Below are 55,123 nucleotides of genomic sequence, written 5' to 3'. Positions count from 1 at the left end.
CCACCCTGTGGGTTTTCCTCCCCGCCGCCACCCCCCCCCCCCCCCCGTGTGTCCCCGCCCCCGCCCCCCCCTCCCCCGGGGGGGGCCCGCCCCACGATCCGCCGTGCCGTCGGCCGCTGCGCGCGTCACGGCCGGCGTGCGCGTCACGGCTGGGGCTACGGTTTCGCCGATCGACGGGTACGCACCAGGTCGACGAGGCCACGCCACACGTGACCGACCGTGGCGGCGGTACGGATCGTCACCAGCGGGTTCCAGAAGTCCCGGAAGTGGACGATCCGGTCGTCCCGGTACCGGACCACGGAGATGTAGACCTGGTGGAACGGTCGTTTGGTGACCACACCCCTGCCGTTGCCCACGAACTCGGCGATGACCAGGTCGGGGTCGGTCGTCTCGTGGAAGGTGAGGTCGGAGAAGCGGACGTCGAACTGCTTCGGGAAGTCCTTCATGTGCTCGTACAACTCGTGGTGTCCGACGAAACGGGATCGGACGCCCGGTGGCGGGTACGGGAACTCCAGCACCCCGTCCGGGTGGAACAGCTCCACCCATTCGCGGATCCGTCCCTCGGTGATGTAGTCGAGATTGCGGGCGAACAGCTCCTGCAGGCGCGCCCGGCTCTGCTGATCGGTCTCCACGGTGCTGCCTCTCGTGTCGGTCGTCGCGGGTTCGGGTCTGGGGTGATCGGGTGGGGCGGTCAGCCGTCACGCGGTCGGACGATCGCGGCGAGGTGCCGGTCGACCAGGGAGTCCGGCAGCAGCCGGGCCGCCAGGCTCGCGATCCGCACGTCGGGGCCGACCGGGTAGCGGGTCCTCGGGCGTGCCGTGGTGAGGGCACGGGCCACCGTGCGGGCGTACTGCTGCGGGGTGGTTCGGCTGCGCCGCACCTGGCGCGCGTTATGCCTCAGGAAGGCGCGGAACGGCTCCCGGTACACCGTCGCGGTCGGCTCCGGCGCGCAGTCGACGACGTCGGCACCGGCCTGGGCGAGCTTGTCCCAGATCGGGGTACGGATCGCACCCGGCTGCACCACCGAGACCGTGACGCCGAACGGCCGCAGCTCGCGTCGTAGGCTGTCGCTGAGCGCCTCCTTGGCGAACTGAGCCGCCGCGTACGCGCCCAGGTACGGCAGCGCGACCCGGCCGAGTCCCGAGGTGACGTTCACGATCCGCCCCCGAGCGACGCGCAGCAGCGGCAGGTACGCCTGGATCGTCTGGAACTGCCCGATCACGTTCGTCGTCAACTGCCGCTGGAGCAGCTCAGCGGACAGGCACTCCAACGGCCCGGGTTGGGCGATACCGGCGTTGTTCACCAGCCCCCAGAGCCCCTCGCCGTCGAGCCGTTCGGCCACCTCGTCGGCCGCCTGCCGGATCTGATCCGGCTCGGTCACGTCGAGGCGCAGCGGATGCAGCCGCCCGGCGGACGACTCCGCGAGCAGGCGTGCACCGTCGGCCGGGGCACGGATCCCGGCGAAGACCTGGAAGCCGATCCGTTCCAGGTGCAGCGCCGCCGCCTTGCCGAGGCCGGACGACGCCCCGGTGATCACCACGGTGCGACCGGCCGGGGTGATCCGCCGTGTCCTTCTGATCATCGTCGACTCCGTACCGGTCGGCGGCCGATCGCGGCGAGCACCGCGTCGACGCTCGCCTCCACCAGATCGACCGCTCGCTGCTCGGGCAGCGCGTCGGGCACGTAGGTGAAGTTCCAGAACAGCTGCCCGTGGCTGGTGTTCACCGTGGCCACGAGATAGCCGCAGACGGAGAGCCCGGCGACGAACTGCGCGCCGGAGAGCCGCCACGGCCCGATCCGGTCGGGGAAGTCGTAGCGGCCGATGTTGGACAGGCACAGGTTCACCGGGCCGCTACGTTCCATCATCTCGATGAACCGACCACTGGTGCTGACCGACTCCGGACTGGCGAGCCTGACCAGGTCGACCATGGCGAACTGGCTGCCGGCCGCGCGGCGGGCCGCGAGATCGTCGCTGATCGAGCGGGCGAGCTGCCAGAGGGAGATCCCCGGCCGGTGCCGGACGAAGGTCGGCACGGTGGCGACGTACGTCCCGGCGGCCCGGTCGGGCACCGCGGGTTCCAACGCGTCGCGCATGGTCACCGGGGAACCGATCGTCAGGTGCCCCGACGTCGCCGCACCGGACTCCGCGGCGACGGCCAGCACCATCGCCGCCGCGAGCGCGCCGTGCACCGTGGTCCCCTCCCGGCGGCAGGCGGCCACCAGCATCGCCACCTGGTCGTTGGTGAGGCTCCGGACGAGCAGCCGGGTACGCCGCTGCGTGAACGGCACGAAGCTGCTCGGCACCACCCGGACCGGGCGGTGCCGGTGCGTCCGGTACAACTCCCGCAACAGCAGCCACCGCAGCCGCAGCACCCCGACCAACCCCCGGTACCGGCGGGGGAACATCGCCTCGCAGGGCGGTAACGCCGGCTCACCCGCCACGGCCGCCGACCCGGCCGACTCGGCACCCGCTGACGGGTCGACCTCCCAAGTGGGGGAGCCCGCCTGCCCGGCGAGTTCGATCCACTGCCGCAGCAGGGCCAGCACGGTCGTGCCGTCGGCCACGCAGTGCGGCATGGTCAGCAGCAGATCGTGCACCTCGTCGCCGGACGCGCCGGAGGCCGGTGCCCGGGTGAGCACCACGGCCCGGCACAGTGGGCCGTCGCGCCAGTCGATCCGGTCGACCAGCTCGTGCTCGTTGACCCGTCGTACCCAGCCCGGTGCCGCATCCGTCGCCGGGCCGTCCGCGCGTACCCGGTGCAGCGGTATCGGCTGGTCGGTCGGGACGAACCGGGGACGTCGCCCGTCCGGCGCGGCGGCGATCGCCACCCGCAGCAGCGGGTGCCGTCGGCGTAGCCGGTGCAGCGCGGCGTGCAGCAGCGCCGTCGGCAGCGGTCCGCGTACCTGGACGCGGGCCACCACATTGAGTGGTGACACCTGGTCGGCGATCCAGTACCAGCGTTCGAGCGGGCTCAACGCCCGCCGTACCTCCGTCGTCGGCGCGCTCATCTCGCGGCCACCGACGGCTCCGGACGGCCCGGGAAGGTCAGGGCGATCTCGTTGCGCCGGTCGAGCAGACGATCGGGCAGCCAGCGCAGGTAGAGGCGGCGGGCCAGGTCGGCCAGCGGATGGGCCAGCTGCTCGACCCGACTGAGCGAGTACGCCTCCTTGACCATCCAGCGGGTCCGCTCGCGCCGTGCGGTCTCGTAACGCCGTAGCGCCTGTGGCAGGTCGACCGCGTCACGGAGACAGTGCGCGAGTACGACGGCGTCCTCGATGGTCAGCGCCGCGCCCTGGGCGAGACTCGGCAACATCGGGTGCGCCGCGTCGCCGAGCAGCGTCACCGGCCCGTGGCCCCACCGTTCGAGGAAGGGCCGGTCCCGGGCCGGGACGGTGATGATCGCCGACTCGGGCGTCCGGGCGATCGCGGTCCGAACCTCCTCGGCCCAGCCCGCGTACGCCCGCTCGATGTCGGCCTTGCCCCCGGACCAGTCGCGGGCCGCCGCCGGTGCCATGTTCAACGTGCCCCACCAGTAGACCCGGTCGCCGTCGAGCTGCACCAGGCCGAACCGTTGGCCCCGCCCCCAGTAGTGGGCGGTGTAGCCGTCCCGGATCTTCGGATGGCGCATCGGGACGGTCGCGAGCCAGCAGACGTACCCGGGTTCGCGGGGTCGCTCGGGACCGGCTATCTGCCGCCGGACGACCGAGTGGAATCCGTCGGCTCCGATGAGCAGGTCACCCTCGGCGGTCTGCCCCTCGCGGAAGTCGACCCGCACGCGGTCACCGACCACCTCGAACCGCTGGGCCGTGGCACCGAGCCGCACCGGCGGATCACCGGCTGCGGCGAACAGCGCCTGATGTAGTTCGGCGCGGCCGATGGCGACGTTCTGCGCGCCGAGCCGGTCACCGAGCCGCTCGAACGGCACCGTCCTGATCGGGTCGCCGGTCGCCGTGCAGAGCCGCAGCGCGGGGTAGACCCGACCGCGCCGCTCCACGTCGAGGTCGATGTCGAGGGTGCGCAGCGCGACGCGGGCGTTGGCGCCCAACGACAGCGCCGATCCGCCGGGCCGCAGGTCACCGGCGCGCTCGTAGATCTCCACGTCGACACCGACCCGGCGCAGGGTGGCGGCGGCGGCCAGTCCGCCGATGCCCGCGCCCAGGATGAGAGCCTTGGGGCGGCGCGCCCCGCCTGCCGCCGGCATCACCGGCCGCCCACCGGGCTGGGGCCGGGCCGACCGGCCACCGGTGCGGCGGAGCCGGCCAACAGTTCGGTGATCCGGCGGGCCACCTCCGCCACGTGCGGTGGCTCCATCAGGGCCAGATGGTCACCGGGCACGTCGAGCACGTCGAGCCGACCCGTGGTCAGCTCACCCCAGCCGTTGCGTGGGTCGAGGTGCAGCGTGCCGGCGAGGTCGTGCATGGGTTTGAGCAGGGGCGGTAACGGGTCGGAGGCGCGCAGCAGGGTGAGGTCCTGGTCGACGACCTCGGGACGGTAGGTGATGATCGCCTCCCAGTTGGCCTTGAACACCTCGAACAGCCGACGTACCGCCGTGGGCGAGTCACCCGGCCGGAGTATCCCGGCGGCACCGGCCCGGCGGGCGACGAAGTCCAGGCGCTCCTGGGGCGACGCCAGTTCCGACGGGATCGCCTCCAGCACCGGGCGATCCTGGTCGATCGGCATCAGCTCCCAGAAGAACCAGTCGAGCAGCACGTCGTCGGTCACCGGCACCGGCTCGTCGGTGCGCCTCGCGATCGGGTCGATGAGGATCAGCTGTTCGACCGGGCCGGTGCCGGTGGGGTCGAGTCGGCGGGCCTCGTCGTTGAGCTGTCGAGCCATCTCGAAGGCCACCACACCACCGAACGACCAGCCACCGATGCGGTACGGCCCGGTCGGCTGGACCCGGCGGATGGCCGCGAGGTAGCTGGCCGCCAGCTCCGGCACGGACCGCAGCGGGGTCGTCCCGGCGGTGATGCCGGCCGCCTGGAGCCCGTGGACGGGCTGCTCCCGGGGCAGGTGCCGGGCGAGGGGGAGGTAACACAGCACGTTGCCGCCGATCGGGTGCACCAGGAACAGTGGCGGCCGGTCGCCGCCGGTGCGGATCGGCACCACCGGGTCGACCGACGTCGGGTCCACCCCACCGGCGCGGAGCAACGCGGCGAGGTGGGACACGGTCGGCCCGGTCACGAACGCGGCGACCGGTACGGTGACGCCGTACCGCTTCTCGATCAGCGTGACCAGGCGCATCGCGGTGAGCGAGGTGGCGCCCAACTCGAACAGGTTGTGTTCGACGTCGACGTGCGGCAGTTGGAGCAGGTCCGCGACGATCTCCGCGAGGACCCGCTCGTACCGGTCACGCGGCGCGGTCGGCCGGGGGGCCGCCACGGGCAGTGGCAGCTCACGCAGCCGCCGGTCGTCGCGTTTGCCGCTCGGCGTCAGCGGCAGCTCCGGCAGCCATTGGAGGTGGGTGGGCACCAGGTGCTCGGGCAGTCTCTCCCGTAGCCGTCGACGCAGGCCGGTCAGGTCGGCCCGGGTCGGGTCGCCGACGAGGTAGGCGGCCAGGAAGGCGTCGGTGTCGTCCCGGCGTCGGGCCACCACCGCGGCCTCGCGGATGCCCGGCTGCTCCGCCGCCAGCTCCATGATCGCCACCTCGGCTTCGAGCGGCTCCACCCGGAACCCTCGGATCTTGGTCTGGGTGTCGGTACGCGCGAGCCAGGCCAGGTCGCCGTTGGGCAGCACCCGGGCCAGGTCACCGGTGCGGTAGAGACGCTCACCGGGCGCGCCGAACGGGTTGGGCACGAACCGTTGACCGGTCAGTCCGGGCTGCCGGTGGAAGCCGCGCGCCACCTGGACGCCACCGAGGTACAGCTCACCGGCGACCCCGACCGGCACCGGACGCAACCGGTCGTCCAACAGGTACAGCTGGACTCCGGGAAGCGGCGACCCGATCGGTGGCAGGCTCGGGAAGCGGTCCGGGTCGCCGGTCATCGGGTACGCGGTGACGACGTGGGTCTCGGTCGGTCCGTACTGGTTCTCCAGGATCGCACCGGCCGGCAGGGCCGCGACGAACCGGCGGATCTCGTCGGTGACCCGCAGCTGTTCACCCGACGAGATCACCACCCGCAGCGCACGAGGGTGCAGTCCGAGCGTCACCGCGGTCTCGGCGAGCTGTTGGAGCACCACGTACGGCAGGGCGACCCGCTCGACGGCCTCCTGGTCGAGCAGGCGCAGCAGCTGCGCGGGGTCCCGCCGACGCTGCTCGTCGACGAGCTGGAGCGTGCCGCCGGTGCCGATCGTGGTGAAGATCTCCTGGAACGACACGTCGAAGCTGAGGGGTGCGAACTGGAGGGTGACGCCACCGGCTGCGGCACTGACCGCTGCGGTCTGCCACACCTGGAGGTTCGCCAAGGCGGCGTGCGACATCGCCACCGCCTTCGGCACCCCGGTGGAACCGGAGGTGAACAGGACGTAGAGCAGATCATCCGGTCGGCTCCGGGGCAGTGGGACCGGTGCCACCGCCTGCGACGGGGCGAGCAGATCCTCCACGACGAGCACACTCTCGGGTACGCCCACCAGCGCGGCGTGCGTCCGGTCCGCGATGACCCGGACCGGTCGTGCCTGGTCGAGCATGGCCGCGATCCGTTCCGGCGGGTAGGTCACGTCCAGCGGTACACAGCCCGCGCCGGCACGGGCGATCCCGTAGATCGACGCGATCATCTCGGGGGAGCGGCCGACCGCGATCCCGACCAGGTCACCCGGCCGCACCCCGGCGTGGACCAACCCGTACGCGATCCGGTCGACGTCCTGCTGCAACCGCGCGTACGTCCACCGGCGGCTGCCCGCGGCGACCGCCACCGCGTCCGGGGTACGCCGTACCGCCTCGGCGAGGCGATCGACCACGTCCCGGCGTGCCCCGGTCGTCGGCGTGACCGGCCCACCGGTGATCACCGGCGTGGTCGGGGCCAGGAACCCGAAGTCCGGTGTGGCGTCCGGCTCGTCGGTGATCCGGGCGAGGATCCGCAGGTAGGTGTCGGCGATCAGGTCGGTCTGCGCCCGGGTGAACGTCCGGCGGTCCGCGTCGATCCGCAGTGCGATGCGCTGGTGCGCCGGGTGGACGATGACGTTCAGCAGCAGCGCGAAGTTGGTCTCCTCCCAGGCGTCGAAGTCGAGCGGCTCGATGGCGGGCAGGTCGAGCAGCGGGGCCAGGACGTGCATGTGCACGTAGTTGAAGGCCAGTTCGAAGACCGGTCGGCCACCCCGGTCCCGCTGGATGGCGTGCAGCGGGTAGCGCCGGTGCGGCAGACATTCCTGCTCCCGCCGGTGCACCTCCCGGACCGTGTCCAGCCAGCAGGAGTGCTCGGCCCGCAGCCGCAGCGGCAGCGTGTTGAGGAAGAGTCCGGCCAGCCGTTCCGCACCGGCCTGCTCCGGACGGCCGTGGGTGACCAGCCCGACGGTCACGTCCGTGGTGCCGGAGTACAGCCGCACGGTCAGGCAGTAGGCGGCCAGGAACACCGACTTCAGGGGCAGCCCGTGCTCCCGGGCGAAGGCCCGGAGCCGCTGTTCCAGCCCCACCGGCAGGTCGACCAGGCGCACCGGCGACTCGTCGGCGGTGGGCGGCTCGTACGGTCGGAAACCGTCGAGCTGGGTCAACTCGGCACCGTCGAGCCGGTCGGCCCAGAACTGTCGGGCGGCGGGCGAGGCGAGCGCGTGGCGTTCCTCGACGACGTACGCGGCCGGGTCGGGCAGCGCCGTCTCGGTGACCGGCTCGACACCAGCGCCGATCAGGTGCAGGTAGTCGCGGAACAGCTCACCGACGACGGTGGCGACGCTCCAGCCGTCCAGGAGCACGTGGTGGAAGCTGAACACCAGGTCGACCACCCCGGACGGCAGCAGGTGCGCCCGGAACAGGAACAGTGGCGGCTGGTCGAAGACGTACCGGTGGTGACGTCGCTGCCGCATGTGCGCCAGCACCTCGGCGCGGGCGGCGTCCGGATCGAGAGCGCGCAGATCGGCGACATCGAGGCCGCCGGCTACCCGGGCGTGCACCACCTGCATCGGTTCGGAGAGACCACCCACGTCGAAGGCGGAACGCAGCCCCGGATGGCGGGTGACGAGCCGGTCGTACGCCGTGCGGAACGCCTCCTCGTGCCACGGCATCCGGACCGAGTAGCGGAAGACGTCGTGGTAGGCGGTGGCGGTGTCGTGTTCACTGCTGTGGTAGAGCAGGCCGAGCGCGACGGCGGAGGCGGGAAAGGCGTCCGCCACGTCGCCCAGCCGGGCCCGGTCGAGCGGGGACACCAGCGCGAACGGACCGGTCACGGCGGGCGGCGGCGCGGTGCGCCGGGCGCGCTGTGCCAGCGCCGCGATGGTCGACTGTTCGGCCAGGTCGGCGAGGGTGAAGTGCAGACCCTGCCGCTCGGCCTCGGCGCGGATGCGCAACGCCAGGATCGAGTCGCCGCCGATCGCGTGGTAATCCTGGTGGATGCCGACCGACGGCAGGTCCAGCACCCGGGACCAGATCGCGGCGAGGGTGCGTTCCACATCGTCGCGGGGTTCCTGCTCCGGCTCCTGACCCGACCCCGACACGGGCGCGGGCAACGCCGCGACGTCGAGTTTGCCGTTCGGGGTTAGGGGCATCCGGTCGAGCCGGTGGAACAGGGCGGGGACCATGAAGTCCGGCAGGCGGCGCAGCAGGTGACCACGCAGCAGCAGCGGATCGAGGTCCGCCTCCGCCACGTAGTAGCCGACCAGGTGGACGTCCCGGCCGGGGGAGGAGCGGGCGACGACGGCCGCCTCGTGGACCTGCGGATGGTCGCTGAGCACCTGCTGGACCTCGCCGGGTTCGACCCGGTTGCCACGGATCTTCACCTGCCCGTCGAGACGGCCGAGGTATTCGAGGCTGCCGTCGGCGAGCCACCGTGCGAGGTCGCCGGTACGGTACATCCGGCCGTCGCCGCGTACCGGATCGGTGACGAACCGGGCGGCGGACGGTGAGCCGTCGCCGGAGCCCGTCTCCCTTTCCCCGGCACGTCCCAGGTAGCCCCGGGCGACGGCGACCCCGGCGACGCAGAGTTCACCCGGCACACCCATCGGCTGCGGTTGGTCGTCCCGGCCGAGCACGTAGAGCCGGACGTTGTCGATGGGGCGTCCGATCGGCACCCGGCGGGTCGGCCGGTCCGGATCGGGATGGCACTCGTGGTGGGTGACGTCGACCGTCGCCTCGGTCGGCCCGTACAGGTTGACCAGCCGGGGCCCGGCCGAGCGGCCGGTGCCGGGCGGTCGGCGGAACAACCTGTGGAACTGATCGACCCGTCGGGCCGGTAGTTCCTCACCGCTGGCGAAGACCAGGCGGAGCGAATCGGCCTGCCGACCCAGGTGCGCCGCCGTGCCCAGCAGGTCGAGGAACGGCCCGAACATCGACGGTACGAAGTGGATGACCGTCACGCCGTGGCGCGCCACGAGGGCCGCCATCGCGTCCGGATCACGGTGCGCCCCGGGGCGCGGCAGGACGACCCGGGCACCCGCGAACGTCCACCAGAACAGTTCCCACACCGACACGTCGAACGAGGTCGGGGTCTTCTGCACCAGCACGTCGTCGCCGTCGAGGGGGTAGCACCGCTGCATCCAGGCCAGCCGGTTCACCACCGAGCGGTGTTCGACCATCACCCCCTTGGGGTCGCCGGTCGACCCGGAGGTGTAGATGACGTAGGCGAGGTCGGTGGCCTGGGCGAGCGGTTCGACCGGGACGCTCGGGTGGCTTCCCAGGGCGTCGAGGTGGCGCACGGTCAGACCCGCGATGGTGTCGAGGCCGGCGTGCGCGATGGTTCCCTCGGTGCGGGAGGTCACCAGCACGACCTTCGCGCCGCTGTCGGTGAGCAGGTACCGGATCCGGGCGCTCGGGTAGTCGGGGTCGATCGGCACGTACGCGCCGCCCGCCTTCAAAGTGCCGAGGATGCCGGCGAGCATCGGCGCTCCCCGTTCGGCCAGGACGGCCACCCGGTCGTCGCGGCCGACGCCGTCGGCGCGGAGGGCCTGGGCCACCTGGTTCGCCCGCGCGTCGAGGTCGGCGTAGCTGAGGGTCTCGCCGGTCTCGTCGACCACCACCGCGATCCGGTCGGGTGTCCGGGTGGTCTGCTGCTCGAACAGGCCGTGCAGGGTCGCCTCGGTCGGGTGGTCCACCTCGCCGTCATGCGCCCCCGTGACCCGGTCGAGTTCGGCGTCGGTGAGCATCCGGATCCGGGCCAGGGGCTCGTCGGGCCGGTCCAGGGCGTCGCCGATGAGGGTTTCGAGGTGCCGGCCCACCGCCTCGATGCGGAAGTCCTCGTCGAACACGTCGCGGGAGTAGTCGAGATCCATGGTCAGGGTGCCGTCGTCGTACTCGTTGACGAGCACGGCCAGGGCGTTGTGCTCGTGTACCCGGCTGGCACCCGAGGTGCGGTGGGCGATGCCGTGGATCGGCTCCAGGCGCGGCCAGCGCAGCCAGGACAGGGTCACGTCGTAGAGCTGGCGGGGCCCGCCCGGCGCGATGACCTCGCGCAGCAACTCGCCCCGGGACAGGCGTTGGTGGGTACGCATCGACCGCAGGGTCTGTTGCAGCTCGGCCACCAGTTCGGGCATCGTCCGCGTACCGGGAACCGCGACCGGCACCGGCAGTTCGTTGGCGAGTTGGCCGACGGTCTGCCGCTGCGCGTACGTGCTGCGGTTGAGCACCGGCACGCCGAGCACGACCTGTTCGGTGCGGTGGACCCGACCGAGGAACACCGCGAGGGCCGCCGCGAAGACGGTGAACGGCGACTGACCGGTGGCGCGGATCCGGTCGACGAGGTCCCGTCGCAGGGGCAGGCTGTGTCGTGCGGTCCGGTGCCGGCCGGTGGCGGACGAGGCGAACAGCGCCGGGGTGACCCCGTCGAGGCGGTCGCGGAAGTACTCGATATCCAGCTTGCGCTGGACGGACTCGGCGTATTCGGCCAGCTCCCGGGCCAGGTCAAGGTAGGACAGCCCGCGGCGGGCGACCGATCCCGATAGGTTCGCGGTGGGAGCTGTTCCCTCGACCGCCGCCGCGTACCCGGCGCAGATCTGCCGCAGCAGCAGCCGCGCGCTCCAGCCGTCGACGATCAGATGATGGGCGTTGAGGTACACGTACGCGACCGACTCGCTCTCGCGCAGCAGGGCCAACCGGTACAACCGGTTGCGGTGCAGCTCGAAGGGTCGGGAGAAGACCCGCGCCATCCAGGAATGGCATGCCTGGTGGGGATCCGGGGCGTCACGGAAATCGTATACCTCGATTACCGCCTGTTCAGGTTCGACCCATTGGAAGGGCTGACCGTTCTCCTCGTCGAAACGCAGTCGTAACGCGTCGTTTCGCTCTATGACCTGCCGTAGGCAGGCGAGCAGGAGTTCGTGGTCGAGTGGGCCGACGAACTGTTCCCATCCACACACATTGAACTGTGGAAGGTGCGGCGACAAACGGCTCGCCGCCCAGATGTCTGCTTGGTAGGTGGTCAGCGGCGTACGACCCGGATTGATCACTGGTCACCTTTCCGCTCGCCACCGCACCGACCTGGGCCGCTGCTGCGTTCACGCTCGTGCCCGGGGCCAGGTGCAGGTGGTGTGGTTGCGTCGAAACCGCCCGCCGGGAACGAGCCGGCGGCGGTGAAGTCAGGAGAGGCCCGCCGCCTGTGCCCGGCGGCCGTTCCTGGTGTGTGTGGTGTCGCCCGGTGACGCGGCGTTGTGACGCCGTCGCCTCCTGTTGATCTTTTGGGGGCAGCGTAGCCGAGGGCGGCGTCCGGCCACAGTCGTCATTCCGATATCTGTCAGCCGGGGCGGAATCGTCAGCCATTTCGTCCTACTGTGGAATCGACTGTGGGTGTTCAGGCCGCGCTGTTGGCACGCTGATCGCGGCAGGTGGGAAAATTGCATGTTCCGGGTGGGAGAATGAGACGGGTGGGCGTACTGGGTTGGCGATCGGCGACCGATTTCTCCCATCGGGCGAGGCGCGTGCCGGGCCCCGGGGGTGTGGTGCGGTGGACGACGCGGCACGGTCTGATGCGGCTCGCGATCACCGCCGCCGCGCGCCGGGGAGACACCCAGGCCCGTCTCTTTCTCGACCCGGCGGTCCGGGAGGATCCGTACCCGTTCTATCGCCAGGCGCGCCAGACCGGCGCGCTGGTACGCGGCCACCTGATGTGGAGCGCCACCCGGCACGACGTGGTCACCGAGATACTCCGCAGCGACGCGTTCGGCGTGCATCCGGCCACGGTGCCGGCGCCCCGTGCGGTCACGATGTTGCGCGCTCTCGGCAGGCGGGGAAAGCCGATCGGGCCGATCGACCCGCCGTCGATGCTGGTCACCGACCCACCCGAGCACACCCGCTACCGCCGGCTCGTCGTCAAGGTCTTCACCGCGCGGGCGATCGAGGCACTACGGCCCCAGGTGGAGCAACGCTGTGCGGACCTGCTCGACGACCTGGTCCGCGCCGCCTCGCCCCATGGGTCGGTGGACCTGGTCGCGCACTACGCCAGCCTGCTACCGGTCACCGTGATCGCGGAGATCCTCGGTGTGCCGGCGCAACAGCGACAGCGCTTCCTGGACTGGGGCGAGGCCATGTCCCCGGCGCTGGACCTGGGTCTGTCCCTCGGCCAGTACCATCGCGTCGAAACGGCGATCAGGCAGCTCAACGTGTGGCTGCGGGAGCACTTCGCCCGCCTGCGCGCGGAGCCCGGTGACGACCTGCTGAGCCAGTTGGTGCACCAGGACAGCGACGGTGACGGGCTGACCGAGGACGAGCTGGTCGCCCTCGCCGGCCTGCTGCTGGCGGCGGGCTTCGAGACGACGGTGAACCTCCTCGGCACCGGTACGGCGGTGCTGCTGGCCCACCCGGAGCAACTGGCGCTGCTGCGGGCCGAGCCGCACCGGTGGCCCAACGCGGTGGAGGAGATCCTGCGCTACGACGCCCCGGTGCAGACCACCGCGCGGTACTGCCGCTCCGACACCGAGGTGGCCGGGGTGCGGCTACGCCGGGGCGAGATCGTGGTGCCGATGTTGGGCGGGGCGAACCGGGATCCGGCCGTGTTCACCGAGCCGGATCGTTTCGACGTCACCCGGGCCAACGCCCGTGACCATCTCGCCTTCTCCAGCGGGGCGCACTACTGCCTCGGCGCCAACCTCGCCCGGCTGGAGGGCGAGGTCGGGCTGCGCAGTCTGTTCGAGCGTTACCCCGACCTGGCGTTGGACGGCGCACCACGGCGCCGGTCGACCCGCGTGCTCCGGGGCTACGACCACCTGCCGGTACGCCTGAAGCCGTGACCGGAGTCCGGGAGCCGGAGTGTCAGTAACCGAGGGTCCTGCGGCCCGTAGACCGATCATGTTCGCCAGCCCGTCGCATCCCGGGCAGCTCAACCCGCTGTTGACCATCGCCGCGGAGATGTCCCGACGGGGTGAACCCGACCTGTGGTTCAGCGTCGACGTCGAGGGTCGGCACCGGGTCGAGGCGGCGACGCTCGGCAGCCCGGTGCGATACCTGCCCGGCGCCGACACGCCGGTGCGGATCGAAGGCGACCTGTACGCGGCGATGACCAGAGGCCCGCGTACCACCGCCGGTCTGGCCGCCCTCGCCCGTACGACGCGTACGGCCGACGCCACCGCGCAGGTCTATGAGCGCAACCTCGCCCACATCGAGCGGGTCCGTCCCCGGCTGATGGTCATCGACGTGATGAACCTGGGCGCGCTCGACGCGGCGACCACCATGGGCGTGCCCTACGTGCTGAGCGTGCCGTACCCGATCAGCGCCGTCTATCTGAGCCGGTTGCCGTGGGGCTACCCGACGCCGACCTCGGGGCTGCCGCGCCGACTGACCAGGGCGCGGAGACTGACCAACGCGCTGTACCGCGTACGGCTCCAGGCGGCGCTGCTGCGCGCGGTGGCCGGGCCGACCTGGCGGCGTCGGGCCCAGGGCCTGGCCAACGCGACCGGCGACCCCGCGAGGTACGCCGCCGACGCGGTCGCCGTCTTCGGGTACACGGTGTTCGGGCTGGAGTATCCCTTTCCCGCGCCGGACCACCTGCACCTGTTGGGCGCGATGGTGCCCCAGGAGGTGGCCCCGGGCCGGTCCCACGACGAACTCACCGAGTGGCTGGATCGGCAACCCAGCGTGGTCTACGTCTGCCTGGGCACCCTGGCCACCCTCACCACCGCCCAACTCGACGCGTTCGCGGAGGCCCTCGGCAGGCTCGGCCCGGAACACCAGGTGCTGTGGAAGCTGCCGGATGCGCAACGCGCCGCGTTGACCAGGCTGCCGCCGAACGTGCGGGTGCAGGAGTGGATTCCGTCCCAGCTGGAGGTGTTGGCGCACCCTCGGGTCCGGGCCTTCGTCTGCCACGGTGGCGCGAACGGCTTCCACGAGGCCGTCCACTTCGGGCAGCCGATGCTGGTCACCCCGTTCTGGCTGGACTGCTACGACATCGCCGCCCGAGCGGTCGACGCGGGGGTCGGACTGGCCCTCGACGCTCCGCCCCGGGTGGATCCGGACGAGGTGGCCGGGAAGCTTCGTCGGCTGCTCTCCGAGGACGGTTTTCGGCAGCGCAGCCGGTACTGGGGTGAGCAGAGCCGCAAGGCCGGCGGGGTGGCCCGCGCGGCGGACCTGTTGCGGCAGTTCGCCGGCCGTGACCAGTGGCCACGGCTGAGCGGTCTGGGCGGACCGGGACTGACGGCGGGGCGCGGAGCAGAGCCGCACCCCGCCGTGTCGTCGTCGGGTCAGGGAGTGGTGATACCCACCGAGTAGCTGCCGGAGCCGCTGTACGCGTACACCTCGAAGCGGTAGTAACCCGCCGTGCCGTTGTAGGTCAGCGACTCGTCAGGACCAGCACTGTACGAGCCGGCCACGTCGACCCAGCTGGAGCCGTTCCACTTCTGCAGGTAGAGGTCGAAGTCGACGCCGTTGGGTCCGTCCAGGCAGCCGCGGTGGGTGCCCGAGGTGGACGAGTAGTAGTAGCTGCCGTTGGGGTGGAACTGGCTCTGCCGGGAGGAGATGCTGCCGTTGTAGGTCGCCTGGTAGCCGCTGCAACCGGTGGTCGGCGGCGGTTCGTTGCCACCACCACTGGTGCGCAGCGTCAACCCGTACGCGGAGAGGATCTCGTTGACCGGCTGGAAGTAGGTGGTGCCGCCGGAGGAGCAGTTGCCGGAGCCGCCGGAGGTCACCCCCTGTGCCTGCTGACCGGAGAGCCAGGAGCCGCCCGAGTCACCCGGCTCGGCGCAGGCGTTGGTTCGGGTCAGTCCGCTGACCGAGCCCTCGGCGTAGTTGACGGTCTGGTTCTTGGCCTGGATGGTGCCGCACCGCCAACCGGTGGTCGAGCCGGAGCGGCAGACCGCCGCGCCGACGGCGGCCTCGGTGGAACCGGCGACCGTGACGTTGCCGCCGGAGTAGTTGTTCACCCAGGGCTGCGGGGTCCAGTTCGAGTTGGTCTGCACCCAGCCGTAGTCGTTGCCCGGGAACGAGGAGCCACGGAAGGTGCCCTGGGCCACCTGGTTGTAGCCCTGGGTCGCGGTGCCGGTGCGTCCGCAGTGTCCGGCGGTGACGAAGCCGCCGGTCACCGAGAACCCGACCGAGCAGCGCCCGCCCATGTAGTACGCGTCTCCGCCGCGTACGTCGTAGAGCAGCCGGGGAGACTCGGTCGTGGTCACCACGCGGACCGCGGCGGCGTCGACCCGGCTGGCGCGGACGAACTTCGCGGCGGCGGCGGCGTCTCCGTTGGCGAGGACCACGACCGTGTTGGTCGTGACGTCGACGTACCAGCCGGGAACCGCACCGGCGGGCGCGTGGGCGGCGTGACGGTCCAGCGTCGCCTTGATCCGGTCCAACTCGGCGCCACTGCGGTCCACGACCGTCGCCCGGGCTCCGGCGGCCTTGACCCGGTTCGCGGCCGTCTTGCTGGTGACGGCGACGACCAGGCCGTCGGTGGTCATCCAACCGCCGGCGTACGACGAACCGAGCGACTTGCGGAGACTGGCGTCGGTGCGGGTCCCCTTGTCGTCCCGGGCGATCCGGTCGCGCGCCTCGGTCGGGCTCAGGCGGAGGTCACGCTGCATCGCGGCGAGCATCTCCGACGATGCGGCTGCCCCGGTGCCGGGGGCCGACGGTGGTGCCGCGGCGGCGGGGGGCACCGCGACGGCGATGGCACCGACGGGCAGCAGCATCGCTGCTGCCGCGAGGGTGAGGACACGTCTCATCTGTTGCCTCCTGTGGAAACAGCGGCGCGGAGATGGGGGTGCGCCGCGTCGGGCGGGGGATCCCGCCGCGCTTCGCCCTCGGGGTTTGGCGACGGTGTCGCGGCTGGGAGCCCGTCGACCTAGCCGGTGCCGCTGCCGGGCGCCTCGGTGGGGCGCCAGCCGGATCAGGTGGGCCACCTCAACCTAGCCCAACTTATAGAGGAATCTCTATATCAACTGGCTCATACCAAGGCGTCGCCGTTGCCGGGCCGGGCCGAGAAGGTGGGTGGCGGCGGGGGGAGGGACCGCCGCCACCCGGGCGCGGTCAGACCGTGAGGGAGCTGGCCGCGCCAGGGGTAAGCCAGTGCAGGCCCGCGCGGACCGTGGACGGTGCGGAGGCGAAGGCGGCCTCGATCGCCTGTCGGCCCTCGCTGAAGTGGCCCCATCCCTCGTAGTGCACCGGCAGCACGGTGTGGGGGCTGATCAGCCCGCACAGCTCGGCGCCCTCCTCGGCGCTCATCGTGTACCGCAGCGGACCGGTGAGGCCGAAGCGCACCGCTCCGAGGTGCAACACGACGGTGCCGATGTCGAACCGGTCGGCGACCTCGCGCACCCCGTCGTAGAGCACGGTGTCGCCGGTGATCCAGAGTGGTCCGTGTCGCTGGCCGTCCCAGCGCAGCGCGAAACCGGTCACCTCGCCGACGACCGGCCGGCTCAGCGGCGGACCATGCCGACACGGAGTCGCCGTGACCTCGATGGTCGGCCTGCCGGGTGCCGTGAGCGTGGTGTGCTGCCAGGGTGCCAGCCCGGTCGTGCCGGCGCCGAGTCGCCGGCCGCCGGCCACGGTGGTGACGACCCGGCCCACGGTCGGCAACAGGGCTCGGCCGGTGTCGTCGAGGTTGTCGGCGTGGTGGTCATGGGTCAGCAGCACCGCGTCGAGGTCGCCGAGTGACTCCGCCGGTAGCGCGGGGCCGGTGAGCTTGCGTGACGCGGTGCCCCAGCCGAATCGGTAGGTCCGGCCGGGCGCGTCGAACGTCGGATCGGTGAGTAGCCGCCAGCCGTCGATCTCGATCAGCACGGTCGGACCGCCGATGTGCGTGATCCGGACGTCGGTCATGGCGGGCACTCCTCTGGGCCGGCGAGGTCGAATGCAGTATGCGCGGTGTCGGGATGCCGGACAACGCCTAGGCGGACGGTGTCCGTGCCGAGCGCCGTCCTGAGAGGACGGCTGCCGCGTCGCCGTCGCGGGAGCCCGCAGAGATTCAACCTCTGCTATATATGGGAACGCTTCCAAGCTCGGGGGTCGTGGCCGGAGATGGCTCCGCCCCATCCACGTTCAACCCTCCTACCAGGGCTTTCGTCGCTGTCGCCGAAAGCGTCGCAGGTCGGATGTCTGGACGCCGCTGCCCCTGCCACATCGTGGTGCGGGGAATCTGTTCATGGAGGAAACATGCGCAACATTCTCGCCGCGTTGGCCGCCCTGATGGTCGGCGTGACGGCCGGCAGTGTGCCGTCCGATGCCGCCGGTGCCTCCCACCGTGGCTCCTGCGCCCGACACATGCTTTTCTGCGAGGACTTCGAGCGTCTCCCACGCGGAGGTGCCAGCACGCTGGACTGGGGCATCGACACGCGCAACGGCACCCTCACCGTGGAACGCGCCCACCGGGGCAACCAGGTGTTGCACGTGCACACGGTCGACAATGGGCGTGCCTTCCTGCGGGTCGACGACTTCGCCGCACCGGGCAACCGCTTCTACGGCCGGATGCGGCTGCGGGTCGACGCCTTCCCGACCGCTCCCGACTGGGCGCACTTCACCCTCGTGGAGGTGACCGGCACCGGTAGCTCGGAGATCGTCCGGCCGGTCGGCGGCCAGTACGCGCCGACGGTCCCCGGAATCTTCTGGGGCGTGGGTGCCGACGGCGGGCCGACCGGTGACTGGACGAACTGGCGGGAGTCCGCGCCGGTCGTCGAGGACACCTGGCAGTGCTTCGAGTGGAGGCTCGACCCGGCGGACAACCGCGTCGACGTGTGGATCGACGGCGTGGCGAACCCGGAGTTGACCGCCTCCACCAACAACCACGGCGGCAACGACGTGCCGTTCATCCTGCCGACGGTGAACACCGTGAAGATCGGTTGGCAGCTCTACCAGGGCGGCACCACCCCGGGCGCGTTCGACCTCTGGATCGACGACATCGCACTATCCACCAAGCGCCTCGGCTGCTGACCCGCGCTACCGCCACCTGCCGTCGACCTGACCCGGACCGCGGCCGCCGGGCTCCGCCGCCGAAATCGGCTGTGCCCGGCGCCGCTGGGTCCTTACCCTCCATCGAACAGGCGGCGGACGGTGTGCGTCGACCGCCGGACGATGGGGGAACGTGATGACCTGTCAGCTGGTCGCGGTGTGTTTCGACGCGAGCCGACCGCTGCGGCTGGGGCAGTTCTGGGCCGCCCTGCTCGGCCGGGAGGCCGTCCACGACGCCGACGGCACGCTGCTGCCGGGCACGGACACCCAGCTCGGGCTCCGGTTCGTGGCGAGCAGCGCGGCGCGGGTGGAGACCAACCGGGTACATCTGCACCTCACCAGCGCCGACCCCGCCGACCAACGGCACACGGTGGCGCGGGCGGTCGCCCTCGGCGCCGGTCATCTGGACCTCGGGCAGCGCCCGGAGGAAGGACACATCGTCCTGACCGACCCGGAAGGCAACGCGTTCTGCGTGATCGAGCCGGGCAACGACTTTCTCGCCGGTTGTGGTTTCCTCGGCGAGATCGCCTGCGAGGGCACTCGGGAGGTCGGCCTCTTCTGGAGCGCGGCGCTGGGCTGGCCGCTCGTCTGGGAGCAGGGGCAGGAGACCGCCGTGCAGTCACCGGCCGGCGGCACCAAGGTCGCCTGGGGAGGCCCGCCCCTGCCGCCGAAGCAGGGCAGGAACCGGCAGCGCTTCGACCTCGCTCCGCCGAGCCACGGCGATCAGCAACCGGAGGTCGACCGGCTGGCCTCCCTCGGCGCCACGCTGATCGAGGTCGGTGAGGACGGGAGTGTCATGCTCGCCGACCCCGACGGCAACGAGTTCCGGGTGTTGGCACCTCGATAGCCCGGCGGACCGGCTCCTGTCGCTGTCGGTTCAGCAGGCGGCAGCGGAGCTCTCGGCGGGGTCGGCCGAGGCGTGGCCGGGGCGGCGGGTCAGGACCCGAGGTCCGGAGGCCGTGATGGCGACCGTGTGCTCGGAGTGGGCGGTGCGGGAACCGTCCGCCGAGCGGATCGTCCAGCCGTCCGGGTCGTACCTGATCTTGTCGGTGGTGCGGCAGAGCCAGGGCTCGATGGCGATGGTGAGGCCGGGGTCGAGTCTCAGCCCGCGACGCGGGCGACCCTGGTTGGCCACGTGCGGAGCCTCGTGCATGGTGCGTCCGATGCCGTGGCCGCCGAACTCGGAGTTGACCCGGTAGCCGTACGAGTGCGCGACCTCGCCGATCGCGGCGGAGACGTCGCCGAGACGGCCGCCGGGCTGGGCGGCCGTGATCGCGGCCTCCAGCGCCACCTCGGTGGCCTCGATCAGTCTCAGGTCCACCGGGTCGGGGGTGCCGACGATGACGGAGAGCGCGGAGTCGGCGACCCAGCCGTCGATGCCGACCGCCATGTCGATGCTCAGCAGGTCGCCGTCGCGCAGGACGTAGTCGTGCGGAAGGCCGTGCAGCACCGCGTCGTTGACCGACAGGCACAACACGTTGCGAAACGGCCCTCGGCCGAACGAGGGGGCGTAGTCCCAGTAGCAGGACTCCGCGCCGCGTTCGGAGATCCGGCGGCGGGCGTGATGCTCCAGCTCCATCAGGTTGACGCCGACCATGGCGAGACCGCTCAACTCGGCGAGCAACTCGCCGACGAACTGGCCGGTCACCGCCATCCGGTCGATCTCCTCGGCCGACTTCAGCTCGATCATCTCGGTCCCCTCGCCGCCTGCCGGTATTTTTATACCACGTCTGGATCGGCTGATCGGGAGGGCTATCCTGATGGCATGGTTCGCCAACCGCTCACTGCCGCACAGGTCGCCGCGGGTCAGCGACTCGGAGCCGCCCTGCGGGCGGCGCGGGGCGACCGCAGTCTCGCCGAGGTGGCTCTGGCAGCCGGCATCTCTCCCGAGACGCTGCGCAAGATCGAGGCGGGCCGCCTGCCCGCTCCGGCGTTCGGCACGGTGGTCTGCCTCGGTCAGGCCCTGGACGTCCCCCTCACCGACCTGGCCGAGGTCTGGCGGTCCGGCATGCCTGCCCGGCAGGCGTCGTAGGGATCGCCCTCGCCGACGATCGTCCACGCGGAGTGTCACGCTGAGTTGACCGGAGCCCGGCTTATGTCACGCTGAGGTGGCCGTGGGAGCGTTCCAACGAAACGACCATTTAGGATGGTCGGCGGCGACCGGCTGCGGTGAGTGATGTGACACGCACCGGCGTCGCGACCGAAAGCGCTTCGACGTCCGACTGCACCCAGTCCCGCGTGAGGCGGTTCGGCCGGCCGTGACCCGGTGTGGACGAGGAGACGAACTGTGGCGAGTCAAGAGGTGGCACCCTCCGGGGTCGACATGAGCGTGCCGAGTGTCGCCCGGGTGTACGACTTCATGCTCGGTGGCAAGGACAACTTCGCGGTGGACCGCGCCGTCGCCGAGCACGCCCTCAGCATCACGCCGGACGGGCCGGAGGCGGCCCAGGCGAACCGGTCCTTCCTGCGTCGGGTGGTGCGGTTCCTCGCCGCGGAGCAGGGCATCGACCAGTTCCTCGACCTCGGGTCGGGCCTGCCCACCCAGGGCAACGTGCACCAGGTCGCCACGGCCTGCAACCCGCAGTCGAGGGTGGTCTACGTCGACAACGACCCGATCGTGCTGGCGCACGGACGGGCGCTGCTGGCCGACGCGGGCACCACGACGGTGTTGCAGGCCGACGTCCGATCGCCGGAGGCCATCCTGGATCATCCGGAGACGCGCCGTTTCCTGGACTTCGACCGCCCCGTCGGGCTGCTGCTGTTCGGGATCCTGCACCACCTGCGCGACGACGAGAACCCGAAGGGGGTGGCGGCGAGGTTGGTCGCGGCCCTGCCGTCGGGCAGCTACGTCGCGATCTCCCACTTCCGCGATCCCGGCGATCGGGCTCCGGACGCCTCCCGTAAGGCGCGCGAGGTCGAGCGCATCTTCAACGAGTCCCTCGGCACCGGCCGCTGGCGTACCGACGAGGAGATCCTCTCCTACGTCGAGGGCCTGGAGGTGCTGGAGCCGGGTCTGGTGCCGTTCGCCGAGTGGCGACCCGCGCCGGGTGAGTCCCTGCCGGCCCAGAGCGACACGTACCACACCTTCGTCGGGCTTCTCGCGCGTAAACCCTGACCCCGACGCTCGCCCGTGCCGGTCGGTCAGCCCGACCGGCACGTCGGCGTACGCCCCCACCGTCACCCGCTACCAACCGTCTGCCCCCGGCACCGCAGGCATCGGCCTACGGGTGCCTCCGCGTGTCGTACGCCTGAAAACTTGATTCATTCCAGAAGAGTGATAGGTTCGTCGGCATGACGGCCGACTTCGAGGCGCAGCTACGAGCGGTCTCGTTGCGCGTGACCCGACCCCGGTTGGCGGTGCTCGCGGCGCTACGTGATCACCCGCACGTCGACACGGACACCGTGATCCGGTTGGTCCGTGCCGATCACCCCACCGTCTCCCACCAGGCGATCTACGATGTGCTGCGGGCGCTCACCGACGCTGGTCTGGTGCGGCGCATCCAGCCCACCGGAGCGGTCGCCCGATACGAGTCCCGGGTGGGGGACAACCACCACCATGTCGTGTGCCGTTCCTGCGGCGTGATCGCCGACGTGGACTGCGCCGTCGGCTCCGCCCCCTGCCTCACCGCCTCCGACGACCACGGGTTCGTGCTCGACGAGGCGGAGGTCGTCTACTGGGGCACCTGCCCCGACTGCACGACCGCACGCACCACCAGTGATCCGCAAGGTCGGAAGGAAGCACATTGAGTAACGCACAGCACGACGGCCCGTCCAGCGCCCAGGGCGTGGACAAGAAGGCGGCGGCCGGCTGCCCGGTCGCGCACGACTCGGTGACCGCCCACGGCAGCGAGAGCGAGAACCCGGCGATCGACTCGCCGACTCCGAAGACCGGCGGCCGTCCGCGCACGAACCGGGACTGGTGGCCCAACCAGCTCGACCTTTCGGTGCTGCGCGCCCACTCGTCGAAGGTCAACCCGCTGGGGGAGGACTTCAGCTACGCCAAGGAGTTCGCCAAGCTCGACGTCGAGGCGCTCAAGCGGGACATCACCGAGGTCCTCACCACCTCGCAGGACTGGTGGCCGGCCGACTTCGGCCACTACGGCGGCCTGATGATCCGCCTGAGCTGGCACGCGGCGGGCACCTACCGCATCCACGACGGTCGTGGTGGTGCCGGTGACGGCAGCCAGCGCTTCGCCCCGCTCAACAGCTGGCCGGACAACGCCAACCTGGACAAGGCCCGCCGCCTGCTCTGGCCGGTCAAGCAGAAGTACGGCCAGAAGATCTCCTGGGCCGACCTGCTCGTGCTCGCCGGCAACGTGGCCCTCGAGTCGATGGGCTTCAAGACCTTCGGCTTCGGTTTCGGCCGCGAGGACGTCTGGGAGCCCGAGGAGATCTTCTGGGGTCCGGAGGACACCTGGCTCGGTGACGAGCGCTACGTCTCCGAGAAGGAGATGTCGCAGGAAGTCGGCGCGACCGAGATGGGTCTGATCTACGTCAACCCCGAGGGCCCGCGCGGCAACGCGGACCCGCTGGCGGCGGCGCACTTCATCCGGGAGACCTTCGCCCGGATGGCGATGAACGACGAGGAGACCGTGGCGCTCATCGCCGGTGGCCACACCTTCGGCAAGACGCACGGCGCGGCGGTCGCCGACAACCACGTCGGCCCGGAGCCCGAGGCCGCGCCGCTGGAGGCGCAGGGCCTGGGCTGGCTGAGCACGTACGGCAGCGGCAAGGGCCCCGACACGATCACCAGCGGCCTCGAGGTCACCTGGACCGACCGGCCGACGCAGTGGAGCAACCGCTTCTTCGAGATCCTCTTTGGGTACGAGTGGGAGCTGACCACCAGCCCCGGCGGGGCCAAGCAGTGGGTCGCCAAGGACGCCGAGGCGATCATCCCGGACCCCTACGACCCGGCGAAGAAGCACAAGCCGACGATGCTCACGACCGACCTGTCGCTGCGCGTCGACCCGGCGTACGAGAAGATCTCCCGCCGCTTCCTGGAGCACCCCGACGAGTTCGCGCTGGCCTTCGCCAAGGCCTGGTACAAGCTGCTGCACCGCGACATGGGCCCGGTCAGCCGCTTCCTCGGGCCGTGGGTGCCGGAGCCTCAGCTGTGGCAGGACCCGGTGCCGGCCGTCGACCACGAGCTGGTGGACGAGGCCGACATCGCCTCGCTCAAGGAGAAGGTCCTGGAGTCCGGCCTCACCACCGCCCAGCTGGTCACCACCGCCTGGGCCTCGGCGGCGAGCTTCCGGTACACCGACAAGCGTGGCGGTGCCAACGGCGCCCGCATCCGTCTCGAGCCGCAGCGCAGCTGGGAGGTCAACCAGCCGGAGCAGCTCGCGACCGTGCTGGGCACCCTGGAGGGCATCCAGCAGGAGTTCAACTCGGCGGGCGGGGCGAAGATCTCCCTCGCGGACCTGATCGTGCTGGCCGGCTCGGCCGCCGTCGAGAAGGCGGCGCGGGAGGCGGGCGTGAAGATCACGGTCCCGTTCCACCCCGGCCGCACCGACGCCAGCCAGGAGCAGACCGACGTCGAGTCGTTCCGGGTGCTGGAGCCGCGCGCCGACGGGTTCCGCAACTACCTGCGTGCCGGGGAGAAGACCCAGCCGGAGACGCTGCTCGTCGACCGCGCGTACATGCTCAACCTGACCGCGCCCGAGATGACCGTTCTCGTCGGCGGCCTGCGCGCCCTCGGTGCCAACGTCGGTGGTAGCCGCCACGGCGTGCTCACCGACCGGCCCGGCGTGCTCACCAACGACTTCTTCGCCAACCTGCTCTCCCCGGGCACCCGGTGGAAGGCGTCGGAGTCCGAGGAGCACGTGTACGAGATCCGGGACCTGGCCACCGACCAGGTGAAGTGGACCGCGACCGCGGTCGACCTCATCTTCGGTTCCAACAGCCAGCTCCGGGCACTCGCCGAGGTCTACGCCAGCGACGACGCCCGCGACAAGTTCGTGGCCGACTTCGTGGCCGCCTGGACCAAGGTGATGGAACTCGACCGGTTCGATCTGGCCTGATCCGACCGACGACGAGCCCCGGGTGATCTCGACGATCACCCGGGGCTCGTCCCCGTCACGGGACATTACGGCGGGTCGTCTCTATGCTACTAATTGGAGTGACGTTCGCCGCTCCGCCGACCGATCCGTTTGCAGGCACCGGCATTGAGGGGAGTCATCCGTGGCCCATGCCGCACCCGTCGAGGCACAGCAGACGTCAACTGATCTCACTGTCCTTCTGCGCACCCCGCTTGGTGAGCTCTCCACCGAGCAGGTCCGGCCCCTGGTACGCCGGATCATCGAGGACCGCGACCGCGTCGAGGCGGTCGACGTCGCGGTGTTCAATTCGGCCATCTGATGCCCGGTGTCCACGACACCAGGCGAATCTGCTCCATGGCCGCCCAGCCTCAGCGAGTACGTCCTGAAGGTGCACAGCCGATGTGATCTGGCCTGTGACCACTGCTACGTCTACGAACACGCGGACCAGAGCTGGCGGGCCCGACCGCGACAGATCGCCCGGGAGACGGTGGACGCCGCCGCTTTCCGGATAGCCGAGCACGCCCGAGAACGCGGTACGCGTCGAGTGCGTCTGGTGTTGCACGGCGGCGAACCGCTGCTGCTGGGCGCGGGCGGGCTGGCGATGGTACTCACCCGGCTGCGTGCCGCCATCGAGCCGGTCGCCGAACTGGACCTCCGGATGCAGTCCAACGGGGTGTTGCTCACCCCGGGACTGTGCGACCTGTTCGTGGAGCACGGCGTGCGGGTCGGCATCTCTTTGGACGGTGACGCGGCGGCCAACGACCGGCACCGACGTTTCGCCAACGGGGCCAGTAGCCACGCCCAGGTCCGGCGGGCACTGGCCCTACTTCGCCGGCCGGAGTATCGCCGCTGCTACGCGGGCATTCTCTGCACGATCGACGTGCGCAACGACCCCGTCGGTGTCTACCGGGCGTTGTTGGCCGAGGAGCCGCCCCGGATCGATTTCCTGCTGCCGCACGCGACCTGGGTCGATCCGCCGCCGCGGCCGGGTGGTGTCACCTCGTACGCGGACTGGCTGCTCACGATCTACCGGTTGTGGGTCCGCGACGGCCGGCCGGTCGACATTCGACTGTTCAACTCGTTGCTGGCCACTGCGGTAGGCGGGCGAAGCGGCACCGAGGTGGTCGGGCTCGATCCGTCGGGCCTCGCGGTGATCGAGACCGACGGCGCATGGGAACTGGCCGACTCGATGAAGACCGCGTTCGACGGCGCGGCCGGAATCGGCTTGGACGTCTTCCAGCACTCGGTGGACGTGGTGATCTCACATCCGGAGTTCGTTCGCAACCGACGTGGTCTGACTGGGCTCTGCCAAACCTGCCGGGAATGTTCCGTCGTCGGGCAGTGCGGCGGTGGGCTGCGGGCGCACCGCTACTCCGCTGCGGGTGGGTTCGACAATCCGTCGGTCTACTGCGCTGACCTGAAGAAGCTGATTGTCACGATGAACCGTGAACCACCGGAGACCGCCTTGGCGGCCCATCCGAGCCACGCTGCCGGTGACCGGCTTCTCGACGGCCTGCCGGCCGCCGACCTGCTGGACGATCTCGGTACCGGTCAGGGGTCGGAGGCCAGCCTGCAACGGCTCGCAGCCGCCCAGCTCGCCTACGTGCGGGCACTGCTGGTCCAGATCGCCGACCGGGTCGCCGGCACGCCGTTCGCCGCAGCGTGGGAGCTGATCGTCCGGCTCGACGAGGAGGCGACCGACGCGGTCTCGGCCACCTTCGCCCACCCCTACCTGCGGCGGTGGGCCCGGCACTGTCTCGCTCCTGCCGCTGGGGAGGACCCTGACTGGGGGTACCTCGGCGCGCTGGCCGCAGCCGTGGCCGTGCGGGCGGGCGTCGACACGGACATCGAGGTGCCGCTGCGCGCCGGGCTGGTGCATCTGCCGGGCCTCGGCGCGCAGGCCATCGACGCGCCGGGTGAACGGCGTGCTCGCCTGTCGGTCACGGGCGGCGGGTTCACGGCCCGTGCCGGGAGGTCGGTCGTCACGGTGCCACCGGCCGGGGGCAGCTCTCCGGCGGGATGGGTGCCCGTACATCAGGTCGAGCTGGACGGCTGGACGGTGTCGATAGACGACCTCGACCCGTATCGGGATTGCTACCAGTGGCCGGTGACCGGCCGGCTCGACCCGGCGCAGCTGGCGTCCTGGCGGGGGTCGTTGGCTGCCGCCTGGACCCGTATCGAACGCTCTGCGCCCGGTCAGGTCGCGGGACTACGGACGGGGCTGTGGACCATCACCCCACTGCGCGCGGATCCGGGCGGTCGGCTGCGCAGCGCCGCATCCCGGGACGCCTTCGGCGCGCTCGGCACCGTACAGGCTTCCCCGGACTCGCTTGCGGAGCTGCTGGTGCACGAGTTCCAGCACGTCAAACTCGGCGCGGTGCTGGATGTGAGTCAGCTGTACGACCCGACGTACCGGAAGCGACTCAGCGTGCCGTGGCGTGAGGATCCACGACCGCTGGAGGGCGCCCTCCAAGGCACGTACGCGCACATGGCCATTGCCGACATCTGGCGGGCCCGGCCCGGTGACCTGGCCCGACAGCGGCACCGCCAGTACTTCCGGTGGACGGAGCGTGCCATCGACGAGTTGGCGGGCACCGGTGCGCTCACCGAGCACGGGCAGCGCTTCGTGCGGCGGATGCGCCAGACCATGGACTCATGGTCCGATGACCCACGTTGACCGAGCGGGCCGTTCCGACCGTGCCGATCCCGCCGAGGTCGACCGGCTCGCCGCCGACCTGACCACGCTCGGCGTGCGGGCCGACCAAGACCTGTTGGTGCACTGCTCCATGCGTCGGATGGGACCGGTGACCGGCGGACCGGCGACGCTGCTGGCCGCGCTGCGTCGCGTGGCCGGTCCGGCGGCGACGGTCGTCGTGCCGGCACAGACCGCTGGCAGTTCGCCCACCAGCCCGGCCTTCCGAGCCGCCACCAACGGGCTGGACGCGGTGGAACAGGCAGCCTACGAGGCTCGGCTGCCCGGGTTCGATCCGGCGACCACTCCGTCCGAGGGGATGGGGGTCTTCGCCGAGTATCTGCGGCAGCAGCCCGGCGCGACGCGTAGCACTCACCCGCTCACGTCGTTCGCCGCCCTCGGCCGACGCGCGGCGGAATTCACCGCGGTCCACGACCTGGACTGCCACCTCGGGGAGCGCTCGCCACTGGGGCGTCTCTACCAGGCCGGTGCCGCGGTCCTGCTGCTCGGTGTGGGCTACACGAGCTGTACGGCCCTGCATCTGGCGGAGTACCGCACGCAGGCACGACGACCGGCAGGCCCACCGCCGGAGCGGTCCTATCGCTGTTACGTCCTGGTGGGCGGGCGGCGGGAGCGGCGCGATTTTCGCGCACCGTCGCTCGACATGAGTGATTTCGCCGAGCTCGGTGCGGCAATCGAGGCGAATCTGCCAGTCGGTCGCGGCCTCGTCGGCACAGCACCGACCCGGTTGCTCGATCTGCGCGATGCGGTCGACTTCGCGACAACCTGGATGGCGGGGCATCGCCGACCGTAAAGCGGTATAGACCCATCCGTGCGGGTGTGCTGATCCTCGGTCAAGGCCGTGTCTGACCTGCGCTGCTGCTGGCCGGGCAGGTTGTCGTCGCGAAGTGCCTGCCAGAGTCGTTCGTTGACGTGGACGAGGGCGTGCAGCGGGCCGTAGAGGTCGCGCAACTGGTTCGCCACTCGGTCGAGGCGGGCGCGGCGGCGCTCGGCGCGAATCTGGGCGTACTGGTTGAGCACGAAGACCAGTACCGCGACCACGATGCTGGCGCTGGCTGTGATCACAGCCGCCGTCACGTCACGCTCCCGCCTCGCCCGCTGCGGACTGCCGTCCCCACGCAGCATATTGCACTGTCTGGCCGACGTGGGATGACGCCCGCACCCGGTGCCCCCGGGATCGGTGGCGGCCACCGCCGACAGTGCTCGGTGGCCCCCACCGGAGTCATCTCACCGGCGCGGACCCGCCGGCAGGATCAGCCGACGGGTCCGCACGGGTGTCACAGGTTGGCGCAGTACCCGATGCTGTAGGTGCTGGCACCGGCTTTCAGGGTCCGGTTCCAGTCCACTCCCTTGATCCGGTAGCTGCCGTCGCCCAGCCGTTCCCGCTTGAAGTTCCAGGCGTCGTAGATGTCACCCTCCAAGTCGACCACGGCGGTCCACTCGACCGCCTTGTCGCCGGTGTTGGTGGCGGTGATGGTAGAGCAGTATCCGCCGCCGCTGTCGGAGTTCCAACGGGCGATCCGGGTCACCGTGATCTCCACGTTGGAGCCGGCGACCAGCCGACCCACACCCCAGCGGGCGGTGGTCTGGTAGCCCTCGCCGTTCTGCTCCGCCCAGTTGCGGATCGACGTACGGGAGCCGTCGGAGGCGTCGTTGACCTGGAAGTCCAGGCCGTGGAACGTGCCGACGCCACCGTATTCGAGCAGGCTGATCGCCGCCTCGATGGTGTAGCCGGTCTCGGTCCGCACCGCGGCGCTCTCCAGCCGCCCGGCCTGGAACGCCTCGTCCCCGGTGCCGAACGACACGACGTTGTCGGCGTTGATCCGGATCTGGGTGTCGTCGTAGCGGAAGGGGCCGTTCTTGACGTTGCCCGCGTCGACGTAGATCTCGACCGAGTCCTGGGTCCATGGGTCGGAGCCGGTGACGTCGACGACCGGGTCGGTGACCTCGGCCAGTACGTAGAGCGTCTGGCCCCGCCAGAGGGTGCGTACCTCGGCGGTCGCCCCGTCGGTGCCGGAGACCTGTTTGGCGGTGGTGACCGAGCCGGCCTGGGCCCAGACGGCGTCCACGGCGCCGTCGATGACCGGCGCGGTGGCCGTCTCGCGTACCTCCAGGTACGACAGCTCCTCCACCAGGCTCAGGGTGCCGACGGCGCCCGGAGTGTTCCAGCCGGAGGTGGTGCCGTTGTCGGTCACCCGCACGTCGAAGGTGCGGGTATCGCCCTCGGCGGCGTCGGTCAGCGGCAGGTGGGCCACCAGGTGGTAGCCGCCGTCGCGTTCGGCCGCCACGGCCGGCACGTCGCCGGTGCCGTCGCGGGAGACCCGGTAGGTCTCGTCGCCCAGGGTGAAGGTGACCTTGTCGTCGTCGGAGGACGAGGTGTCGTCGACCGCCACGTACGCGGTCAGGTGGTCCGACGCCCAGCGCAACTGGAACCGTGCCGTGTCCTCGATCGGGTGCAGTGGCAGCTTGCGCCAGGTCAGGTCCTTCGGCGCGGCGGCCGTGAGGGCCACGTCACCGGCGAAGACGTTCGCGGTACGCAGGCGGGCCGGCAGCTCGCCGTCCACCGCCCCGTGGTACGCGGGCTTGGCGCGCAGGTTGTCGTCGAACAGCAGTGGCGCGTTGGCCGAACGCCACGACCGGCCGTCGGTGAGGCCCCAGACGGTGACGGCGAACAGGTCGTCGGTGTGCTCCCGGAAGATCCGGAAGGCGTCCCGGTAGAAGTAGCCCTGCTCGATCAGACGCGCCTGGGTCACCGGGGTGCCGGTGGTGACGTCGAGTTCGGTGACGGCCTGGGTCAGCGGCAGCGTCGCGAAGGACTCCAGGGTGGCCTTCAGGCTGCCGACCGGCGTGGCCAGCGAGACGTGGAACTGGTGACCCACGCCGTCGATCGGCACCTCACGGTCGAGCAGTCGCTGCACCAGCGCCCGGTAGCGGGCCTGCTTGCCGCTCTGCTCGGTGTTGTAGTCGTTGATGAACAGGGTCACCGGGTCGCTGCTGCCGGCTGCGGCATGGACGTCGTTGAACGCCTCGTGCGCGTACTCGAACGACAGGTCGATGAAGCTCTCGCCGAGGATCCGGTACCACTCGCTGCGGCGCAGGCCGTCGGCGTACTCGCCGCTGTCGCTGATGACCTCGTTGACGACGTCCCAGGCGTACAGCGGGTTGGTGGGGGAGCCGAACGGGCCGTAACGGTCGGCCAGCGATTCGGCGACGTTGAAGATGTGGGTACGCAGCCGGTCACGCAGCAACTGCTGGTGCGCCGTGGAGGTGGTCAGCGGCTGACCGTCCGGGTCCTGGAAGAACCAGTCCGGGGTCTGGCTGTGCCAGACCAGCACGTGGCCGTAGACGCGCAGGTCGTTGTCGCGGGCGAAGTCCAGCACCGCGAGCGCCTGCTCGTGCGGCCGGAAGTTGCCCTCGTCGTCGTACCACGCCTCCGGCTTCATGTGGTTCTCGTGCGTGACCTGGTTGAAGTGCCGGGTGAGCAGCTGGGTGGGCGCGCCCACGGTCTCCCGGGCGTCGATCGCCACGCCGACCGGGAAGTCGGTGGTCTCGTGGAGGCCGGTGAGGTCCTCGATGACCGGCGGCTCGGGCACCCGTACGACGATGTCGTCGACCAGGAAGTCGCTGGTGTTACCGGTGACGTCCGCGCCCTCCCAACGGGTCTCGAAGTACAGCAGCGCCTCGTCCGCGGCGGGCATCGTGAACCGGGCGGTCACCTCGGTCCAGCCGGTGTTGGTGATCGAGTCGAACTGGGCGATGGTGCTGAACGACTGGCTGCCGCCGGAGGTGCTGGCCAGGCTGAGCCAGATCTGGTCGGTCGGCTGACCCTGGGCGAACCGTACCCAGGCGCTGAACTCGTAGGTGACGCCCGCCTCGAACAGACCGGCGACGTCGCGCCCGATCCCGGAGCCCTGGTTGACCCGGTCGCTGACCAGTGCCGCTGCCGTGCCGCCGTGTGCGACGTCGCTGATGCCGACCGTCGGGGCCCCGGGGCCGCTGTCACGCGGGCCCCAGCCGTCCAGCCCGTCCTCGAAGTCGGTGTCGATGACGACGGTGCCGGGTGCGGGCCCGCCCGGTCCACCGTCCGGTGCGGTGATCAGCACGTCGTCGAGGAGGAACGGGGTGTCGTCCGCCGCCTCGACGTAGAGGGTGGCGGCGCTGAGCCCGGCGGGCAGGGTGTAGGTGCCGCCGATCTGCACCCAGCTGTCGGCGGTGGTCGGGACGTCCCCACCGATCCAGGTGTAGGTGTTGTCGCCGCCGTCGGCCGGGGTCGCCTCGACGGTGAAGTGCACTCCGGCGGTGCCCTCGGTGCCGACCGGCAGCTTCACCCAGGCGGTGACCGAGTACTGCGTACCCGGTCGGAACAGCGCCGTCGCACTGGTCGCCGGGCCCTGCCAGTTGGCCGTGCGGCCGGTGACCGACAGGCTGCTGTCGCTCTCGTGTCCCTCGTCGGTGATGGCGAGGGTGACGTCACCGCGCGGCCCCCAGGGGGCGTACGAGCCGGACTCGAAGTCGTTGGCGAGGACGACTTCGGTGGCGGCTGCCGGGGTGGGTGCCACCGCGATGGCCGCCACGAGCGCGGCCGAGGAGAGCAACGCGATGGTCCGGGATCGGCGTCGCGATCGATGGGAGAGGTTCCAGAGGCGCATCGGCATCCCTCTATGTGAGATCGGTGCTGGTGGGGTGTCTCTGACGTGGACCTTCGGGTGGATCAAAGCGCGTGCATGTTATGTCGAGGTGGCGGCCGTGGCCAGAACTTCCGGAAGTTTCCGGTAATGACGCGACGCGCGGGCGAGCCGCTCCACCGGGTGAGTCGGGGCCGCCGACCGGCGCTTGTCGGTGACCCGTTTCAGCGGACGTTCCCCCAACTGCGGCAACACGTGTCGGCCGACCGGCTGCGTACCCTGGCCGCCGCCGTCCGCGTCGCAGCGGCCAGCGCACCGACCCGGCCGCACCCCAGCGCCCAGACGGCCAAGGGGAACCTGGCCGTCGGCCCCGCCCTGGCGGTCATCGACCGGGTCCGCGACGCGATCCGGAAACCTTCAGAAAGGTAACGGCTTCGAGCCCACCGGTAGTCGCACGACAACGTCCGGCATCCCCGGTGACCTCCTGGTCAACGCGGTCAGTGCCCGGCCGACTGTGGGGTGACCGTCGGGCGGGCCGCCGCACCGCTGCGGTACCGGAAGACGTGTCGGTAGGTCTGCGGGGTCATCCCACTGATCCGCCCGAAGTGCTGGCGCAGGTTGGCGCCGCTGCCGAAACCGGTGCGGTGCGCGATCCGCTCCACCGGCTCCTCGGTGGTCTCCAGCAACTCCTGCGCCAACCGGACCCGCTGCTCCAGCAACCACTGCAACGGCGTGGTGCCGAGGGAGTCGCGGAACCGGCGGGCCAGGGTACGCGGGCTCAGGTTGGCCGCACGGGCCAGGTCGTTGACCGACAGCGGCCGGTCGAGGTGCTGCCGAGCCCACTCCAACACCGGGCTCAGATCGGCCGGGGAGGTGCCCCGCATCGGCGGCGCCGGGTACTGGGTGTGGTCGGCACTGCGCTGCGGTGCCACCACCATCCGCCGGGCCACCTCGTTGGCCACCGCCGCGCCGTGGTCCTGCCGCACCAGGTGCAGGCACAGATCGATGGCGGCGGCCGTACCCGCCGAGGTGAAGATGTTCCCCTCGGCCACGTACAGCACCCGGGGGTCGAGGTCGACCAGCGGGAACCGGCCGGCGAAATCCTGGGCGTTCATCCAGTGCGTGGTGGCGCGGCGGCCGTCGAGCAGGCCGGCGGCGGCGATCGGGTACGCGCCGGTGCAGAGACCGACGATGCGCCTGCCTCGCGCGTACGCGGCGCGCAGCGCCTCGACCAGCTCGGCCGGGGGACTGGTCTGGACCGGTCGGGCACACGCCGGCACCAGCACCGTGTCCGCCTCGACCAGGTCGGCCACGCCGTACCGGGCGTCGATCCAGGCACCGCCCGCGGTGGTGCGCAGCGGACCCGGCTCGACCGCACACAGGCGCACCTCGTACCACGGGTCGACGATGTCCCGCCGGTCCGTGCCGAACACCTCCAACGGGACCGCCAGCTCGAAGAACGGCAGGTTGTCGGTCACCGCCACCGCGACGACGTGCGGACGCATGGCAGGAATCTAACGCAGGTCGGCGCCAATCCGACTGGCCGACCCGGCCGAACCGGACGAGGGTTGCCCCATGACTCAGACTCGTGTCGCGCCGGTGGTCGGCGGTCGGCTCACCGCCGCTCAGGGCACCGCCCTCTACGTCGGTGCCGTCCTGGGTACCGGCGTGATCGCGCTGCCCGCGCTGGCGGCCGAGGCGGCCGGACCCGCCTCGCTGCTCGCCTGGTTGCTGCTCGTGATCGTCTCCGCGCCGTTGGCGGCCACGTTCGCCGCGCTCGGCGCGCGCCACCCGGACGCGGGTGGGGTCTCGACGTACGCCCGGATGGCCTTCGGTCCCCGCGCGGCGGCCGTCGTCGGCTGGTGCTTCTACTTCGCGGTGCCGCCGGGCGCCTGCGCGGCGGCGCTGTTCGGGGCCGCCTACGTCGAGGCGGCGCTCGGCGGCGGTGCCCGCACCGTCGCGGTGACGGCCGCCATGCTGATGGTCGCGGTCACCGTCACCAACCACGTCGGCGTGCGACTCGCCGGGCGGGTCCAACTCGCCCTCGCCGGGGTGCTCGTGGCGTTGCTCCTGGCGGCGGTGCTGCTGTCGCTGCCGCACGCGGAGTCGGCGAACCTGGTGCCCTTCGCCCCACACGGCCTGACCGCCGTCGGCCCGGCGGCGGCGCTGCTGATGTGGAGCTTCGTCGGCTGGGAGGCGATCACCCACCTGACGGGGGAGTTCCGCCGCCCGGAACGGGACCTTCGCCGCGCCACCACCGCGGCGGTCGTCGTGGTCGGTGCGCTGTATCTGACCGTGGCCTTCGCGACCGTCGCCGTCCTCGGCTCGGCGGCGGCGGGGTCCGCGGCACCCCTGGGCGACCTGTTCGCGGTCGCGCTCGGCGGCGACGTCCGCTGGCTGGTCGCCGGGGCGGCACTGCTGCTGACCTTCGGCACGATGAACGCCTACTACGCCGGCGCGGCGAAGCTCGGTGCGGCGCTCGGCCGCGACGGTGCGCTACCCGGCTGGCTCGCCCGGGGCAGCGTGGCCGGTGAGGTGCCCCGCCGCAGCCTCGCCGTCACCGCCACCCTGGCCTTCCTCGCACTGGGCGCGACCCTGGCCACCGGTCTCGGTGCCCGCCCGCTGGTGCTGCTCACCACTGGTTCCTTCGTCACCGTCTACGTCATCGGTGTCGCGGCGGCGCTGCGGTTGCTGCCCCGCCGCAGCCCGGCCTGGTATGCCGCTGCCGCGACCATCGGGGTGGTGCTGTTCCTCCTGGTCATGACCGGCGTCTACCTCCTCTGGCCGGTGGCGGTGACCGGGGCGGCGCTGCTCTATCTGCGGGCGTGCGGGCGCAGCCGCCCCTGACCGGTGACGCGCGCCCGGTGCGCGCGCCGTCCCGCCGGGCCCGACGCAAGCCTCGGCCGGGTCGGCACTGGTACGCTTGCCGTCGCGGATCAACCGCCCAGGGGTACGGAGCAAGGAGCGGCGACATGCTTTCGGGGGACGACGACATCTCGGGGTGAGCAGCCCCGCCGCCGTGTCGGCGGCCTGTCGTGTCGTGGCCCTGTCTGCCTGACCGGGGCGCCGGTGGCGTTCCCGGCTTCCTTTCCGAGGTTTCCTGCGATGTCCGACGTCTGCGTGATCTGCACCAATCTGTCCTTTTCCTGGCCCGACGACACCTCCGTGTTCCGGGACCTGTCCTTCACGGTGCCGCCGGGGCGTACCGGTCTGGTCGCGCCGAACGGCGCCGGCAAGTCGACGCTGCTGCGTCTGATCGCCGGTGACCTCGTACCCACCGGCGGCGGCGTGACGGTCGAGGGAGTGCTCGGCTACCTGCCGCAGAACCTCCCGTTGACCGGTGACCTGACCGTGGCGGAGGTGCTGGGTGTCGCCCCGGCGCTGACCGCGTTGCGCGCGATCGAGGCCGGTGACGCCAGCGAGGAGAACTTCGCCGCCGTCGGCGACGACTGGGACGTCGAGGAGCGCAGCCGCGCCGAACTCGACCGGTTGGGTCTGGGCGAGGTGGCGTTGGACCGTCGCCTGCACACCCTCAGTGGCGGTCAGGTGGTCTCCCTCGGCCTGGCCGCGCAACTGCTCCGGCGTCCCGACGTGCTGCTGCTCGACGAGCCCACGAACAACCTCGACATCGACGCCCGACACCGGCTGTACGCGGTGCTGGAGGACTGGTCCGGTTGCCTGCTGCTGGTCAGTCACGATCGGACGCTGCTGGACCGGATGGACCGTATCGCCGAACTCGACGGCGGCCGACTGCGTCTGTTCGGGGGGAACTTCTCCGCCTACGAGGCGGCGGCCCAGGCCGCCCGGGAACTGGCGGAGCGGCAGGTCCGTAGCGCCGAGTTGGAGGTCAAGCGGGAGAAGCGGGAGATGCAGCAGGCCCGCGAACGCGCCGAGCGGCGAGCCGGCAACGCGGCCCGCAACCTCGGCAACGCGGGCCTGGCCCGGATCGTCGCCGGTGGGCTCAAGCGCAGCGCCCAGGAGTCGGCGGGCCGGGCCCAGCAGGCGCACGCCAGTCGGCTCAACGACGCCAAGGCGCGACTCGACGAGGCCGGGCGGGCACTACGGGAGGACCCGACGCTGGCGTTGGAGCTGCCGGAGACCGACGTCCCGGCCGGTCGGACCCTGGTCGCGGCGGAGCGTGCGCAGGTGCGGTACGGCTCCCGGACGTTGTTCGCCGCAGACGGCGTCGACCTGGTCATCCGTGGGCCGGAACGGATCGCGTTGACCGGCCCCAACGGCGTCGGCAAGTCCACCCTGCTGCGGCTGCTGCTCGGCGAGCTGGTCCCGGAGGGCGGGCAGGTACGCCGGGCCGACGGCCGGGTCGCGTACCTGTCGCAGCGGCTGGACCTGCTCGACGGGGACCGCACCGTGCTGGAGAACCTCACCGCGTACGCCCCGGACCGTCCTCGGTCGGAGCGGATGAACCTTTTGGCCCGGTTCCTGTTCCGGGGAGACCGGGCCCACCTACCGGCCGGTGTCCTCTCCGGTGGTGAACGCCTGCGCGCCACCCTGGCCTGTGTCCTGTACGCCCAACCGGCACCGCACCTGCTGCTGCTCGACGAGCCCACGAACAACCTCGACCTGGTCAGCGTGGGCCAGTTGGAGAACGCGTTGAACGCCTACCGGGGGGCGTTCGTGGTGGTCAGCCACGACGAACGTTTCCTGCGTGACATCGGCGTCCAGCGGTGGTTGCGTCTCGACGGCGGCGGCCTGCGGGAGATCCCCGCCCCGGAACCGGACTGAGCGACGCCGTAGCCGTGGCCGCCGGTCCGAGGAGGACGGTGGCGGCGGCGTGTTATCCATGGGCTGGCCGGTTCGAACCGGCTGACGACGGAGGGAGCGCCGATGAGTCCGGTCAAGCCCACTGACGACCTGACCATCTCCGAGGCCGTGCAGAGCCTGCGCGAGCAGATCCTCGCCGCGGTCGACTGGGCCGAGGGTGAGGACCTGACGTTCGAGGTCGAGAGCGTCGAACTGGAGTTGGAGGTGGCGGTCTCCACCGTCGTCAAGGGCGGTGCCAAGGCGGCGCTGTGGACGGTGGTCACCGTCGGCGGTGACGTCGAACGGCACAAGTCCGCCACCCACCGGGTCACCCTGACCCTGCAACCGGAACTGGGCGGCAACCGCGTACGGATCAACAAGCGTGGTCGAGCGGGAAGCAAGCCGGAGCCACCCGTCGAGCCTTCTCAAACACGCTCTCCCGGGCGGCCGTAACCGCCCGGGATGACGAGTCTGTTCGCGTTGAACGCGAGCAGCGGCGCGAAGCCCTCGTCGCCGACGACCGGGGGGCCGGCGTAGTCGCGCAGATCCCGGTCGTGGCTCGACGACCGTAGCGTGATGACGTCGGCGCTGAGGTGGTCGTAGACGCACAACGCGGTGCCGGGTTTGATCTGGCGCAGCGACCGGTGCCGCGCACCCAGCAGCAGGTCGTCGGAGAGCAGACTGCGGTACAACTGCTGGGTGCGTTGGTCCCGGTTGCCGGGCAGCAGCAGCAACGCCGAGTGGTTGTTCGCGATGCTGTTCGCCCGGTACTCCCCGTACATGGCCTCCATCTGGGCCAGGTCGTGGAAGACGGTGACCAGTTGGATGTCGGTGCCGGCGGCGCTGGTGGCGAGGGTGTCGAGGTTCTCCAGCCGCGCGATGTTGCCGGCCTCGTCCAACAGCAGCAGCAGGGGCAGGTGCCGCTCACCTCTGTTGTGCCGGCGGTACGCCTCGGCGATCACCCGTTGGATGAGCGTGGTGAAGATCGGGGCGAGGATGCGCTGGTCCTCCGGTGGCGCGCAGAGGTAGAGCGTGTTCGCCCTGCCGTCGAAGAAGTCGTCGACCCGGAAGTCGCTCTCCGAGTTCCGCCGCACCGCCTCCGAGCTGTACGCCGTGAGCAGCGTGGTGGTGGTGGCGTAGACGCTGGTCATCGTCTGCGGGGCCAGGGCACGGATGCCGGCGAACGCGCGTACCGCGTTGGCCCCGTCGGCACCGCGCCGGAGCGCTATCGTCAGCCGGGCGCTCACCTCGGCACTGTCCATCGTCTTCACCCAGCGGTGCACGTCGCCCATGGTGCAGCCGGTGGCCGCGGCGGCGTAGAGCAACGCTTCGAGCAACTGGTTCGCCATGTTGTACCAGAACTGCTCGTCCCGCACACCCGACTGACCGGCCAGTCGGCCCGCCTCGACCAGGGACCGGGCGGTCAACACCGTGCCCTCCCAGGTACGGCAGTCGTCGATCGGGTTCCACTTCCTGACCAGGCTGCCGTGCACCAGTCGCTCCGCCGGCTCGAAGACGGCGACCTCGCCCATCGCGGCCCGGTGCCGCACGGTGCCGCTGAGCACGTCGGTGCGGATGGAGGTGACCACCGCGGGTCCGTCCCATTCGAGCAGGGTCGGGATCACCATGCTGGTGGTCTTGCGGCTGCGCTGCGGGCCGAGCACCAGGACCGGCCGGAACGGCACCGCGGCGATCAGTTGGTCACCGTGTCGACCGAGCACCACGCGGTGCCGCCGTTGCCGCAGGTCGGGCTCCACCACCAGCATGTCGAGGGTGTCCGACGAGGACCCGGTCGGTGTGACGACGAGGTCGGTACGGCCACCGTCGCGTTCCCGTAGCCACTCGTCGAGTTCGGCGCTGACGGTCTGGCGGTCGTCGTCGTAGCCGGGAAACAGCGGCGACATCACCTCGAAGACGCCGATCGCCTCCTGGGCCAGCACGATGGCCCCGTCCACGTCACCCTGCTCGTGGCGTACCTTCGCCCGCAGGTAGAGCACCAGGGCGAGGTACTGCCGGTGCTCGTCGGTGCGTGCCTGGTCGCGCAGGTTGTCGGTGAGTCGTCGGACCGAATCGTCGGCCTCCGCCTCGAAGCCTTCGTCGCTGAGTCGGGCCGCCGCCGCCAGTTGCAACAGGTGCGCGCTGAGCGTCTGGATCAGGTACGTGCGGGGTTCGTCCTCGGACAGCCGTTGGAACTCGGTCACGGCTCGCTCGGCTGCCTGCAGCGCCGCCCGGAACTCCTCGGTCTCCAGCCGCAGCAACCCCAGCAGGGTGTACAACTCACCCAGGTGCGCCCGGCCACCGATCGGATCCAGGTCGGTGAGCCGGTCGATCGCGCCGCTGATCGCGTCCACCGCCTCCGGCAGCCGATCAAGTCCGAAGTACAGCGCCGCACGGGTCTTGGCCGCGATCACCGGCAGCACGTACATCCGTCGCGGGTGCCGCGCGTACAGGTCCTCGACCATCGCGTCGGCGGCCCGTATCTCCCGCAGCGCCGCGTCGACGTCGTCGAGTTGGTACAGGGCCTCCGCGTACGCGATGCGGGTCATCGCGTACGCGAACTCGAACTGGTCCGGCAGCTCGCCGGAGAGTTCCTGGAAGATCTGCCGGGCTTCCCGCAGATACCGCCGTGCGGCCTCCTGGTCGACCTGCAACAGCAGCGAACCGGCGCCGAGCCGGATCGACGCGCGGTTGAACCGGACTTCGTCGTCGTGGTCGTCCGGGGCGGAGTCGGCGATGGTGATCGCCACCTCGACCTCGTGCTGGGCCTCCTCCAGCTCCCCGGCGAGCGCACGCAGGTTCGCCAGCAGCATGCTCGCCGCCGACATCTCCACCGGGCGTGGTGGCGTGGCGGTACGGAACCGGTCGACGGCCTGCGCCGCCTGGCTCAACGCGCCGGGCAGGTCGGCGGTGGCGAGCAGCGCCATCGCGTACGCCATCCGCAGCCGTCCCGCCTCCAGCGACGGCAACAGGCCGGGTTGGTGCACCGCCTCGTGCAGCGTGGTGACGGCGGCGCGGTGCTGCCCGGCCGCGAGGTAGGCGAGCGCGAGATGCCGCCGGGCCTCGGCGAGGGCGGCGAGGTGCCCGTCCGGATCGTCGCGGGACGCGGCCTCGGCGAGCGCGACGGCCTGCCGGCCGGTCTCGATGGCGGCCTCGACGTTGCCGGTGCCCATGCGGACCAGCGAGGTGGTGCTGAGCAGCCGCCCGAGCTGGTTGTCCTGGCCGAGCTGCGGGGCGCGTCGCAGGTAGCCGAGCGCCTCGTCGGAGGACTGCGTGGCGGCATCGGGTTGGCCGAGCCGCAGGTAGGCGTTGGTGGTGTCCTGGAGCAACCGGATGGCGCGTGCCGGGTCGTCGGTCTGCTGATAGTGGGTCGCGGCCTGGTGCAACACCGCGGCGGCCAGCTTGTGCAGCCGGGCCTGCGAGCGGAACGTCACGGTCGACGCCTCGGCGGCGGCCCGGGGCACCTCGATCTGTTCCAGGGCGGTGGCGATCCTCGCGGCGAACAGGTAGGCGTCCGAGGTGGGGGTGCTGCCGTCGGGCAGCGGGTCGTTGACCTGCCGGGCGAGTTCCGGTAGGCGCTCGTCGAGCAGCCGCGTGAGCACCTGCCGCGCGGACTGCGCCGCCGCGGTCGACGGCGACGCCAGCATTCGCAACAACACTTCGAGCATCCGCGACCGCTGGCCGACCCGATCGACGTCACCGAAGAGACGCGGCACCTGGTCGCGCGCGATCAGCTGGCGTGCGATGAGTCGCTCACCGAGCAGATCCGGGCGTACGGAGGGCAGCGGGGCGCCTCCGTAGGTCTCCCGCAGGTGTTGCAGCAGCCGTTCCACCCTGGCGTCGTCGCCGCGTAACGTGTCGACCTGGTCGAGCAGGAACCGCGCCTCGTCGTCGGTGTCCGCCCCGGCGAAGGTGGCGACCGCGAAGACGTCCATCCGTGGTCCGCTGCTGTCCAGACCGTGTCGGAGCAGCGTGGGGGCCCAGAACTCGCGGTCCTCCCGGTCGAGTAGCCGGTCCAGCAGGTCGTCGATGTCGTGCCGGTCGGCCGGGGACGCCGCGACGGCGGCAGCCTCGGTCGGCGCCGGTGGGGGGAGCAGGTCGAGCAGCGCCCGGGCGTGCAGGAGCAGTGGAGTGCTCAGTACGCGCAGCCACGGCACCAGGTCGGCGGGCGGCTCGGCCGGTGCCGCCAGGTCGGTCGTCGCGCTCCCCGTCGGCTGGTCCGGCTCGGGAAGCCCGCGCAGCCGACTGAACGCGGCGCGGGCCACCAGATAATGCTGGTAGCGGGCCACGTCGTCCAGCTGCTGCTGCGCCAACCGCAGGTCGAGCGCGGGGTCGTGGCTCTCCAACCCCATCGCGGCGTGCAGCCTGGGCAGGAAGGCCGTCGCCGACCGGGCGAGGAACACGATCCGTACCGGATGTCGGGCACCACCGGTGAGGCAGCCGAGCAGCAGGTCGGCGGCGGTGTCTGGGGTGTTGTCGACGTAGTCCACGACGATCAGCACCGGCCGGGGTACCGCGTCCAGTCGGGTCTGCGCCGGTTCGGTGGTGAAGTTCGCGATCCCGGCGACCCATCCGTCAGCTGCCGCCTGTCGGCACAACTCGGCGGCGAGCCGGGTCTTGCCGCTGCCAGCCGGGCCGGACACCACCGCGTAGCTGACCCGGGCCGGGGCGGCGCACCACTGTCTGAGCTGCGCGAACTCGACGGACCGGCCGGTGAACGGCACCAGTTGGTATTCGACGTGCAGCAGCGCGGTCAACGACGTACGCAGATTCTCCCGCAGCTGCGGGCCGAACGACCGATGGGCGGCCCGGATGCGGATCACCTGCCCGTTGCCCACGGAGAAGGAGAGCAGGTTGCTGATCCGTCGCGCCCCCGTGTGCTCCCAGGACCGCGGTAGGTGCTCCTGAAGGTCGCGGTCCGCGAGGAGCCGGGTGACCGGAACCGCCTCCAACCGGCTGCCGCCGTCGAAGGCGCGGTTGTCGGTGACGATCACGCCGACGAGCAGGCCACTGCTCCAGACGGCCGCGCCGGACAGGCCGGCCCACCCGGACTCGTCGCGCCGACGTGCCGGCCGGACGTTCAGCGGCCTGGCCGAGGTGACGTCCAACGACAGGAGTTTCTGCCGGTCGGCGCTGTAGGGCGCGGTCACGCCACGGACGTCCTCCAGATCCCGGCGCTCCTCGGCGTGGACCGGCTCTGCCGTCTGCACATCGGGAAATCCGATCGCCCGGAACGGCAGTGGCTCGTCGACGTCGATGTGGGCGATCTCGATCGGCTCCTCGTCGCCATCGACGTGATCCCAGATCGTATCGAGCAGCACCACTGCGGCGTCCAGGTCGGGGTCGGCCGACAGGATCCGTGCCGTGGCGGTCGTCCAGGCGCGCGGATCCTCGGTGTCGGCCCGGCGCACCTCGATGTCGGCGGGTTCGGCCCCGTCGACCACGTGTGCGGCGGTCAGCACCACACCGGGGGCGATCAGCAGGCCCGTACCTCGACTCGGCCGACCGTCGACGGTGCAGCTGATCTCGACAACGCGGTTGATCATGCGGGTCCGGTTCCGTTCAGGTCCTCGGTGCCGATCAGCCACAGCTGGGATCGGTCCGGTAGTCGTTTCCACCGGCGTGACCGGGCGTCGGTGAAGTGCACCTCGAACTCCTCTGGCAGCGGAGAGCCGGATTCCGGTGGCAGCGCGAAGACATGCCGGAAGGAGTTGTACGGCTGGATCGTCACCGGCCCGGCCTCGGCCTCGCTGAACTGTGGCTCTCCGACGGCCGGCCGATAGTTGACGGACACGCGGTGGATCACGTCGGGGCTGTGGTTCACCACCTCGACCTCCACCGCGCCCGGAAGATCCTGGCCTCCCCGGTAGCTGTCGCCGAGCCGCAGCGACACCCGGCGGGCCTGACCGTTGGCCCGCTCCTCCTGGTCGGCTTCGCAGAACGCGGACACCGCCCGCCCGATCACCGTCACCTGTTCGGCCAGGCGATCGACAGCGGCGTCGGCCCCGGCCGAGCGCTGTGTTCGCAGGATGGCCAGCAGGGCCGTGACAGCGACCGCCAGGGCCGCGACGCTCGCCGACAGCGAGATCAACGCAATCACGGTGGCCGTCCCGCCCACCACCAACCCCCGCAGTCGTGGGCGACACCGGTGCTCCGGTGCGCCTGCTGTCGTCTTGTCGTACGGCGCTTCGAGCATAGTGACGTGCCCGATCCGAGACGAGCACCGGAGTGACGGTGTGGCTACTCCGTTCGGCTGGTTCGCGGTGTCCGGGTATTGCCGCTGAACCGTCCGATGTCCACACCGGCGTCGGCTGATCCCGTCGGAATGACGCCAACGCACTGTCGGGGGTCCGGTGCGGCGGGCTAGATTCCGCTGTGTCCATCACCCCTCGCGCGACCGGTGCCAGCCGAAGGCCGGCGGGTTCGGCCACCCCCGGACCGCGACACTCCAGATCGGAGCATCGGCTGCGTCAGGTGGCGTTGCTGCTGGCGCGTACCGCCTCGGCCCGGTTGTGCTGGTGGCGGCTGATCGGGAGACCGTGGCAGCGGGTCGACGGGCCGTCCCCGCCGTACGTGGCCCTGGCGCGTCGCCGTCGCCGCTGGTGGCAGCAGCTCGGGGCGGTGCTCGGCTGGCCGGTGGCCGGTCTGGCCGCGCTGGCCGGGGGCGGGTGGCTGGCCCACCGCATCGTCGACGTGCTGGTCGACGCGTCGAAGCGGGAGGCCGCGCACGACCTGCTCGACCGGTCGGGCGCCCAGGTCGTGGCGGACCTCGGCGGCACCGGGCCGCTGGGTCGGCTCCTGCCGGTGCTGCTGGTGACGGCGGTGTTGGCGGCGGTCGGCACGGTACGCACCGTGGCGCGACGGGAGATGCGCCAGCCGACGGAGTCGGTTCCGCCGCGTACGCTGTTGCGCCGTCATCGCACCTCGACGCTGCTGACCGTCGCCCCCTGGGCGCTCGGGGTGGCGGCGTTCGGTGCGGTCAGCGGCTACCTCGGTTACCGGGTGCTACCCCGCACCGCACCGCAGTGGCAGGCGGTCGGCGTCACGTTGGAAGAGCCCCGGCTGACCCCCGCGCAGTGGTGGACGTCGACCGTCGCGGCGGTGGCGGTCATCGCCCTCGGCGTCGGACTGCGTACCCACTGGGGACGTTTCGTGGTGGTACGGGCCGGTCTCGTGCTGGCGCGTCGGTTGCCGTGGCGGACCATCGGTTTCCTCGACGACGCGGTAACCTCCGGCGAGCTGCGCGTGGTCGGCGGCGGGTACCAGTTCCGCGACCCGGACCGGGTACGTGCGCTGCTGCGCGGCGACGTCGACCAGGCCGACCTCCGGTCGATGCCGATCGTCGAACTGGCCGCCCGTCGACAGTTGGCCGCGGCCGACCTCGCCTGGCGGCAGGAGGTCGCTCTCGGTGCTGCCGGCGCCCGGATCGGCTGGGCCCGACACCGCGCGGAGTGGGCGGAACTGAGCGCCGGACGGCACCGGTCGCCCATGCCACGTTGGGTCTACCGGAGCACGTCGAGCGCGTTTGCCTGGGCGTCGGCCGTCGAGGCGGCCGAGCCCGGCGTGTGGTCGGCGCTGGCCGGCTGGTGCGACCAGGTGGCGCGGACCGGCCGCCGTTGGCGGCTGTCGCGGGCGGTGATCAGCCCCACCGTGGCGCAGGTGGCTCGGTTCGCCTGGCTGGAGGCGGCGATCCGGGGAGAGCCGGGCGCGTTGGCCGCGCTCGGTGACCTGGTGCGGCGCCGAGACGGCGACGAGCCGCCGGTGGAGTCCTTCACCGGGCTGGCCCACCTGCTCGGTGCCGATCTGGCCCGGCACCTCGACGCAGGCGACGCGACCCGGCGTCGCTGGCTGGACTGGCGTCGGCCGTTGGGCCTGTCCGCGCGGTTCGGGATCACGCTGCAGGCGTGGGCCGTCGCGATCGACACGGGCGAACCGGCGAGCCGCTCGGGTGCCGCCGTCGCCCTGATCGACCTGGCCGAGACCGGCAAGGGGCGGGGCCTCTCCGACCGGCTACTCCGGCTGCTGCTCTTTCACACGGCCGTGCAGGTGCGGATCGCGGCGGTCACCGCCGACGAACCCGACGCGGCGGCCGGTCTCGCCGAGACGGTCCGGCGTTGGCGGCACACCCGGCACCGGTGGTTCGGTGGCCGGCTGAGCCGGTGGCTGCTGCTGTTACCGGCCGAGGCGCTGCTCGCCCGTGGGGCACCGGAGGGTGCCCCGTCGACCCGGCGACCGCCCGCCCCCGAGCGGTTCGCCGAGCAGAGCCTTCGGGCCCTGGACACCGCCGCCGCCGAGGGACCTGTGGTGACGTGCGGCCGGGTGTTCGGGGCGCTGATCCGCAGCGACGTCTACGCCGACTGGGCCCGGATCTGGCCCTACGATCCACGGAGTTCCCGCCTGGTCGAGGCGGTGGACACCGACGTGCCGGACGCCGGGGACGCGCCGACACCTCAGCGCTGGCGCGCCACCCCGGTCACCCCGGCCCTGGCCGACGCGCTCGGCTGGGCCGACGCCGTGGCCACCCGCAACGGGATGGACCGGGTTCCTCCCGGGCTGCTGGCCTTGGCGCTGGTGCGGGACCCGCGCAGCGGTGCCGCCCGGTGCCTGACGGCGGTGCAGGGCGTCACCCGCGAGCAGGTGATGTCCCGCATCCGGCAGGATCTCCTGCGCGCCGTCACGCTGCAGGAGTGAGGTTGTCCCGAACCCAGCCGGCGAGCAGGCGGGCGCAGCCGTCCACCGACTCCTTCCAGGTGCGGTCGGCTCCCGCTCCGGCTTCGTCGCTGACCTGCTTCACCACCCGCACAGGTACGCCGAACGCGCGCGCCGTCGACGCCACCGCGTACCCCTCCATGTCCACCAGGTGGGCGCGGCGGCCCAGTGCCGCACGGGCCTCGTCGTCGGCGATGAAGCGGTCACCGGTGGCCAGCGTCGGGCCGTCGCCCAGGGCCAGCGGCGCGCCCACGCTCTGGCCGGTGAGCCGGCGGATGAACTCGGTGTCCAGGTCGTGCTGCAGGACGCTGCCGACCTCGTGGGTGCCGGTCAGCCCCGCGTGCAGGGCGCCTGCGGTGCCGAGGTTGACCAGGACTGACGGCAGCGGGTGGCGGGCCAGTGTGGCCGCGACCGCGGCGGCGGAGTTGACCTTGCCCATCCCGGTCAGCAGCACCGGCAGATCCGCGTCGAGATACGCGGCCTCCTCGGCGATGGCCAGGACGAGCAGCGGACGGTCCGGGCTGATCGTTCCGCGAAGATCCATCGGGCGATGGTAGCCGCTGTCCGCGACGGGCCGGTGCCGCCGGCATCGGCGCGGAGCAGGGCGCATCGACGTACCCTGCCAGGGTGGAGCATGAAGACCGGATCGCCCTGTTTCTGGACTACGAGAACCTGGCGTTGGGGGTGCGCGACCACCACGGCGGGGCGATGTTCGACTTCCGGCCGATCGCCGACGCGTTGGCCGAGCGGGGACGGGTGGTGGTGCGTCGGGCGTACGCCGACTGGTCGTACTTCGACGAGGACCGTCGGATGCTGACCCGCTCGCACGTCGAGTTGATCGAGATCCCGCAGCGGATGGGTGCCACGCGGAAGAACGCCGCCGACATCAAGATGGCCGTCGACGCCATCGAGTTGGCCTTCGAGCGCGGCTACATCTCCACCTTCGTCCTCTGCACCGGTGACAGCGACTTCACTCCGCTGGTGCACAAGCTCCGCGAACTCAACAAGCAGGTGATCGGTGTGGGGGTCGAGAAATCCACCTCGGCTCTGCTGCCACCGGCGTGCGACGAGTTCCTCTACTACGACCGGTTGGAGGGCGTCGACATCCTGCCGACACGCGGACGACGGTCCCGTCCGGCCCGGCTGCCCGAACCGGAACCGCAGCCCGTCGAGCCGGAGGAGAGCGAGGCGTCGGCGGGCGAGGAGCCGGCCCGGGACGCCGACGCGCTGGCCGTCCTCGTCGCGCAGACCGTCGCGGGTCTGCAGGGCGGCTCCGGTGGGGCGGTGACCGCGTCGCGGTTGAAGCGGACCCTGCTGCGCAAGGATCCGACCTTCAGCGAGTCCGACTACGGATTCCGCACCTTCGGCGAACTGCTCCGCCATCTCGCCGAACGACGGCTGATCGAGTTGGCGGAGGGTCCCGCCAAGGGTGACCCGGAGGTCTCCCTGCCGGAACACGGTGACCGGGAGACGGCTTTCGTGCTGCTCAACTCGGTGGTGCGTGATCTCGGCGGCGAGAACGGAGAGGTGGCCCTGTCCGGTCTGAAGAACCAGCTCCGACGGGTGCGGCCGGACTTCAGCGAGAAGAAGCTGGGCTACCGAGGTTTCCTCCAGTTCTGCAAGGCCGCCGCCACGGAGGGGGCGGTGGGGCTGCGGTGGAGCGCCGAGGCGGACGACTACCTACTCACCGCTTCCTGACCGACCGGGGCGCGGCGGGCCGGTCACTCCCAGCGGAACAGCGCGCTGGCGACCACGGCTCCGCTGACGACCGTCGCGCCGAGGCCGACCAGGTTGGTCGCCGACACCGAGGTGCCGGCCCACACGGCCGACATGGCCTCGACGGCCGCGCCGAACGGTAGCCAGCCGCCGACCTCGGCGAGCGGCTCGGGCAGGGCGTCGCGGCCACCGAACATGCCGCCGAGGGCGCCGAGCACGAAGAAGGCGACCAGGCCGATGGCGACGGCGGAGTTGGGCGTGGGTGCCACCGCCGCGACGATCATGCCGGTGGCGTACATCGCCGCCATCGCCAGGGCGATCACCGCGACCGCCGGGCCGGGGTCGGTGGGCAGGCCGGCGTCGAAGACCAGGACCGCGACGACCAGGGCCACCGCGATGCCGACCAGCGACTGGAGGACGCTGACGACGGCCTGGGCGGCGAGGACCATGACCGGGGACGCCGGGGTGACCCCGAGCCGACGGAGGATGCCGGAGCGCCGGTAGTAGGAGAGGAAGCTCGGCATGTTGACGATGCCCACGATCGCGATGACCATCGTGAACACCAGCGGCAGGACGTAGAGGTCCAGCGCGTTGCGCCCGTTGTCGACGATCGCCTGGCTCGCGGAGGAGGCGCTGGTCAACAGGATCAGCAACGGCAGACAGAGCGGGACCACCAGCCCGGCCGTGTCCCGGACGACCATCCGCGCCTCGCACCCGATGAGCGTGAGCAGCGAGCGGAGTCCGGGCCGGTGGGCTTCGGCGAGCGTACTCATGCGGATTCCTCCTCCAGTGGCCTGCCGGTGAGCGCGACGAACGCGTCGTCGAGGGTGGCGGTGCCGGCGCGGGTGATGAGATCCGCCGGGGTGCCAAGCGCGACGACCCGACCAGCGTCGAGCACCGCCACCCGGTCGCAGAGCCGCTCGACCTCCTCCATGGTGTGGCTGACGAGCAGCACGCTGACCCCGTCGGAGGTGAGTCGTTCGACAGTGCCCCACACCCGCCGCCGGGCCTTCGGGTCGAGCCCGGTGGTCAGCTCGTCGAGGATCACCACCCGGGGGCGGCCGGCGATGGCGAGGGCGATGGAGAGCCGCTGCTGCTGGCCGCCGGAGAGCTTGTCGAACAGCGTCCGGCGGTGGTCGGTCAGCTCGACCATGTCCAGCAGTTCGTCGGTGGGGCGAGGGTCGGGGTAGAAGCTCCGGTAGAGATCGACAAGTTCGGTGACCCGCAACGAGTGATGCAGGTGGGCCTGCTGCAGCTGCACGCCCAGGACCTGCCGCAGCCGCGCCCGGTCCCGGCGCGGATCGAGGCCGAGCACGCGTACCCGCCCCCGATCGGGTACGCGTAGCCCGGCGATCATCTCGACCGTCGTCGTCTTACCGGCGCCGTTGGCACCGACCACGCCGACCGCCTCGCCGACCTCGACCCGCAGGCTCACGTCGACGACCGCCCTGGTGCGGCGGTAACTCTTGGCGAGGTGCTCGGCGAGGATCGCCGGTTCGGCGCTGGTCATACCTCGACGCTACGGACGGTCCCGATCCGTGTCGGGTCCCGAAAGTCATCACCTGCGGGCATTACTTTCGGCACCGGCGGCCCGGTCTCGGCCCGACCTAGAGTGGGATCGTGCGACGCGTCGGAACGGAGGAGTGGTCCGGCCTCGCGATGCTCGTGGTGGCTGTCGCCGTTGCCGCTCCGGGCCTCTTCGGTGCCGTCGAGACCGCCGTTCCGCAGGGCCTGTGGATCGCGATCTTCGTCGGCTACCTGGTCGCCACCTTCGTCGCGGTGGCCACCTGGATGGCCCGTCCGACGCGGTACGCGGCGTTGGCCGCGGCCGTCGTCACCGCCTGGGTCCTGCTGCTGTCGGCGTCCGGCCAGGGACTGTTGCCGGTGCTGCTGGTGCTCACCGCCGCGGTGAGTGTGTACGTGGTGCCGGTACGGGTGGGGTTGCTGGTCGTGGCGGGCAACACCCTGGTGATCGCCCTCGCTGCCGCGTCGAGCATGCGCGGCGTCGTCGACAGCGCCATCACGCTGGGTTTCTACCTGCTCATTCAGGTGGCGACCCTGCTCAGTTCGGTCACCCTGCTGCGCGAGCAGCGGATGCGCCGCGAGCTGGCCGAGGCGCACGTCGAGTTGCAGGCCGCCAGCGTCCTGCTCTCGGAGTCGGCCGCCACCGCGGAACGGCTGCGCATCTCCCGTGAACTGCACGACCTGATCGGGCACCAGCTGACCGTGCTGGCCCTGGAGTTGGAGACCGCCCGTCATCTGGAGGGGCCGGCCGTCCGTACCCACCTCGAGCGGGCCAACCGGGTCGCCCGGGACCTGCTCGGCGACGTGCGGTCCACGGTTGGTCGGCTGCGGACCGAGAGCCCCGATCTTGAGCAGGCGCTGCGTCGGGTGACACAGGATCTGCCCGGACTGGAGGTGACCATCGACGTGGCTGCGGGAGTCAGGATCGACGAGGAGCACAGTGCGGCGTTCGTCCGGGCCACGCAGGAGATCGTCACGAACACCATCCGGCACGCGGACGCGCGTACCCTGCGGATCTCGGTGACCGGCGACGAGCGGGAGACCGTCCTGGACGCCCGCGACGACGGTCGGGGAGCGCCACGGCCCGCCCTCGGCAACGGGCTGCGCGGCCTGGGTGAGCGTTTCGCCGCTCTCGGTGGTGACCTTGCCGTCGACGGCAGCGACGGGTTCCGGGTGACCGTCCGGGTGCCGGCGCGATGATCCGGGTGGTGGTGGTCGACGACCAGACGCTCATCCGGCAGGGCATCCGGGGGTTGCTGGAGGTCGCCGGGATCGACGTGGTCGGCGAGGCCGACGACGGCCGGGCCGCGTTGCCGGTCATCGTGCGTACCTCACCCGACGTGATCCTGCTCGACCTGCGGATGCCCCAGTTCGACGGCATCTGGACGCTGGAGCGGCTACGCGCGGAGAACGTCGACATCCCGGTGCTGGTGCTGACCACGTTCGACGACGACGAACTCGTCCTCGCCGCGCTGCGCGCGGGTGCCCGCGGCTATCTGTTGAAGGACGTCACGCTGGAGCAGCTCACCCGGGCGATCCGGACGCTCGCCGACGGCGGCACGCTGATCGCGCCGTCGATCACCGATCGGATGCTGCGGGCGATCCGGTCCGGGCCGTCTCCGGCCGGTCCGCAGGCGACACCGGTGCAGAGCCTGACCGAACGTGAACAGGAGGTGCTGCGGCTCGTGGCGCGGGGCTACAGCAATCGGGAGATCGCCGAGGTGCTGTTCCTCGCCGAGGGGACCGTCAAGAACCACGTCTCCACGATCCTCACCAAGCTCGGCGCTCGGGATCGCACCAACGCGGTGCTCCGTGCGCTGCACGAGGGAATCCTGGGATGACCGTCCGGCATCCGGCGTCGGGCGGACGGTGGGGGCGAGGGCACGGTTGCGGCGCCGTGGACCACCCGCCGCGTGACAGGGCTCCGGCCCGGCGGATCGTCCCGCCGGGCCGGAGCTGGTGTGGTGCGACGCGGGCGCGGGTCAGCTCGTCCGCACCGAACCGTTGACCTTGCTGTCGCGGATGGTGGCGCCGATGGCGTCCACCGAGCCGTTCACCCGGCTCTCCACGATGGAGACCACGGAGGCGTTCACCGCGTGGATCGAACCGTTCAGGGTCGAGTTGAACACGATCAGCCCGGCACCCGGGTTGACCTTGATGGCTCCGTTCTGGGTCACCCCGTCCATGCAGGTGATCCCGTCCTTGATGGTCATGCTGCCGTTGTGACGTCCGGTGAGGACCGTGGTGCAGGCCGGGTAGCTCGGCTGCGTCTGCACGTTCAGCTCGCTGAAGGCCACCGCGCGGGCGTTGTTGGTACGCGGGTCGTCCAGCTTGAGGACGTCGAAGCCCTTCTGGATGTCGTTGGAGTAGATGTATCCGTTGTGGTAGTAGGTCGACCACGCCCCACCGAGGATGCGGCGGGTGTCCGACAGCGGCCCGCGCTCCCAGAAGGCGATCTCGACCGGGTTGGCCGAGTCGGTGAAGTCGATGACCGAGACGCCGCCCTGGTACCAGGCCTGGACCATGATGTCGCGGCCCATCGCCGGGATCAGCGACCCGTTGTGCGCCACGCAGTTCTCCAGGTCGGTGTTCTCCCGGGGGATCTTGAAGTAGCTCCGGAAGACCAGCTCGCGGTCGGCGCCGCTGCCGACGATGTCGTAGATGGCGTTGGCACCCTGGTTGGCCCGGTAGCTGCTGGTGCAGATCGCGCCGCTGCCGCCGCCGAGTTCGTCGGTGAAGATCACCTTGGTGCCGGCGTTGTTGAACGTGGCCGAGTGCCAGAACGCGAAGTTGGTGTCCCGCACCTGGCTGATGATCACCGGGTTCTCCCGGTCGGAGATGTCCATCAGCACGCCGTCACCCATGCAGGCACCGGCGGCCAGGTCCAGCTCGGGGTAGGTGGTGATGTCGTGGCAGCCGCTGGTGCTGGTGTTGCCGGAGGTGCCGGGGAAGAGCACCGGGGTGGCCACCACCGAGGCGCTGGTCGGGTTGTCCAGCGGCACCTTGATGATCGAGATCTTGTCGTGCGGCGGCTTGCAGTAGAACGCGCTGCTCGACGGGCTGTACGACTGCACGTAGACGTAGACGCTCTGGTCGTCCTTGCTCGGCACCAGGGTGAGGGTGTGCGAACCGCAGTCGGTGCGGACCGACTTGATGTAGCGCGGGTTCGCCTTGTCGCTGATGTCGAAGATCCGGACGCCCTCCCAGGAACTCTCCTGGGCCACCGAACCACTGCTGCTGTCGCACGAGTCGTCACTGCGCGGCGAGTCGACCGCGAGGAACAACAGGTTGCCGAAGACCGAGGGGTCGCCCTGCGCGCCGACGCAGACGACCTGGCTGACCACCTGCGGCGAGGTGGGGTCGCTGATGTCGAAGACGTTGAAACCGTTGTAGTTGCCGGCGAAGACGTAGTCGCCCTGGAACGCCAGGTCCGAGTTGTACGCGCTCTCGCTGGCGAACCCGCCGAACTTCGGGATGTTGGCGACCTGCTGGAGGTTGGGGGAGCTGACGATCTCGTCGATCCCCGGGATGGTGTTCGCGGTGGACTCGGCACCGCTCGCCGGCGCGGCGGCCACACCGGCGACGAGAAGGGCAGCGGTAGCGGCCAGGCTGATGGCCAGCCTTCGGCTCCCTCGTGGGGTTGGATCGGACATGTAGGACACCCTTCGTCGAGGATCAGCAGGGGTAGCGGGACGATAACGCCGTCGGGGCAAGGGCATCGATGTGCTGGTGGTCACGGTTCAGCAACACGACCGGCGCCGGTGGGGTGCAAAACTGTCGCAGCTGGGGTCAATTGATCCTTTCGCCGGGCCGTACCCTCCCGTCGCAGGTCGGCCCGCGCTAACATCCCGCCAACCTCGACCAACGGCGGGAGGCACGTGTGCTGGGGGTACGGATCCGGGAGCGTCTCGCACGTTCGCGCAGGCTGGTGCTGATCGAGATGGCGGTGTTGGCCGTCCTGGCCGTCGGGGTGGCACTGGTGCTCTGGTGGCCGCAGAGCGAGCCCGAGCCGGCGACCACGTCGAGCACCCCCGCGCCGATCGAACTTCCCGGCCTGCCGGACGCCACCGCGCCGGTGCTGATGCCCGGACGCCCCGGCGAGTCGGCGAAGTCGCTGCCGGCGAACGAGATGTCGGCGATGCCGCGCCCGCCGCACAACAACGCCGACGTCCGCTTCGTCACCATGATGATTCCGCACCACGAGCAGGCGCTGGTGATGGCCCGGTTGGTGGCGGACCGGGGCGAGAACCCCCAGCTGAAGATCATTGCGGAACGGATCCTGGCCGCCCAGGGTCCGGAGATCAAGGTGTTGGAGGCGTGGCTTGCCGACCGGGGTCTGGACCGTGACTCCGGTGGCGATCATCGGCACCGCATGTCCGGCATGCAGTCGGCGGAGGCGCTGAACCGACTCACCGCCGCCCGGGGGGCCGAGTTCGACCGGATGTTCGTCGCCATGATGACCGACCATCACCAGGGCGCGATCGACATGGGCAAGGAGGCACTGACGCTCGGTTCCGACATCACCGTGAACGAACTGGCCAGCAGTGTGGTGGTGGAGCAGAGCGTCGAGATCAACCGGATGCGTCAGGCGTTGGCGGAGGGGACCTGACGCCCGGCTGAGCGTCGAACGACGTCGCACCGACAACTGGCGTTGTCGGTGCGGTGCGCCACCCGCTCGCGGGCGTACGCAGGCATCGACTGTTGTATCGATCAACGTCGACTGAAAGACTCGACCTCGGGCTGAGCCCACCGCACCAGGGAGCCGGTGCGGTCACGCGGCGGTGTGGGCATACCGCGCGTGTCACGGTCCGGGCAGCCCTGTCCCCGTGTGCCGCCGCCGACGTCCGCCGTCGACACCTGGCAGTCGTCCCAACGCGGTGCCCGACCCTCGGACCGGCCAAGGAGCCGGCGCGTCGTCGCCCCCGGCCGGTCACCGTTCTTGGAGGTAACGATGCTCCGCACGTTCGGTGTGGCGCTGACCGTCGCGACCCTGACCGCTGGCGCCCTGGTCACCGCGGCCGCTGCCGCCGACTCCCCGGCCGCCCCGCCCCTGGCACCCCTGTGGACCCCGATCCCGAGCCCGCCTTCGTCGCCGAGCCTGACCCCGTCCCCGACCCCGCCCAATATCTCGTCGCCGTCACCGACGGTGGCCTGCCCGCCGGCGCTGCCGATCAGTGGCCAGGTCTCCGACGTCACCGCCACCACCATCACCATCAGCTACTCCCTGATCTTCAACGGCCCGCCCTGCGGTTACGACCTGCCGATAACCGTCCACTTCTTCACCAGCCGCGACGACGCGGAGAAGTGGCGGGACCCGGCGGCCGAGACGGTCACCGGAATGGAGCGCTACGGGAAGGTCACGGTGGACGGACTGACCCCGGACACCGAGTACTGGTTCCGGTTCAGTGACGTCGAGGATCGGCGCGATCCGTACATCGGGGGGCCGGTGCGGACGCAATCGTCGACCGGCTGCGAGGCGACCGCCGCGATCGACGCCAGTTGGGCCACCGGCTTCGTCGCCACGGTCACCGTACGCAACACCGGCAGCGAGCCGCTCGACGGCTGGCAGGTCCGGTGGCGCTGGTCGGGCGACCAGCAGGTCCAGACGGTCTGGGGTGGCGTGCTCGACGGCGCGGGCCCTGACGTGACGGTACGCAACGCACCGTACAACGGCACCGTGGCACCGGACGGCACCACCACGTTCGGGCTGCTCGTGGTCGGCGTGGTGCCCACCGGGATCGCAATGACCTGCGGCTGACGGACGCACGGCGTCGGGTCCCCGGGTGGGGCGCTGCCGGCACGCTTGACTTTATGCCATAAAGTAGTTTGCGTGAACACCGACGATGACCTGCCACCCGAGGACCCGGCTGCCGCCCTGCGACTGATCGACGAGCAGCGGGCGACCGCCGCCCGCCAGTTCGAGCCCGACCCCCGTGCCTACTACTGGCCCTGGGGGCTGGCCTGGCTGATCGGCTTCGGGCTGCACTTCCTCTACTACTCGCCGGGTGACACGCCCCTGGTCGGGATGCCCTCGTGGCTGCCACTGACCACATTGTTCGTGCTGCTGACCGCCGCCGGTGCCGTCACCGCGGTGGCCGGCGTACGGGCGCACGGACAGGTGACCGGGGAGTCCGCCCGGCGTGGCGCCTGGTACGGCTGGTCCTGGGGGCTGGGCTTCCTGACCATCTTCGTGCTCGCCGGTCGGGTGTCCGACAGCCTCCCGCCGGACCTCATCGGCCTGCTCTGGTCAGCCCTCGCGGTGGGTCTGACCGGCATCCTGCACATGGCCGGCGGCGCGATCTGGATGGAGCGCCCGCTGTTCCTGCTCGGCGTCTGGATCACCGCGGTCAACGTGCTCGGCACCATCGCCGGCCCCGGCTGGCACGCGCTGGTCGTGTCGGTGGCCGGCGGTGGCGGGATGCTCCTGGCCGGCCTGCTCGGCTGGCTCCGCCGGAGGGGTCAAGCGTGACCGAACTCGATCCGGTAATCCACGCCCAGGCACGGTTGAGAGTGGTCGCCTCGCTCTCCGCTCTGCCCGAATGTGATCAGGTGACCTTCCCTCGTCTCCAGGAGGTCCTCGGGATGACCGCCGGAAAC

38 protein-coding genes and 1 pseudogene (1 of these 39 cut by a window edge) are annotated in these 55,123 nt (G+C 71.1%); 23 read left to right on the top strand and 16 right to left on the bottom strand.

Annotated features, from left to right (window positions below):
• Positions 1–155: 155 nt before the first annotated feature.
• From ACLQ2S_RS22610 to ACLQ2S_RS22590, 5 genes are read right to left on the bottom strand one after another with little or no spacing between them, the layout of a single operon-like run.
• Positions 156–632 (bottom strand): nuclear transport factor 2 family protein, encoded by a 477-nt coding sequence (locus ACLQ2S_RS22610; protein ID WP_425702700.1) that lies wholly within the window; start codon positions 630–632, stop codon positions 156–158.
• Positions 633–691: 59 nt separating this feature from the next.
• Positions 692–1,582, bottom strand: a complete 891-nt coding sequence (locus tag ACLQ2S_RS22605; protein ID WP_425702698.1) for an SDR family NAD(P)-dependent oxidoreductase — start codon at positions 1,580–1,582, stop codon at positions 692–694.
• On the bottom strand, positions 1,579–3,009 hold the full coding sequence (locus tag ACLQ2S_RS22600; protein WP_425702696.1) for a phthiocerol/phthiodiolone dimycocerosyl transferase family protein: 1,431 nt from the start codon (positions 3,007–3,009) through the stop codon (positions 1,579–1,581). The genes ACLQ2S_RS22605 and ACLQ2S_RS22600 overlap by 4 nt, the downstream gene beginning before the upstream one ends.
• Entirely contained in the window at positions 3,006–4,202 is a 1,197-nt protein-coding gene (locus tag ACLQ2S_RS22595) for an FAD-dependent monooxygenase (protein WP_425702694.1), read from the bottom strand. Before ACLQ2S_RS22595 ends, ACLQ2S_RS22600 begins: the two co-directional genes overlap by 4 nt.
• Positions 4,202–11,527 (bottom strand): amino acid adenylation domain-containing protein, encoded by a 7,326-nt coding sequence (locus ACLQ2S_RS22590; RefSeq protein ID WP_425702692.1) that lies wholly within the window; start codon positions 11,525–11,527, stop codon positions 4,202–4,204. The genes ACLQ2S_RS22595 and ACLQ2S_RS22590 overlap by 1 nt, the downstream gene beginning before the upstream one ends.
• Positions 11,528–12,043: 516 nt before the next feature.
• On the opposite strand from ACLQ2S_RS22590, the gene ACLQ2S_RS22585 reads away from it, so the two are divergent.
• Both ACLQ2S_RS22585 and ACLQ2S_RS22580 read left to right on the top strand, forming a co-directional pair.
• Complete coding sequence (locus ACLQ2S_RS22585) at positions 12,044–13,303, top strand: cytochrome P450 (RefSeq protein WP_230462828.1); 1,260 nt, start codon at positions 12,044–12,046, stop codon at positions 13,301–13,303.
• 19 nt (positions 13,304–13,322) lie between these two features.
• Positions 13,323–14,777 (top strand): glycosyltransferase, encoded by a 1,455-nt coding sequence (locus ACLQ2S_RS22580; RefSeq protein WP_425702690.1) that lies wholly within the window; start codon positions 13,323–13,325, stop codon positions 14,775–14,777.
• Here ACLQ2S_RS22580 and ACLQ2S_RS22575 read toward each other — a convergent pair.
• Together ACLQ2S_RS22575 and ACLQ2S_RS22570 are read right to left on the bottom strand one after the other, a co-directional pair.
• Positions 14,750–16,222, bottom strand: coding sequence for a S1 family peptidase (locus ACLQ2S_RS22575; protein ID WP_425702688.1), 1,473 nt, complete (start codon positions 16,220–16,222; stop codon positions 14,750–14,752). The genes ACLQ2S_RS22580 and ACLQ2S_RS22575 overlap by 28 nt on opposite strands.
• Before the next feature lie 304 nt (positions 16,223–16,526).
• Positions 16,527–17,318 (bottom strand): MBL fold metallo-hydrolase, encoded by a 792-nt coding sequence (locus ACLQ2S_RS22570; protein ID WP_155221367.1) that lies wholly within the window; start codon positions 17,316–17,318, stop codon positions 16,527–16,529.
• Positions 17,319–17,651: 333 nt separating this feature from the next.
• Between ACLQ2S_RS22570 and ACLQ2S_RS22565 the strand changes: the two genes are divergently transcribed.
• Positions 17,652–18,425: a hypothetical protein gene (locus ACLQ2S_RS22565; protein ID WP_155221365.1), complete on the top strand. Its 774-nt coding sequence runs from the start codon at positions 17,652–17,654 to the stop codon at positions 18,423–18,425.
• 154 nt (positions 18,426–18,579) lie between these two features.
• Positions 18,580–19,290, top strand: coding sequence for a VOC family protein (locus ACLQ2S_RS22560; RefSeq protein ID WP_155221363.1), 711 nt, complete (start codon positions 18,580–18,582; stop codon positions 19,288–19,290).
• A 30-nt stretch (positions 19,291–19,320) separates the two neighbouring features.
• On the opposite strand, the gene map is transcribed toward ACLQ2S_RS22560, so the two are convergent.
• Positions 19,321–20,133: a type I methionyl aminopeptidase gene (gene map, locus ACLQ2S_RS22555; protein ID WP_425702685.1), complete on the bottom strand. Its 813-nt coding sequence runs from the start codon at positions 20,131–20,133 to the stop codon at positions 19,321–19,323.
• Between the two features lie 75 nt (positions 20,134–20,208).
• Here map and ACLQ2S_RS22550 point away from each other — a divergent pair, with 75 nt between their 5' ends.
• The 7 genes from ACLQ2S_RS22550 to ACLQ2S_RS22520 all read left to right on the top strand — a co-directional run bounded on the left by ACLQ2S_RS22550 (position 20,209) and on the right by ACLQ2S_RS22520 (position 27,987).
• Positions 20,209–20,475: a helix-turn-helix domain-containing protein gene (locus ACLQ2S_RS22550; RefSeq protein WP_155221359.1), complete on the top strand. Its 267-nt coding sequence runs from the start codon at positions 20,209–20,211 to the stop codon at positions 20,473–20,475.
• Between the two features lie 255 nt (positions 20,476–20,730).
• A complete protein-coding gene (locus ACLQ2S_RS22545; RefSeq protein ID WP_309223725.1) occupies positions 20,731–21,558 on the top strand; it encodes an SAM-dependent methyltransferase in 828 nt (275 codons plus the stop codon).
• 176 nt (positions 21,559–21,734) lie between these two features.
• Positions 21,735–22,190 (top strand): Fur family transcriptional regulator, encoded by a 456-nt coding sequence (locus ACLQ2S_RS22540; RefSeq protein ID WP_425702682.1) that lies wholly within the window; start codon positions 21,735–21,737, stop codon positions 22,188–22,190.
• Entirely contained in the window at positions 22,187–24,463 is a 2,277-nt protein-coding gene (gene katG, locus ACLQ2S_RS22535; protein ID WP_155221345.1) for a catalase/peroxidase HPI, read from the top strand. Before ACLQ2S_RS22540 ends, katG begins: the two co-directional genes overlap by 4 nt.
• A 160-nt stretch (positions 24,464–24,623) precedes the next feature.
• Positions 24,624–24,800, top strand: coding sequence for a hypothetical protein (locus tag ACLQ2S_RS22530; protein ID WP_425702680.1), 177 nt, complete (start codon positions 24,624–24,626; stop codon positions 24,798–24,800).
• Between the two features lie 6 nt (positions 24,801–24,806).
• Complete coding sequence (locus ACLQ2S_RS22525; RefSeq protein WP_425702678.1) at positions 24,807–27,158, top strand: FxsB family cyclophane-forming radical SAM/SPASM peptide maturase; 2,352 nt, start codon at positions 24,807–24,809, stop codon at positions 27,156–27,158.
• Positions 27,145–27,987, top strand: coding sequence for an aminoglycoside N(3)-acetyltransferase (locus tag ACLQ2S_RS22520; protein WP_155221341.1), 843 nt, complete (start codon positions 27,145–27,147; stop codon positions 27,985–27,987). The genes ACLQ2S_RS22525 and ACLQ2S_RS22520 overlap by 14 nt, the downstream gene beginning before the upstream one ends.
• A 484-nt stretch (positions 27,988–28,471) precedes the next feature.
• Here the strand turns inward: ACLQ2S_RS22520 and ACLQ2S_RS22515 are convergent, their stop codons facing one another.
• Positions 28,472–31,849 (bottom strand): endo-1,4-beta-xylanase, encoded by a 3,378-nt coding sequence (locus tag ACLQ2S_RS22515; RefSeq protein ID WP_425702676.1) that lies wholly within the window; start codon positions 31,847–31,849, stop codon positions 28,472–28,474.
• Between the two features lie 120 nt (positions 31,850–31,969).
• Between ACLQ2S_RS22515 and ACLQ2S_RS22510 the strand changes: the two genes are divergently transcribed.
• A complete protein-coding gene (locus tag ACLQ2S_RS22510; RefSeq protein ID WP_196222604.1) occupies positions 31,970–32,248 on the top strand; it encodes a hypothetical protein in 279 nt (92 codons plus the stop codon).
• A 68-nt stretch (positions 32,249–32,316) separates the two neighbouring features.
• On the opposite strand, the gene ACLQ2S_RS22505 is transcribed toward ACLQ2S_RS22510, so the two are convergent.
• Complete coding sequence (locus tag ACLQ2S_RS22505; RefSeq protein WP_425702673.1) at positions 32,317–33,324, bottom strand: GlxA family transcriptional regulator; 1,008 nt, start codon at positions 33,322–33,324, stop codon at positions 32,317–32,319.
• 70 nt (positions 33,325–33,394) lie between these two features.
• Between ACLQ2S_RS22505 and ACLQ2S_RS22500 the strand changes: the two genes are divergently transcribed.
• From ACLQ2S_RS22500 to ACLQ2S_RS22490, 3 genes are all read left to right on the top strand, one after another.
• A complete protein-coding gene (locus tag ACLQ2S_RS22500; protein WP_155221327.1) occupies positions 33,395–34,666 on the top strand; it encodes an APC family permease in 1,272 nt (423 codons plus the stop codon).
• Between the two features lie 258 nt (positions 34,667–34,924).
• A complete protein-coding gene (gene abc-f, locus ACLQ2S_RS22495; protein ID WP_155221325.1) occupies positions 34,925–36,562 on the top strand; it encodes a ribosomal protection-like ABC-F family protein in 1,638 nt (545 codons plus the stop codon).
• A gap of 102 nt (positions 36,563–36,664) precedes the next feature.
• The gene (locus ACLQ2S_RS22490; protein WP_155221323.1) at positions 36,665–37,033 is read left to right on the top strand and encodes a trypco2 family protein; all 369 of its coding nucleotides are present in this window, start codon (positions 36,665–36,667) and stop codon (positions 37,031–37,033) included.
• Here ACLQ2S_RS22490 and ACLQ2S_RS22485 read toward each other — a convergent pair.
• Together ACLQ2S_RS22485 and ACLQ2S_RS22480 are read right to left on the bottom strand one after the other, a co-directional pair.
• The gene (locus ACLQ2S_RS22485) at positions 37,006–42,123 is read right to left on the bottom strand and encodes a type IV secretory system conjugative DNA transfer family protein (protein ID WP_425702670.1); all 5,118 of its coding nucleotides are present in this window, start codon (positions 42,121–42,123) and stop codon (positions 37,006–37,008) included. The two genes, ACLQ2S_RS22490 and ACLQ2S_RS22485, sit on opposite strands and share 28 nt — an antisense overlap.
• Positions 42,120–42,773 (bottom strand): hypothetical protein, encoded by a 654-nt coding sequence (locus ACLQ2S_RS22480; protein ID WP_425702668.1) that lies wholly within the window; start codon positions 42,771–42,773, stop codon positions 42,120–42,122. Before ACLQ2S_RS22480 ends, ACLQ2S_RS22485 begins: the two co-directional genes overlap by 4 nt.
• Before the next feature lie 278 nt (positions 42,774–43,051).
• On the opposite strand from ACLQ2S_RS22480, the gene ACLQ2S_RS22475 reads away from it, so the two are divergent.
• Positions 43,052–45,268 (top strand): hypothetical protein, encoded by a 2,217-nt coding sequence (locus ACLQ2S_RS22475; protein ID WP_155221320.1) that lies wholly within the window; start codon positions 43,052–43,054, stop codon positions 45,266–45,268.
• Here ACLQ2S_RS22475 and ACLQ2S_RS22470 read toward each other — a convergent pair.
• On the bottom strand, positions 45,252–45,830 hold the full coding sequence (locus ACLQ2S_RS22470) for a nucleosidase (protein WP_155221318.1): 579 nt from the start codon (positions 45,828–45,830) through the stop codon (positions 45,252–45,254). The two genes, ACLQ2S_RS22475 and ACLQ2S_RS22470, sit on opposite strands and share 17 nt — an antisense overlap.
• 83 nt (positions 45,831–45,913) lie before the next feature.
• On the opposite strand from ACLQ2S_RS22470, the gene ACLQ2S_RS22465 reads away from it, so the two are divergent.
• Complete coding sequence (locus ACLQ2S_RS22465) at positions 45,914–46,984, top strand: NYN domain-containing protein (RefSeq protein WP_309223722.1); 1,071 nt, start codon at positions 45,914–45,916, stop codon at positions 46,982–46,984.
• A gap of 23 nt (positions 46,985–47,007) precedes the next feature.
• Here the strand turns inward: ACLQ2S_RS22465 and ACLQ2S_RS22460 are convergent, their stop codons facing one another.
• Both ACLQ2S_RS22460 and ACLQ2S_RS22455 read right to left on the bottom strand, forming a co-directional pair.
• The gene (locus ACLQ2S_RS22460; RefSeq protein ID WP_155221316.1) at positions 47,008–47,775 is read right to left on the bottom strand and encodes an ABC transporter permease; all 768 of its coding nucleotides are present in this window, start codon (positions 47,773–47,775) and stop codon (positions 47,008–47,010) included.
• Positions 47,772–48,512 (bottom strand): ABC transporter ATP-binding protein, encoded by a 741-nt coding sequence (locus ACLQ2S_RS22455; protein WP_155221314.1) that lies wholly within the window; start codon positions 48,510–48,512, stop codon positions 47,772–47,774. The genes ACLQ2S_RS22460 and ACLQ2S_RS22455 overlap by 4 nt, the downstream gene beginning before the upstream one ends.
• 110 nt (positions 48,513–48,622) lie before the next feature.
• Here ACLQ2S_RS22455 and ACLQ2S_RS22450 point away from each other — a divergent pair, with 110 nt between their 5' ends.
• Positions 48,623–49,726: a sensor histidine kinase gene (locus ACLQ2S_RS22450; protein ID WP_309223721.1), complete on the top strand. Its 1,104-nt coding sequence runs from the start codon at positions 48,623–48,625 to the stop codon at positions 49,724–49,726.
• A complete protein-coding gene (locus ACLQ2S_RS22445) occupies positions 49,723–50,367 on the top strand; it encodes a response regulator (protein ID WP_155221312.1) in 645 nt (214 codons plus the stop codon). The genes ACLQ2S_RS22450 and ACLQ2S_RS22445 overlap by 4 nt, the downstream gene beginning before the upstream one ends.
• 423 nt (positions 50,368–50,790) lie before the next feature.
• Here ACLQ2S_RS22445 and ACLQ2S_RS22440 read toward each other — a convergent pair.
• Positions 50,791–52,179, bottom strand: a pseudogene (locus ACLQ2S_RS22440) (LVIVD repeat-containing protein); the annotation flags it as partial.
• A gap of 227 nt (positions 52,180–52,406) precedes the next feature.
• On the opposite strand from ACLQ2S_RS22440, the gene ACLQ2S_RS22435 reads away from it, so the two are divergent.
• The 4 genes from ACLQ2S_RS22435 to ACLQ2S_RS22420 form a co-directional block, all read left to right on the top strand.
• Positions 52,407–53,135, top strand: coding sequence for a DUF305 domain-containing protein (locus tag ACLQ2S_RS22435; protein ID WP_425702663.1), 729 nt, complete (start codon positions 52,407–52,409; stop codon positions 53,133–53,135).
• A gap of 342 nt (positions 53,136–53,477) precedes the next feature.
• Entirely contained in the window at positions 53,478–54,284 is an 807-nt protein-coding gene (locus tag ACLQ2S_RS22430) for a cellulose binding domain-containing protein (protein ID WP_155221306.1), read from the top strand.
• A gap of 72 nt (positions 54,285–54,356) precedes the next feature.
• Positions 54,357–54,995, top strand: coding sequence for a transporter (locus ACLQ2S_RS22425; RefSeq protein ID WP_309223720.1), 639 nt, complete (start codon positions 54,357–54,359; stop codon positions 54,993–54,995).
• Positions 54,992–55,123, top strand: the start of a protein-coding gene (locus ACLQ2S_RS22420; RefSeq protein WP_309223719.1) for a transcriptional regulator. The gene runs 180 nt beyond the window's last position; the window shows 132 of its 312 coding nt (coding positions 1–132); the start codon lies at positions 54,992–54,994; its stop codon lies off the right edge, out of view. The genes ACLQ2S_RS22425 and ACLQ2S_RS22420 overlap by 4 nt, the downstream gene beginning before the upstream one ends.

The organism is Micromonospora sp. DT48, from assembly GCF_049844495.1.
Classification (GTDB): domain Bacteria; phylum Actinomycetota; class Actinomycetes; order Mycobacteriales; family Micromonosporaceae; genus Micromonospora.
This window is presented reverse-complemented; position numbering and strand designations above follow the sequence as displayed.

Coding starts and splice junctions, on each gene's coding strand:
- ACLQ2S_RS22455 (WP_155221314.1), bottom strand. CDS start 48,512: ATGACCAGCGCCGAACCGGCGATCCTCGCCGAGCACCTCGCCAAGAGT.
- ACLQ2S_RS22520 (WP_155221341.1), top strand. CDS start 27,145: ATGACCCACGTTGACCGAGCGGGCCGTTCCGACCGTGCCGATCCCGCC.
- ACLQ2S_RS22490 (WP_155221323.1), top strand. CDS start 36,665: ATGAGTCCGGTCAAGCCCACTGACGACCTGACCATCTCCGAGGCCGTG.
- ACLQ2S_RS22470 (WP_155221318.1), bottom strand. CDS start 45,830: ATGGATCTTCGCGGAACGATCAGCCCGGACCGTCCGCTGCTCGTCCTG.
- ACLQ2S_RS22445 (WP_155221312.1), top strand. CDS start 49,723: ATGATCCGGGTGGTGGTGGTCGACGACCAGACGCTCATCCGGCAGGGC.
- ACLQ2S_RS22485 (WP_425702670.1), bottom strand. CDS start 42,123: ATGATCAACCGCGTTGTCGAGATCAGCTGCACCGTCGACGGTCGGCCG.
- ACLQ2S_RS22510 (WP_196222604.1), top strand. CDS start 31,970: ATGACGCGACGCGCGGGCGAGCCGCTCCACCGGGTGAGTCGGGGCCGC.
- ACLQ2S_RS22540 (WP_425702682.1), top strand. CDS start 21,735: ATGACGGCCGACTTCGAGGCGCAGCTACGAGCGGTCTCGTTGCGCGTG.
- ACLQ2S_RS22460 (WP_155221316.1), bottom strand. CDS start 47,775: ATGAGTACGCTCGCCGAAGCCCACCGGCCCGGACTCCGCTCGCTGCTC.
- ACLQ2S_RS22430 (WP_155221306.1), top strand. CDS start 53,478: ATGCTCCGCACGTTCGGTGTGGCGCTGACCGTCGCGACCCTGACCGCT.
- ACLQ2S_RS22570 (WP_155221367.1), bottom strand. CDS start 17,318: ATGACCGACGTCCGGATCACGCACATCGGCGGTCCGACCGTGCTGATC.
- ACLQ2S_RS22515 (WP_425702676.1), bottom strand. CDS start 31,849: ATGCCGATGCGCCTCTGGAACCTCTCCCATCGATCGCGACGCCGATCC.
- ACLQ2S_RS22560 (WP_155221363.1), top strand. CDS start 18,580: ATGACCTGTCAGCTGGTCGCGGTGTGTTTCGACGCGAGCCGACCGCTG.
- ACLQ2S_RS22595 (WP_425702694.1), bottom strand. CDS start 4,202: ATGCCGGCGGCAGGCGGGGCGCGCCGCCCCAAGGCTCTCATCCTGGGC.
- ACLQ2S_RS22480 (WP_425702668.1), bottom strand. CDS start 42,773: ATGCTCGAAGCGCCGTACGACAAGACGACAGCAGGCGCACCGGAGCAC.
- ACLQ2S_RS22605 (WP_425702698.1), bottom strand. CDS start 1,582: ATGATCAGAAGGACACGGCGGATCACCCCGGCCGGTCGCACCGTGGTG.
- ACLQ2S_RS22575 (WP_425702688.1), bottom strand. CDS start 16,222: ATGAGACGTGTCCTCACCCTCGCGGCAGCAGCGATGCTGCTGCCCGTC.
- ACLQ2S_RS22505 (WP_425702673.1), bottom strand. CDS start 33,324: ATGCGTCCGCACGTCGTCGCGGTGGCGGTGACCGACAACCTGCCGTTC.
- ACLQ2S_RS22565 (WP_155221365.1), top strand. CDS start 17,652: ATGCGCAACATTCTCGCCGCGTTGGCCGCCCTGATGGTCGGCGTGACG.
- ACLQ2S_RS22585 (WP_230462828.1), top strand. CDS start 12,044: ATGCGGCTCGCGATCACCGCCGCCGCGCGCCGGGGAGACACCCAGGCC.
- abc-f (WP_155221325.1), top strand. CDS start 34,925: ATGTCCGACGTCTGCGTGATCTGCACCAATCTGTCCTTTTCCTGGCCC.
- ACLQ2S_RS22600 (WP_425702696.1), bottom strand. CDS start 3,009: ATGAGCGCGCCGACGACGGAGGTACGGCGGGCGTTGAGCCCGCTCGAA.
- ACLQ2S_RS22500 (WP_155221327.1), top strand. CDS start 33,395: ATGACTCAGACTCGTGTCGCGCCGGTGGTCGGCGGTCGGCTCACCGCC.
- ACLQ2S_RS22550 (WP_155221359.1), top strand. CDS start 20,209: ATGGTTCGCCAACCGCTCACTGCCGCACAGGTCGCCGCGGGTCAGCGA.
- map (WP_425702685.1), bottom strand. CDS start 20,133: ATGATCGAGCTGAAGTCGGCCGAGGAGATCGACCGGATGGCGGTGACC.